Raw genomic sequence first — 57,671 nt, forward strand, 5'->3', positions numbered from 1 at the left:
GGGTGTGAGTCTCTCGATCCGCTACACCGAGACTGGCGGAGGCTGGTATCGAGTCCTTGGCCGAGACCACCAACGGACTGTACAAGGCCGAGTTGTTTTACCGTCAATCATGGAAGAGCCGCGAGGCGTGGAGATGGCCAATCTGCAGTGAGTACACTGGGGCAGGAGTGGGCGAACGATGTCAGTGCGCGCATGGGGGCCGTCTGGCTATCGAGCTGATGACCTCGACAGGTGGAGCCGACCACGCGGTAATTTGACCTTGTCCGTATCGGCGCCATAAACATGGCCTGGGTCATACACGGCTTCAAACCAGAACGCTTTCTGACGACGAGGCGGCGTACCTGCCGGTCTGTTCATCGATGCCCAAACAATCAGAAAGTCCTGGGGTCATCGCCGCGACTGCATTCCTTATGGACGAGCACCTTGCGGTGAAGATCCTTGCGTTCATCAATGGCGCGCCGCTCAAGCTGTTCACCGCGTCGTTCCGTGCGGGCGCGCTAGGGTATGGGTATTCAGGGGGAAATGTCTGCGCTGCCCGTCCAAGCCGAACGCCGCGACGCTGAGCGCGCCGTGCTGGTGAATATTTAGCCCCTGCGCATGGCGAGGCGCTTTCGAACGGAGCCATCGACGGGGTCGTTTTCAACTAAGAAGCGGCGGCATCAATTGGTGTACTGGAACAGCTGCACTATGTCAGCAGTCTTGAGCTGGGCTCGTTGACTTTTGCGTTGGCGATGAACGATAAAAACCATGAAATTTGCCGCCCCGCAGCGGCAAGCCTTATGCCGTTCTCGCTATACTCCGCGCATTGCAGGGCTATTTGAAAAAGTTTGAACGACTCCCACTAATAAGGAAATGATAACCTGCAGAATCTCATGATTCAGTAGACGAGCTCATCGTGATGAAGGACGGGCAGGGCTGTTGGCTTGCTGCCCAGCTGGAAAGCTCGCGAGCTTTTCCAGGTCTAGAGGTGGACTAACGCATAGATGCTGATGGACACCATGAATGTCGGCGGCGCTGAAAACCCTGTATTTTCTCAATTTCAGGGCACAAAAAAGGACGTCGGTGGACGCCCTTAGATGTATATTTGGTGGAGCCGGGGGGATTTGAACCCCCGTCCGCCAGCTCTCCACTGTCGGTACTACATGCGTAGCCAAATCTATTGAGTTAACTCCGCGCCGCCCGATTGGCAGGGTGCTTGGAGCGAGCTGCATGAGTTTTAGCCGTTACGTCTGCAGCGAACTTGGCGGCGATCCTGTTCTATCTGACAGTCATTTCGGGTTTACAGGCATCCCCTAGTGACCGCTGGCGCCGAAGCGACCAGATGAAGGTTAGGCGGCTAGCGCGTACCCTTCGTAGTTGTCGTCGTTGGCAACTATAAGTTTGCAACAGTGGATTTACGAGTTCTGTTACCAACTCGGCATGCACCTAGAGTTTTGTTACCGGCGTCGAATCCTAATCGGCCCCATGAAGCGTGTTGCGGCCTCATGTACTGCGCAGTGTACGCCAGAACCTCTGGCTCGTCGAACGCTTCATTGGTCAGTTGGGACGCTTTGTCGGCTTTCAGAACGGAACAGAAATCGGCAAGGCCAACAAGCGGTGACCTTGCCTATCCAGGCTCAGTTGCCGGTGCCGCTAGTGCTGGAGCTGCCGGAGCTGCCGGGGCCTTCTAGTTCCTGTAGTGCCTTGGTGGAATGTGCGATGCAGGCTTCGGTATCGCCAGATTGCTGAGCCTGGCGCGCCTGCTTGATCAAATCCTCAACTTCGCTAAGAGCAGGCTCGCCGAGGGTCGCCTGGCTGGTGGCCATGTTGTCGTCGATTTCCTGCATATTGAGCTGGCAGAGGTCTTTATCGGCAGCAAATGCAGCGGGACTGGCGATCAGAGCTGCAGCAGCAAGTAGGGCAAATTTTTTCATGAGCATCCTCCAGGGAGTTAACTTCCCGGCGGGCCTGCCTGATTGTGCAATTGCGCGGCGGCGCCGAGGCGAGTCGAGCCTCAATACCGGGCTCATATCTTCCGACTACGGCTTCGCTCGAGCGTTTCATCTTTTGTGTCCAGCATCGCTACCGAGCCTGCTCAAACAGAGGTGGCAGCGGCTCTGGCACGGCTGTTGCGGTTCACAAGATAAATCAGTCCGTGGTAGTCGATGCCGCCGTGTTGCGACAGGCCGATCTCGCAGGTGCGGCTGGTCGAGATGCCTTCGTTGCAGATATGCACCGCATCTTTCAGCGTGCGCAATGCGTGGGCGTTGAGCTCTGGTGTGGTGAAGCCCTTGTCTCCGGCGAAGCCGCAGCAATGAATGCCTTCCGGGACCACCACTTCTTTGGCGCAACGACGGGCGATGTCGATCAGCGCCTGGGCTTCACCGAGGTGCTGGGTGCTGCAGGTGACATGCACGGCGATCGGCGCCTGTTGGGGCTCGAAATCCAGCTTGTCCAGGAGGTGGGTGCGGATGAAGCGCACCGGATCGTAGAAGTCTAGGCGCTCATCCGTCAGGCCTTGGACCATGCGCAGGGTGCAGGGGCTGGTGTCGCAGTAGATGGGATCGAGCCCGCCGCGGCTGGCCTTGAGCAGCGCATCGAGGGTTTCCTGGCGCTTGCGCTCGGCCTGTTCGGCATAGCCCTTGGAGGCGAACGGTTGGCCGCAGCAGAGGTTGTTCAGGTTGTCCGGAAAGACGACCTGGTAGCCGGACTTCTCCAACAGGGTGCGGGTGATGTCGAGTAGCGGTTCCTGCTCCTGATCACGGGCGGCCGGGCTCATGGCTCGGGAGACGCACGCAGCGAGATAGACCACCCGTGGGCGCTCATCCTGTGGGGTCGGTTTGGGCAGATTCAGGCGCTGCAGCGGCTGCGGCATGGCCGGCGTCCACTGCGGTACGCGCCCTTTGCTGGCCTTGCTGAAGGCCGCCGAGGTCTTGCTCAGCAGGCGCGTGCCCATCATCAGGTGCGCGCCGTTGGCCACGTGCAGCATGAAGCGGGTGCCTTGGACGGCTGTGTTGAAATGATCGGCCAGCCAATTCGCAGCGCGGCTATTCTCGGCATTGCGGCCACGCAGTTTGCGCACCAAGTCGCCGGTGTTGATACCCACCGGACAACGTTGCGCGCAAAGGCCGGTCGCGGCACAGGTTTCGACGCCGTGGTACTCGTAGAGACGCTCCAGTTCGGCCGTCTCGGCCCCCGCGCGCTTTTTGGCCTGGATGTCGCGCCAAACCACGATGCGTTGGCGTGGCGTCAAAGTCAGTCCGTTAGACGGACAGACTGGTTCGCAGAAGCCGCATTCGATGCACTTGTCAACGATCTCATCGGCAGCCGGCATCGGTTTGAGGTGCTTGAGGTGGATCTGCGGATCCTCACTGAGCACCACGTCCGGATTGAGGATGCCCTGCGGATCGAGCAGGCGCTTGATCTTCCACATCAGCTGATAGGCGTCGCGCCCCCATTCCAGCTCGACGAAGGGCGCCATATTGCGGCCGGTGCCATGCTCGGCTTTGAGCGCGCCGCCGAACTCCACAGCAACCAGCTGCGTGACATCCTGCATGAAAGCTTCGTAGCGCGCCACTTGCTGCGGCTCATCGAAGCCCTGGGTGAAAACGAAGTGCAGATTCCCTTCCAGTGCGTGACCGAACAGGATCGCCTCGTTGTAGGCGTGCTTGTCGAACAGCTGAATCAGGCGATTGACGCCCTCGGCGAGACGCTCGATAGGAAAGGTGACGTCTTCGATGATTACCGTGGTGCCGGTCTGACGCACCGCGCCCACGGCCGGAAAAGTGTCCTTGCGAATCCTCCAGAGCTGGTCGTAGACCAGCGGGTCTTCGCTAAAGTCGACCTGTTTCTCCACCGGGAAATGAGCGATGGAAGTCGTGATCAGGTTGATCTGCTCATGCAGCAACGAGTGGCTGGCGGCACGCGACTCGATCAGCAGGGCGCAGGCGTTGGACGACAGCGCCTTGACCCACTCGGGCATGCCGGCCTTGTTCTCCACCGAGCGCAGGCTGCGGCGGTCGAGCAGCTCCACCGCGGAGACCGGCTGCTGCTTGAGTACCGGCACGGCCAGGCAGCAGGTTTCCACGTCGGGAAAGACAACGAGCGCGCTGGCCTTGTGCGGATGATCCGGCACGGTGTCGTAGGTCACCGCGCTGATGAAGCCGAGCGTGCCTTCGGAGCCGACCATCAAATGGTTGAGGATGTCGAGCGGCTCGTCGTAGTCGATCAGCGCATTGAGCGAAAAGCCGGTGGTGTTCTTCAGGCGGTACTTATGGCGAATCTTCGCAGCCAGTTCGGTATTGGCGCGAGTGGCGCGGCCAAGCTCGGCGAGCTGTTCGAGCAAGGCGCCATGGCTCTGGCGGAAGGTCGCAACGCTGACGGCGTCTTCACTGTCGACGACGGTGCCATCGGCCAGGACCAGACGCAGACCGGCCAGGGTCTTGTAGCTGTTTTGCGCGGTGCCACAACACATGCCGCTGGAGTTGTTGGCGACGATGCCGCCGATCTTCGCTGCGTTGATTGATGCCGGATCGGGTCCGATCTTGCGCTGGAAAGGCGCTAGTACGGCATTGGCGTTGGCGCCGATCACGCCCGGCTGAAGGCGGATCTGCGCGCCATCGTTGCGAATTTCTCGGCCGTTCCAGTTATCCCCGAGCACGATCAGCACGGAGTCGGAAATCGCTTGGCCAGAGAGACTGGTGCCGGCGGCACGAAAGGTCACCGGTACGTTTTGGGCGTGGGCCAGTTGCAGCAATCCCACCACTTCGGCTTCGGATTCGACGCGCACCACCAGTTTCGGAATCAACCGGTAGAAGCTAGCGTCGGTGCCGAACGCCAGCGTGGATAGCGGGTCGTCGAAACGCCGTTCCGCCGGAATCAACCGTTCGACGGCAGCGAGAAAGTCGTTCGGAAGAGCGGCAGGCGCGTTCATGTAGGCTCCAGGAAATGAAGCGGGCCGCGTCGGGGATCGCGCGGCCTCGTGGCTTATTCGACGTGTTTGGTCGTCTGGTACTGTCCAAGTTCACGAACCAGCGAATCGGTGGTGATTTCGCTAATGGACTTGGCACCGGTCAGCACCATCGCCACGCGCATTTCCTTGTCGATCAGATTCAGCAGGTTGGTGACACCGGCCTCGCCGTCGGCCGCCAGTGCATAGGCGAAAGCCCGGCCGAGCAGCACGGTATCCGCGCCGAGGGCGATCATCCGCACCACGTCCAGGCCGCTGCGAATGCCGGAGTCAGCGAGAATCTTCAGATCGCCTTTAACCGCATCGGCAATAGCCGGCATTGCGCGTGCGCTGGACAAGACGCCGTCAAGCTGACGGCCACCGTGGTTGGAGACAATGATGCCGTCAGCGCCGAAGGTTACGGCGTCGCGGGCGTCTTCGGCGTCGAGGATGCCCTTGATTACCATCGGGCCGTCCCAGAATTCGCGGATCCATTCCAGATCCTTCCAGGAAATCGAAGGATCGAAGTTTGCCGCGAGCCAGCCGATGTAATCCTCCAGCCCGGTCGGATGGCCGCGGTAAGTGGAAATATTGCCCAGATCGTGCGGTTTGCCGTGCAGGCCCACATCCCAGGCCCAGAACGGGTGGGTCATGGACTGAAGCATGCGGCGAATGTTAGCGTTCGGGCCGCTCATGCCCGAATGTGCATCGCGGTAGCGGGCGCCGGGTGTGGGCATGTCTACGGTGAATACCAAAGTGGTCACGCCAGCGGCCTTGGCACGTTCCAAGGCATTCTTCATGAAACCACGGTCCTTCAGCACATAAAGCTGGAACCACATCGGCCGCTTGATCGCCGGGGCCACTTCCTCGATCGGGCAGACCGATACGGTGGACAGTGTAAATGGAATACCTTTCTTGTCGGCGGCGCGGGCAGCCTGGACTTCGCCTCGGCGAGCAAGCATGCCGGTCAACCCGACCGGGGCCAGCGCTACGGGCATCGACAGGGTCTCGCCGAACAGCTGGGTCTCCAGGCTGAGTTCCGACATGTTGCGCAGGACGCGCTGGCGCAGGGCGAGGCTGGCCAAATCGTCGACATTGCGACGCAGTGTGTATTCGGCATAGGCGCCGCCGTCGACATAGTGGAACAGAAACGGCGGGAGTTTGCGTTTTGCTGCGGCGCGGTAATCCGTAGAGGCGGAGATGATCATCGTTGTTATCACCGGTTAAAAACGAGGTAGTCTCGAGGTGCTCCCCGTCTTCGACGAAGGAATCGTTATCGGTCTGGCTTTGCCCTATCAACGCGTGATTTGGGATGCGCGATGATACGGGCGAGGATCAAACGCCTTTACCCCGAACATTTCGGGGCAAAGGCCATACATGGAGTCAGGTGCCGACCAGCGGGTCCGTCACACCCATCAGGTAGATTGCCACCATGCCGATCACTCCTGTGAACAGTACGTAATACAGCGTAGGCCAAACGGTCTTGCGCAGGGTGACCCCCTCGCGACCCAGAAGGCCGACGGTGGCGGACGCGGCGACCACGTTATGGATCGCGATCATGTTGCCCGCGGCCGCGCCGACAGCCTGGACGGCTACGATCATCGCGCCGGAAATGCCCAGCGAATGCGCGACGCTGAATTGGAACTGGCTGAACATCATATTGCTGACGGTGTTCGATCCGGCGATGAACGCACCCAGCGCACCCACGGAAGGGGCGAGCAACGGGTAAATGCCACCGACGCTGTCGGCAACATAGCGCGCCATGGCGATCGGCATGCTTGGCAAATCGCTGGCGTTAACGCCGGAATTGATCAAGATGCGCACCATCGGCACGGTGAACAGCAGGACGAAGCCTGCGCTAAGTAGCACGCCGCTGGATTCCTTGACTGCGGCTTTCAGCTCGGCGGCGCGCATGCCATGCATGAAGAAGGTCATCAGTACGACTGCGACAAGAATGCCGCCTGGCAGATACAGCGGCTCGATACTGGCGCTGACACCGCTCTCGCCGAGGATGTTGGCGAAGGCCATGGAGACCGATTTCAATGCTGCGGTCACCTCTGGGAAGACCCGACTGATAACCAGAATCGCACCCACTAGCACGTAGGGCAGCCAGGCTCGAAAGGCACTCATTGGCCGTGCGGCCAGGTCGTCCAGCTTCATCTCGACGGTGCCCACCCATGCGGCCGGCCAGTCTTTAGCATTAGCGAAGTCCCAGGTGGTCTTCGGTACCAGAAAGTTGAAGCGAGCAGCGGTGGTGACGATAGCCAAGCCGATCAGGCCGCCGAGCAGCGAGGGGAATTCTGGGCCGAGCAGCACTCCCGTGGCTACGTAGGGCAGGGTAAAGGCCAGGCCGGCGAAGATCGCGAAGGGCAGGACCTCGAAGCCAGCCTTCCAGCTTTTTTCCTTGCCGAAGAAGCGCGTCAGCATCATCGCCATGATCAACGGCATTACGGTGCCAACGATGGCGTGGGTGATTGCCACACTGCTGGTGATCTGCTGCAGGAAGGCTTGCCAGCTCGCGCCTTGAGCGACCAGTTGAGCGCCGAGCGTGGCGGTATCCAGTCCGCTGTTGACGCCCACTACGATAGGTGTGCCTACCGCACCGAAAGACACCGGGGTGCTCTGTACCAGCATTCCCATTAGTACGGCAGCCATGGCCGGGAATCCGATCGCAACCAACAGTGGCGCGGCGATTGCTGCCGGAGTGCCGAAGCCGGACGCGCCCTCGATGAAGCAACCAAACAGCCAGGCGATGATGATCGCCTGGATTCGGCGGTCGGGGCTGATGGTAGTGAAGCCCGCGCGGATGGCAGTGATCCCGCCCGAATGCTTGAGAGTATTCAACAGCAGGATTGCGCCGAAAATGATCCACAGCAGGCCGAGGGTGATGACCAGGCCCTGCAGGCTGGAGGCGATGATCCGGGTAAAACTCATGTCCCAGACGAACAGGCCGATCGCAGCGGTGAATAGAAACACCAATGGCATAGCGCGGCTGGCGGGCCAGCGCAGGCCGATCAATAGTACGGCAGCGAGCAGAATCGGAGCAAAGGCAAATAGGGCGAGCAGTCCATTAGACATGTTCCGGCTCCCAACGCCGCGTGGAGCGGATGAGGCCCGGCTGGACCTGTAACGAGCGAAAATCTGGAGACCGCATTAATTAGTCCTCTTTTTGTTAATTACTCTGAATCTGTAAATTGGTAATACCAATTATCCATAGGGCTCGGTCAGCGTAAGAGTTCGGTCGCCGTTGCGTCAATTAGCAAGCTATATACTTTGGTCGCAACGAACCGTTGTTGCGGCGCATGGAATGCCTGACTACGCTGGCATTCGTTCAGTGGTCAAACCAATCGAGGAAGTCATGGAAGTGGGAATGGTGCGTCAGCGGAGGCTGGCCGATAACATTGTGGAACAGCTCGAAACCATGATTCTCGAGGGCACGCTCAAGGCTGGGGAGCGCCTGCCAGCGGAACGAGTGTTGGCCGAGCAGTTCGGCGTATCCCGTCCTTCCTTGCGGGAGGCCATTCAAAAGCTCGCGGCGAAGGGGCTGTTGATCAGCCGCCATGGCGGCGGCAATTTCGTTGCCGAATCCCTGGGTTCTACATTCAGCGATCCGCTGCTCCATTTGTTGGAGAACAACGCGGACGCACAGCGCGATCTGCTGGAATTCCGTCATACGTTGGAAGGCAGTTGCGCCTATTACGCCGCGCTACGGGCTACGGAGGTCGATCAGCAGCGGCTCGGCGAAGCATTCGCAGTGCTGCAGGACTGCTATCTGCGTGAAGGCATGGTGACCCGAGCCGAGGAGGGCGCCGCCGATGCGCGCTTTCATCTGGCTATCGCCGAGGCCAGTCACAACGCTGTGCTATTGCATACGATTCGGGGCCTATTCGATCTGCTCAAGCGCAACGTGGTGACCAACATCGGTGGCATGTACGCGCTGCGCAAGGAGACTCGCAACATGCTCATGCAGCAGCATCAGGAACTTTACGAAGCGATTATCGCTCGTCGGGCCAACGAGGCGCGCGACGTGACCCATCGTCATATCAGCTACGTGCAGGAAGTGCTTGCCGAAGGGCAACAGGAAGCGCAGCGGCTAGCACGAGCGCAGCGACGGCAGGGTAGGGCTGAGAGACCCGCTGATGGCTAAGGCGATGGGGGCCGAGGAAGGCTGGAAGCTGTGTTGCTGAAGCAGCACGGGCGAGAAGGACGCTTCCTTGCTCGAGCTGATCCGGTCAGTCTTCCTTGCCTTTGGTGCGCATAGCGCGCTGGATTTCCCGGTCGGAGTCGCGCTCTTTCTCCGTGTGGCGCTTGTCGAACTCTTTCTTGCCTTTGCCTAAGGCGATGTCGCACTTGATCAAGTGCTTTTTCCAGTAAATCGACAGGGCAACACAGGCGTAGCCCTTTTGCTGCACCGCTCCGAACAGCTTGCCCAGCTCGCGCTTGTTCAACAGTAATTTGCGGGTGCGGGTGGGGTCGGCGATGACATGAGTGCTGGCTGCGGTGAGTGGTGTGATATGACAGCCCATGAGCCAGGCTTCGCCATCCTTCAGCAGAACGTAGCTATCGACGAGTTGCGCCTTGCCGGCACGCAGACTCTTTACTTCCCAGCCGGCCAGAACGAGACCCGCCTCGAATTTCTGTTCGATGAAGTAATCGTGTAGCGCTTTCTTGTTTAGCGCGATGGTCCCGGGGGACTGTTTCTTCTGTTTGGCCATAGGCTGCGCATTATAGGGAGTCCCGCTGCGGCTGGCGATAACCAGCACGCTACGATGGTATGAAACTTGAGAGGGGCGCGCTTATCCCAGACAATATGCTCTTTGCGCGCGTTCAGGCCCGGTGCGGCGGAACCTGCGTATGGCTCTTGCTCTCGGTGATCGCTCGTCGCCGCTTGCTGTGGCGGTCTCTGACCGTCGAATGACGAAGAAGGTCTGCATGACGACGCATATTCAACGCTCGGCGCTACTGCCGTATCCGGCGCACGCGCTGTTCGACATGGTCAATGACGTAGCCAGCTATCCGCAGTTTCTGCCTTGGTGTTCCGCTACCGAGGTGCTGTCCAGCAGCGAGACTCAGATGCAAGCAAGCATGACGGTAGCGAAAGCCGGCATTAGTCAGCGTTTCCTCACGTGTAACGAGTTGCAGGCGGGTAAACGCATCGAGATGACTCTCGAAGAGGGGCCGTTCAGTCATCTGCATGGCATCTGGGAGTTCAAAGCGCTGGGTGAGAAGGCCTGCAAGATCAGCCTTGACCTAACCTTCGATTACGCCGGTCCGTTGGTCCGGGCTACTCTTGGTCCGCTGTTCAATCAGGCCGCTAATACGTTGGTCGATGCGTTCTGTGATCGGGCGAAACAGCTCTATGGATAAGCCGATCATCGCGATTGAGGTGGTCTACGCGCTTGCCAATAAGCAGAAGCTGCTGCGCCTGACAGTCCCTCAAGACACAACGGTGCGTCAGGCTGCGGTCCTTTCAGGAATGGACGGTTTCTTTCCGGGACTTGATTTGGCAACCGCACCGCTTGGTGTTTTCGGTAAGGCGGTACCCAAGCCGGACGAACGTGTGCTTGAAGAGGGTGAGCGGGTGGAAATCTATAGGCCGCTGATCGCCGATCCGAAGGAAGTGCGTAAGCAGCGCGCGGCGAAGGCGGCGCAGAACAAGGCTGGCGATTCGCGCGGCGGATCGGCTGCTTAGGGTTGTGGTAACAGAAAGCGATAAAGCCCGGGGTGCCGGGCTTTCTTTTATCTCGCGCTCAGTTTGTTTCCAAACTGTCCGGAGTTGGCACCGGGACCGGCTCGGCAGCGTCGACGTCACGCTGAATCTGCTCGAGCAGTGAGCCGGGTTCGGTAGCCTCTGGCTCGGTGCGAACCGGTGTTTCGGTGGCCGGCTGATCAGTGCCGAGGATGGCCTCGTCGCGGCTGACGCCCGGCTTGAAGTCGCCGGCCAGGCCTGCCAACTGGTCGTTGGCGTTGAATACGAGGCTTACGCGTTCCTGCTGGCGCTGACTGCCGCCCGGCTGGATGCTGTACAGGTAATCCCAGCGGTCGGCATGAAAGGTGTCGGTGATCAGCGGATTGCCCATGATAAACCGTACTTGCGAGCGGGTCATTCCGGGGCGTAACTGGTCTATCATGTCCTGTGTAACGACATTGCCCTGTTGAATGTCGACCTTGTAAACCCCGGGGAATGAACAACCGGCGAGTGCGAACAGACCCACAAGCGTGAGACTGGACAGCATGAGCTTGGTGTTTTGCATCGGTAGGTGACTTCCACTATCTTGGCTGGGCAAAGACCCGGATCATACCCGTATTGAAGGAGGCTGCGAAACAGCAGCAGCGAGAAAGCCAACCATGGTTGAAAATAGCGAACTACGCAAAGCTGGCCTCAAAGTGACCCTCCCTCGGGTCAAAATCCTGCAGATGCTGGATACCACTGACCGGCGCCATATGAGCGCTGAAGACGTCTACAAGGCGCTGATGGAGGCCGGCGAGGATGTCGGTCTGGCAACTGTCTACCGAGTGTTGACCCAATTCGAGGCCGCCGGCCTCGTGGTTCGGCATAATTTCGATGGTGGTCATGCGGTGTTCGAGCTTGCTGACAGTGGCCATCACGACCATATGGTCTGTGTCGACAGTGGCGATGTCATCGAGTTTTTCGATTCCGAGATCGAAAAGCTGCAGAAAGAAATCGTCAAGCGCCACGGTTATGAGCTGGTCGATCACAATCTGGTGCTCTACGTGCGCAAAAAGGCTGAGTGAGCGTCGGTGCAGAAAATATAAAGGCGATCCGCGGGTCGCCTTTTTCATGTCTGCTAAGAGGCCTGGACTGAGCCGATCATCTGTCGGGCGTGGGCCAGCGCCTGTTCAGTCAAGTCAACTCCGCCAAGCATTCTTGCGATCTCCTCGACTCGTTCTCCATCTTCCAGCGTTGCCACAGCGGTGTGGGTCTCGTCGCTGCCGCGAGCCTTGTGCACGAATAGGTGATGGTGCCCTTGCGCCGCAACTTGCGGTAGGTGGGTAACGGTAAGTACTTGTCCGCGCTCGCCGAGACGGCGCAACAACTGACCGACCACTTCGGCGGTGGGGCCGCCAATGCCGACGTCCACTTCGTCGAACACCAGTGTTGGGATCCGCGAGGTCTGAGCGGTGATTACCTGGATTGCAAGGCTGATACGCGACAGTTCGCCACCAGAGGCGACCTTAGCCAGCGGTCGAAGTGGCTGCCCTGGGTTGGCGCTGACGAGAAATTCCACCTGCTCCAGTCCGTGTGGCATAAGGTCACCTTCTGCGCTGGGCTTCAGCACGACGTTAAACTTGCCGCCCGGCATGCCCAATCGCTGAATCTCCGCTTCGACCGCTCTCGCCAGTGTTTCTGCGGCTTGTTGGCGGGTAGCGCTCAGCTCTCCAGCCTTTTCCCGATAATGTCGCTCATATGCAGCAAGCTCTTCGCCGAGTTGCTCCAGCGCGTCATCATTGGCGTTCAGGCTTTCCATCTCCTCGAACAACCGTTGTTGTAAGGCTGATAGTTCCAGCGGTTGCACCCGGTGCTTGCGCGCCAAGGTATAGATGCTATCCAGCCGTTCTTCCAGCGCCTGCTGGCGCTGCGGATCGGAATCGAAATGGTCAAGGAATCGGTTCAGCTCGCCGACCGCTTCTTCCACCTGGATCTGTGCGCTGGAGAGCAGGTTGACTGCTTCGCCGAGTGCACCCGGTTGGTTCTGAAATGCGGTGAGGCGTTGCAGACTCGAGGTCAGCGCTGACAATACGTTTCCCGCATCGCTCTCGCTGCATAGGTCGATCACTTGGCGGCAGGCGCCGAGCAGGTGCTCGGCGTTGGCAAGGTTCTTGTGCTCCTGCTCCAGATGTTCCAGCTCGTCCTCACCAAGGGCGAGGGTTTCCAGTTCTTCCAGCTGATAGCTCAGCAATTGATGGCGAGCGCGCTGCTCATCGCTGCTGTTACTCAGGCGCTCCAGGGTCTGCCGGGTCTGGCGCCAGCGTTGTGCAGCCAACTGAACCTGACGTGCCAGGTCCTGGCTGCCGCTGTATTCGTCAAGCAGACGCCGATGGGTATCGAGCTTTAGTAGCGACTGGTGTTCGTGCTGGCTGTGAATATCGATCAGCAATTCACCGAGCGCCTTAAGGTCCCCCTGAGGGCAGGGCGTGCCGTTGATATAGCCGCGCGAGCGACCTTCGGCAGTAATTACTCGGCGGAGAATGCATGGGCCGTCGTTATCCAGGTCGCGCTCCACCAGCCAGGCCCGCGCGTCGGGAATGTCGTCCAGATCGAAGCTGGCAAGAATGTCGGCCTTATCCGCGCCGATGCGCACCACGCTGCTGTCGGCGCGGTCGCCAAGGGTCAATCCGAGCGCGTCGAGCATGATCGATTTGCCGGCGCCGGTTTCGCCACTGATCACGCTCATGCCGCGCTTCAGCTCAAGGTCGAGGTGCTCGACGATGGCGTAGTTATGAACAGACAGATGAACCAGCATGGCAGGGCTCCTGCGTAGGTGACTGGCTATTTATACAGTTCTTCTGGGGGCGGCTTCAAGCGGCAAACTACAGGCGGCAAGAACTCCCAGCCACGATCGGGTGCAACTTTTGCTCGCGGTCGATAGCCTGTAGCTGCCTCCAACCCTTGAAGCCGTGCTCGTCGCCCCCATATAGCGGCACAAGCGCGGGCTGACCGCCCGCTGAAGTCTTGATGAGGAGGATCGCATGGCCGACGAGCAGAACCTGGACAACCAGACCCCTGAAGAGAACGAGACCGAGCAAGCCGAAGTGGCCGAGGATCTGGCTGCCCGCGTGCAGTCACTCGAAGAGCAACTCGCGGCGGCGCAGGATCAGTCCCTGCGGGTTGCGGCCGAGCTGCAGAATATTCGCCGCCGCGCCGAGCAGGATGTGGAAAAGGCGCACAAGTTCGCGCTGGAAAAATTTGCCGGTGATCTGCTGGCCGTTGCCGATAGTCTCGAGCGTGGTCTCGAGCTGTCGAGTCCGAACGACGAAGCAGTCAAGCCGATGCGCGAAGGCGTCGAGCTGACCTTCAAGTTGCTGCTCGATACCCTGGCGCGCCATCAGCTGGCACAGCTAGACCCGCAGGGCGAGCCCTTCAATCCTGAGCATCACCAGGCCATGGCCATGGAAGAAAGCACCCATGCCGAGCCTGGCAGCGTGCTCAAGGTTTTTCAGAAGGGCTACCTGCTCAACGGTCGGTTGCTGCGTCCGGCAATGGTCGTGGTCAGCAAGGCGCCAGCGCAAACCCCGCCTTCGATTGATGAGAAGGCTTGAATTTCGGCTATTGAACCCCATCTCGTAGCCAAGCGTTTTTGTGTTACCCGCTGCCGGTAATCAGGCGCGGATCAATCAAGTTCGGAGAGAAGCACATGGGCAAGATTATCGGTATCGACCTGGGAACGACCAACTCCTGCGTCTCCATTCTGGAAAATGGCAAAGCTAAGGTGATCGAGAACGCCGAAGGCGGCCGCACCACCCCGTCAATCGTTGCGTATGCCAATGATGGCGAAATCCTGGTCGGTCAGTCGGCCAAGCGCCAGGCGGTGACCAACCCACACAACACTCTGTACGCGGTGAAGCGACTCATCGGTCGTCGTTTCGACGAAGAAGTCGTGCAGAAAGATATCCAGATGGTCCCGTACAAGATCGTCAAGGCGGACAACAGTGACGCCTGGGTCGAAGTGAGCGGCCAGAAGATGGCGCCGCCGCAGATCTCTGCCGAGATTCTGAAAAAGATGAAAAAGACCGCCGAAGACTATCTCGGCGAGCCAGTGACCGAGGCGGTGATCACCGTTCCGGCGTACTTCAACGACAGCCAGCGTCAGGCCACCAAGGACGCCGGTCGTATCGCCGGTCTGGACGTCAAGCGCATCATCAACGAGCCGACTGCTGCTGCGCTGGCTTATGGCATGGACAAGGCCAAGGGCGACCACACCGTGATCGTTTATGACCTGGGTGGCGGTACCTTCGACGTGTCGGTAATCGAAATTGCCGAAGTCGATGGCGAACATCAGTTCGAAGTGTTGGCCACCAACGGTGACACCTTCCTCGGCGGTGAAGACTTCGACATTCGCCTGATCGACTATCTCGTCGACGAGTTCAAGAAAGAAACCGGCATGAACCTCAAGGGCGACCCGCTGGCCATGCAGCGCCTGAAGGAAGCTGCCGAGAAGGCCAAGATCGAGCTGTCCTCCAGCCAGCAGACCGACGTTAACCTGCCATACATCACTGCAGACGCGACCGGTCCGAAGCACCTGAACGTGAAAATCTCCCGTGCCAAGCTCGAAGCGCTGGTCGAGGATCTGGTGCAGCGCACCATCGAGCCGTGCCGCATGGCCATGAAGGACGCCGGTATCGACGTCTCCAAGATCGACGACGTGATCCTCGTCGGTGGTCAGACCCGTATGCCACTGGTGCAGCAGAAGGTCGCCGAGTTCTTCGGCAAGGAAGCGCGTAAGGACGTCAACCCGGACGAAGCCGTCGCCATGGGTGCTGCCATTCAGGGCGCCGTTCTGGCTGGTGACGTTAAGGATGTGTTGCTGCTCGACGTGTCCCCGCTGACCTTGGGTATCGAAACCATGGGTGGCGTGATGACCGCGCTGATTGAAAAGAACACCACTATTCCGACCAAGAAGTCGCAGGTGTTCTCGACTGCCGATGACAACCAGAGCGCCGTGACCATTCACGTGCTGCAGGGCGAGCGCAAGCAGGCTGGGCAGAACAAATCGCTGGGTCGTTTCGATCTGGCCGAGATTCCGCCGGCTCCGCGTGGCGTGCCTCAGATTGAGGTGACGTTCGACATCGACGCCAACGGCATCCTGCACGTGTCTGCCAAGGACAAGGCCACCGGCAAGCATCAGTCCATCGTGATCAAGGCTAACTCGGGTCTGTCCGAGGAAGAAATCGAGCAGATGGTGCGCGACGCCGAGGCCAACGCCGAGGAGGATCGCAAGTTCGAAGAATTGGTCACTGCGCGTAACCAAGGCGATCAGTTGGTCCATGCGACCCGCAAAATGCTGACCGAAGCCGGCGACAAGGCGACCGAGGAAGACAAGGCCAGCATCGAGAAGACTATCGGCGAGCTGGAAGTAGCCATCAAGGGCGACGACAAAGCCGAGATCGAAGCCAAGATCGCTGCGGTTTCCCAGGCCTCCACGCCGCTGGCACAGAAGATGTACGCCGAGCAGCCTCAGGGCGGTGAGGGCGAGCAGGCTGGCAATAACGCGCAATCCGGCGACGATGTGGTCGACGCTGAGTTTGAAGAGGTCAAGGACAACAAGTAAGCCGCGGCTTATGACCTCCATGAGTGGAGAGGGCGCCGCGGCTGCCATCCTGGTCGCTGCTGCCTTTAGCTCCAACCCGAAGCGGTGATGCCGCGACGGGCTTGATCGCCGCGCGGGGGCTTGCTCCCGCGTCGGCGTGTCTGGAGGGTACGAATTTGAAGGTTCAGGAAATTTATGGCCAAACGTGACTATTACGAAGTGCTGGGTGTCGAGCGCGGCGCCAGCGAGGCGGAGCTGAAAAAGGCTTATCGCCGCCTCGCGATGAAGCACCATCCGGACCGTAATCCCGGAGATAAAGCGGCTGAAGACGCGTTCAAGGAAGCCAACGAGGCTTACGAAGTGTTGTCCGATGCGAGCAAGCGCCAGGCCTACGATCAGTACGGTCACGCCGGCGTCGATCCGCAGATGGGCGCAGGGGCGGGCGCCGCGTACGGCAACGCCAACTTCTCCGATATCTTCGGTGACGTATTCAGCGATTTCTTTGCCGGCGGACGCGGCAGTTCACGTGGTGGCGCCCAGCGCGGTAGCGACCTGCGCTACACGCTTGAACTGGATCTGGAAGAGGCCGTTCGCGGCACCACGGTCACCATCCGTGTGCCGACGCTTGCCGAGTGCAAGGCCTGCGATGGCTCCGGCGCCAAGAAGGGCACCAGTCCTGTTACCTGTACCACCTGCGGTGGTATTGGCCAGGTCCGTATGCAGCAGGGCTTTTTCTCCGTTCAGCAGACCTGCCCGCGCTGCCATGGCAGCGGCAAGATGATTTCCGATCCTTGTGGCAGCTGTCACGGCCAAGGGCGCGTCGAGGAGCAGAAAACGCTTTCGGTCAAGGTTCCGCCAGGCGTCGACACGGGCGACCGTATCCGTCTGACCGGCGAAGGCGAAGCGGGTGCTCAGGGTGGTCCGGCAGGCGATCTTTATGTTGTGGTTAACGTGCGCGAGCACCCGATTTTTCAGCGCGATGGCAAGCATTTGTATTGCGAGGTGCCGATCAGCTTCGCTGATGCAGCGCTGGGCGGCGAGCTGGAAGTTCCGACGCTGGATGGTCGCGTCAAGCTGAAGATTCCCGAGGGGACCCAAACCGGCAAGCAGTTCCGCCTGCGCGGTAAGGGCGTTGCCCCTGTCCGTGGTGGTGCCGCGGGTGACCTGCTGTGTCGTGTCGCGGTGGAAACTCCGGTCAATCTAGGCAAGCGTCAGCGCGAGCTACTCGACGAGTTCCGCAAAACGCTGCAAAGCGATAGCTCCCACTCACCTAAGGCCAGCGGCTGGTTCGAGGGGATGAAGCGCTTTTTCGGCGATTTATAAACAGAAGGCTGCAGGCTGCAGGCGACAGGCTTCGAGCTTTCGCCTGAGGCCTGAGGCCTGCAGCCTGGAGCTGACTGGATGCGACGTATTGCAGTAATGGGCGCCGCTGGGCGCATGGGTAAAACCCTGGTCGAAGCTGTACAGCAGACTGGCGGCGCTGCGGGATTGACCGCCGCGATCGATCGGGCCGACAGCACGCTGGTTGGCGCTGACGCAGGCGAGCTTGCGGCCATCGGCAGAATCGGTGTGCCGCTGATTGGAAGCGTTGAAAAGGTCGTCGAGGAGTTCGACGTGCTGATCGATTTCACCCATCCTTCAGTGACATTGAAAAATCTTGAAGTCTGCCGGCGTGCTGGCAAGGCGATGGTGATCGGCACGACCGGTTTCTCGGTTGAAGAGAAGGAAAAGTTGGCCGCGGCAGCAAAGGACATTCCCATCGTTTTTGCCGCCAACTTCAGCGTGGGCGTCAACCTGTGCCTGAAGTTACTCGACACCGCTGCGCGAGTCCTGGGTGACGAGGTCGATATCGAGATCATCGAGGCGCACCATCGGCACAAGGTCGATGCGCCATCCGGCACTGCACTGCGCATGGGTGAAGTCGTGGCCGACGCGCTCGGTCGCGATCTGCAGAAGGTTGCGGTATATGGTCGCGAGGGACAAACGGGGGCACGCGAGCGGGATGCCATCGGCTTCGCTACCGTCCGTGCCGGCGATGTCGTCGGAGACCATACGGTGCTGTTCGCGGCCGAAGGCGAGCGGGTCGAGATTACGCATAAGGCATCCAGTCGCATGACTTTCGCCAAGGGCGCGGTTCGCGCTGCGTTGTGGCTGGAACTGCAGCCTGCAGGTCTGTATGACATGCAGGATGTGCTCGGGCTGCGCTGAAACTAAGTGCCGCCTGGCTGTTGGGCGGATTTCGGCTGGACCCGAAAGGGTGTTTTCTGTAAGCTTCCCGTTTTAGTGTGTCCACTAAAAGTTGCGCAGAAATGACTCAAATAAAAAGCGGGATGACCTTCACACGTCATCCCGCTTTTTTACAATCTGCGCCTGCTTCAGCCTTGATCTTTGGGAGGTCTCTTGACTAAGCCAGCCCCTACGCCAGCCATTCTGGCCCTTGCCGATGGCAGCATCTTTCGCGGCGAATCCATCGGCGCCGATGGGCAAACCATTGGTGAGGTGGTGTTTAACACCGCCATGACCGGCTATCAGGAAATCCTCACCGATCCATCCTATGCCAAGCAGATCGTCACCCTGACCTACCCGCATGTCGGCAACACCGGCACGACTCCGGAAGATGCCGAGTCGTGGAAAGTCTGGGCGGCTGGCCTGGTGATTCGCGACCTGCCGCTGATTTCCAGCAACTGGCGCGACAAGCAATCCTTGCCGGACTACCTCAAGGCCAACGGCACCGTTGCCATCGCCGGTATCGATACCCGTCGTCTGACTCGCATCCTTCGCGAAAAGGGTGCTCAGGATGGCTGCATCCTGGCGGGTAACGACGCGACTGAAGAAAAAGCGCTAGAGCTGGCGCGTAGCTTTCCCGGCCTCAAGGGTATGGATCTGGCCAAGGAAGTTAGCGTTAAAGAACGCTACGAGTGGCGCTCCGGCGTCTGGTGCCTGAGCGACGACGGCCATACCGAAGTGCCGGCCAGCGAACTGCCGTATCACGTCGTCGCGTTCGACTATGGCGTGAAGTACAACATCCTGCGCATGCTGGTCGCGCGTGGTTGCCGTGTCACGGTGCTACCAGCGCAGACGCCTGCCAGCGAAGCCCTAGCGCTGAATCCGGACGGTATCTTCCTGGCCAACGGCCCGGGTGACCCCGAGCCCTGCGACTACGCGATCAAGGCGATCCAGGAAGTGCTTGAAACTGATATTCCCGTGTTCGGGATCTGCCTCGGTCATCAGTTGCTGGCCCTGGCCTCCGGCGCCAGGACCGTAAAAATGCCGAACGGCCATCACGGCGCGAACCATCCAGTGCAGGACCTCGACACGGGGGTGGTGATGATCACCAGCCAGAACCATGGCTTCGCCGTGGACGAGGCCAGCCTACCAAGCAATCTGCGTGCGACCCACAAGTCGCTATTCGACGGCACTCTGCAGGGCATCGAGCGCACCGACAAGGTCGCTTTTAGCTTTCAGGGGCACCCCGAAGCCAGCCCGGGCCCGCACGACGTCGCGCCGCTGTTCGACCGTTTCATCGAAGCCATGGCCAAGCGCCGCTGAGCCTGCCGACTGACCCAAGGATTCGAGAGTAAGAAAATGCCAAAACGTACAGACATCAAAAGCATCCTGATCCTCGGTGCCGGCCCGATCGTTATCGGCCAGGCGTGCGAGTTCGACTATTCCGGTGCCCAGGCGTGCAAGGCGCTGCGTGAGGAAGGGTTCCGCGTCATCCTGGTCAACTCCAACCCGGCGACCATCATGACCGACCCGGCCATGGCCGATGCGACTTACATCGAGCCGATCAAGTGGGCCACCGTCGCGAAGATCATCGAGAAGGAGCGCCCGGATGCGCTGCTGCCTACCATGGGCGGCCAGACCGCGCTGAACTGCGCGCTGGATCTGGAGAAGCATGGTGTGCTTGAGAAGTTCGGCGTCGAGATGATCGGAGCCAATGCCGACACCATCGACAAGGCCGAAGACCGTTCGCGCTTCGACAAGGCGATGAAGAACATCGGCCTGGCGTGCCCGGTTTCCGGCATCGCACACAACATGGACGAAGCTTACGGTGTGCTCGACAAAGTCGGCTTCCCTTGCATCATCCGCCCGTCGTTCACCATGGGTGGCACCGGTGGCGGCATTGCCTACAACCGCGAAGAGTTCGAGGAGATCTGCGCCCGCGGTCTCGACCTGTCGCCGACCAGCGAACTGCTGATCGACGAGTCGCTGATCGGCTGGAAGGAATACGAGATGGAGGTTGTCCGCGACAAAAAGGACAACTGCATCATCGTGTGCGCCATCGAGAACTTCGATCCGATGGGCGTGCACACTGGCGACTCCATCACCGTAGCTCCGGCACAGACACTTACCGATAAGGAATATCAGATCCTGCGTAACGCATCCCTGGCGGTGCTGCGTGAGATCGGCGTGGAGACTGGCGGGTCCAACGTGCAGTTTGGTATCTGCCCGAACACAGGTCGCATGGTAGTAATCGAGATGAATCCGCGCGTATCGCGGTCCTCGGCGCTGGCTTCCAAGGCCACCGGTTTTCCGATCGCCAAGATCGCGGCAAAGCTTGCGGTCGGTTATACCCTTGATGAGCTACAGAACGACATTACTGGCGGTCGTACCCCGGCATCGTTCGAGCCGGCTATCGACTACGTGGTTACCAAGATTCCACGCTTCGCCTTCGAGAAATTTCCCAAGGCCGATGCCCGCCTGACCACCCAGATGAAATCTGTGGGTGAAGTCATGGCCATCGGTCGGACCTTCCAAGAGTCCGTGCAGAAAGCACTGCGTGGCCTGGAAGTCGGCGTGTCCGGTTTCGACCCGAAACTCGATCTGGCTGACCCGGAAAGCGAAAGCACGCTCAAGCGTGAACTCACCGTGCCGGGTGCGGATCGCATCTGGTACGTGGCCGATGCGTTCCGGGCTGGCAAGTCCGTCGCCGAAGTCTTCGACCTGACGCGTATCGATGAGTGGTTCCTGGTGCAGATCGAAGATCTGATCAAGGAAGAAGAGCGGATCAAGACCATGGGTCTGTCCAGCATCGACCGCGACGTGATGTACAAGCTCAAGCGTAAGGGCTTCTCCGATGCGCGCCTGGCCAAGCTGCTCGGCGTCACCGAAAAAAACCTGCGCGCTCATCGCCACAAGTTGAAGGTGCTACCGGTCTACAAACGCGTCGATACCTGCGCCGCTGAATTTGCGACCGATACGGCCTACATGTATTCGACCTACGAGGAAGAGTGCGAAGCCAATCCGTCGAGTCGCGACAAGATCATGATCCTTGGTGGTGGGCCCAACCGTATTGGCCAGGGCATCGAGTTCGACTATTGCTGCGTGCACGCGGCGCTGGCGATGCGCGATGATGGCTACGAGACCATCATGGTCAACTGCAACCCGGAAACCGTCTCTACCGATTACGACACCTCGGATCGCCTGTACTTCGAGCCGGTCACGCTGGAGGACGTTTTGGAGATCGTCCGTGTCGAGCAGCCCAAGGGCGTGATTGTCCAATACGGCGGACAGACGCCGCTAAAGCTGGCTCGTGCGCTAGAAGAGGCCGGCGTGCCGATCATCGGCACCAGTCCTGACTCCATTGACCGTGCCGAGGATCGCGAGCGTTTCCAGCAGATGGTTGAGCGTCTTAATCTACGTCAGCCGCCGAACGCCACCGCGCGCAGCGAAGAGGAAGCCTTGGCCGCGTCCAAGGTCATTGGTTATCCGCTGGTGGTACGCCCTTCGTACGTGCTGGGTGGTCGGGCGATGGAAATTGTCTATCAGGAAGAAGAGCTGCGTCGTTATATGCGTGAGGCGGTCAAAGTCTCCAACGACAGCCCAGTGTTGCTCGACCATTTCCTCAATTGCGCTATCGAAGTCGATATCGATGCGGTGTGTGATGGTGAGCATGTGGTGATCGGTGCGATCATGCAGCACATCGAACAGGCGGGCGTGCACTCTGGCGACTCTGCCTGTTCCCTACCGCCTTACTCGTTGCCAGCGCATATCCAGGACGAGATTCGCGATCAGGTCAAGAAGATGGCCCTGGAGCTTGGCGTGGTCGGCCTGATGAACGTGCAGATGGCCGTGCAGGGCGAGGATATCTTCGTCATCGAAGTCAACCCGCGTGCCTCGCGTACCGTTCCCTTCGTGTCTAAATGCATTGGCGTTTCGCTGGCGATGATCGCGGCACGCGTTATGGCAGGCAAAACGCTGGCCGAAGTCGGGCTGACGGAAGAAATCATTCCGAACTTCTATAGCGTCAAGGAAGCCGTATTCCCGTTCGCCAAGTTCCCTGGCGTTGACCCAATTCTCGGTCCGGAGATGAAATCCACCGGCGAGGTGATGGGGGTCGGTGACAGCTTCGCCGAAGCGTTCGCCAAGGCGCAGCTCGGTGCTAGTGAAATTTTGCCGAACAGCGGCTGCGCGTTCATTAGTGTGCGTGACGATGACAAACCGCATGTCGAACAGGTGGCGCGCGATCTGATCGGGCTTGGTTTCGAGGTGGTTGCCACCGTCGGCACCGCCAAGCTCATCGAAGCTGCCGGATTGCCGGTGCGTCGAGTCAACAAGGTGACCGAAGGTCGTCCTCACGTTGTCGACATGATCAAGAATGACGAAGTTACTTTGATCATCAACACTACTGAAGGACGTCAGTCCATTGCTGACTCGTACTCGATCCGTCGTAACGCCCTGCAGCACAAGATTTGCTGTACCACCACCCTGGCTGGTGGGCAGGCGATCTGTGAGGCGCTGAAGTTCGGTCCCGAGAGGGCTGTGCGTCGCTTGCAGGATCTTCACGCAGGAATCAATGCATGACTAAGTATCCAATGACTGTCCAGGGCGCTCGCGCCTTGGAAGATGAGCTCAAGCATCTCAAAACCGAGCTGCGTCCGCAGATCACCCAGGCTATCGCCGAAGCACGCGAGCTGGGGGATCTCAAGGAGAATGCCGAATACCATGCCGCCCGGGAGCAGCAGGGCATGGTCGAGGCGCGCATTCGTGATATTGAAGGCCGTCTGCAAAATGCTCAGGTCATCGATGTGGCCAACATCCCGCATACCGGCAAGGTGATCTTCGGTACTACCGTGGAAATTGCCAACGTCGAAACGGATGAAGCTGTGACGTACCAAATCGTTGGTGACGACGAGGCGGACATCAAGCGCGGCAAGTTGTCGGTCAGCTCACCCATTGCCCGCGCCTTGGTCGGCAAGGAAGAGGGTGATGTGGTAGCGGTAAAGACACCTAGCGGGTTGATTGAATATGAAATAGTTGAGGTTCGCCATCGCTGATCGCCAACCCATGCGCGCTGGCGTGGTCAGCTGGCAGCTGGCCCAGACGTTCTGGGTCGGCGGTCTCTGGTTATTGCAGTTCGTCGTGCTGCCAGCATTGGCAAAAATTGGCCTCGCGCCGCTGCTGATCGAAGAGATCGCGGCTAGTCTGCGGCCGCTCTTGGTCGGCTTTGCCGGATTCTGCGTGTTGCTTCAAGCTATAGTGCTTATCCAGCTCAGCGGCTTTCGCAGCTTATGGCGAGACCTGCGTGGTCAGTTGTTGCTGTCGGTACTTTTGCTTGCGGCCAGCTATTTCGCTGTGCGGGCTGAACTCGTCGAATCGCCCTATTGGCTGGTGTTCAGCTATCTGGTGATGGGGCTGTGTGGACTGATACTGGTGTTGCAGGTCGCTCCCGGGCGGGAGCGATAGTCGAAGGCGAGCCTGTGAATGGCTCAGCCTTGGAAGCGATGTACGTTGGAGAGCTGCTTGTTCACCTTCGGGTTCTTGCGATAAACCAGCGCCATCTTGCCGATGGCCTGAACCAGTTCGCAGCCGCCGACTTTGCACAACTCCTCCATCACCGCTCGACGATCGTCGCGCTCGGTTATTCGCAGCTGTACCTTGATCAGCTCGTGATCGCTCAATGCGCGCTCCAACTCGGCCTGGACGCCCTCGGTCAGTCCGTTTTCGGACACGATCAGGACCGGCTTCAAATGATGGCCGATGGATTTGTATTGTTTCTTCTGCTCGTTAGTGAGCGGCATAATTCGACCCTTGCGTCAGAACCCTTGAAAACGGCGGCTAGTGTAACTGACACGCCTTGAGCCGCACAGATGAGGTATCAGCTTGGCACGCTCCAAGACCAGCCCGCGTTGGCTGAAAGAACATTTCGATGACCCGTATGTGAAAATGGCGCAGCGGGACGGCTATCGTTCCCGGGCGAGCTACAAGCTGCTCGAGATTCAGGATAAGGATCGAATCCTGCGCCCGGGCATGACCGTGGTCGATCTCGGCGCTGCACCGGGAGGCTGGTCTCAAGTCACCAGTCGTGTCATCGGCGATCGGGGGCGCTTGATCGCTTCCGATATCCTGCCCATGGATAGCATCGCTGATGTGACCTTCGTGCTCGGCGACTTTACCGAGGATGAGGTGTTTGCCGAAATTCTCCAGGCCATCGGCGAAACGCAGGTCGACCTTGTGATTTCCGATATGGCCCCCAATATGAGTGGAGTGAAGGTTGCTGATCAGGCGCGAGCGATGTTTCTCTGCGAGCTGGCCTTGGACTTGGCAATGCGCGTGCTGCGCCCGGGTGGTGATTTCCTGATCAAGGTTTTTCAGGGTGATGGCTTCGATGCCTACCTGAAGGACGTACGACAGAATTTCGAAAAGGTGCAGATGCGCAAGCCATTGTCATCAAGAGATCGCTCGCGCGAGCAGTATCTTTTGGCCCGCGGTTACCGGGGTGAAGGTAACGAGGCGGATTCGCCGCGGTCATAGTTGAAGACGACGAAAAAATCCCTGCAAGCCGCCAACTGCTTGGATTCCGGGCTAGCATGTTTCATATCGGGTTACAGACCAAGCTGCCCGTTCAGCGACGTTGTGTAGTAAGTTAAGCCGAGCGAACCATCGGCCGTCATGCAGGCTTCCGATAGCGGGCCTGCTCCAGAGGGTAGTGAATTGAACGACATGGCAAAAAACCTGATTCTGTGGTTGATCATCGCCGCGGTCCTGGTGACGGTGATGAACAATTTTTCTAGCCCGGCCGAGCCGCAAACGCTCAACTATTCGGATTTCATCGAGCAGGTAAAAGAGGGCGGGGTTGAGCGCGTGACCGTGGACGGCTATGTCATCACTGGCAAGCGCAGTGACGGCGAGACCTTCAAGACCATTCGTCCGGCCATCCAGGACAACGGGCTTATCGGCGACCTGATCAACAATGACGTTGTGATCGAAGGCAAGCAGCCAGAGCAGCAGAGCATCTGGACTCAGCTGCTGGTCGCCAGCTTCCCGATCCTGGTGATCATCGCTGTGTTCATGTTCTTCATGCGGCAGATGCAGGGCGGTGCCGGCGGTAAGGGCGGGCCGATGAGTTTCGGCAAGAGTAAGGCGCGTCTGCTTTCCGAGGACCAGGTGAAGACCACGTTTGCCGATGTTGCTGGTTGTGACGAGGCGAAGGAAGAAGTCACTGAGCTGGTCGAGTTCCTTCGCGACCCGGGCAAGTTTCAGCGTCTTGGTGGGCGAATTCCTCGCGGTGTGCTGATGGTGGGCTCCCCGGGTACCGGTAAGACACTGCTGGCCAAGGCGGTAGCCGGCGAGGCCAAGGTTCCGTTCTTTACCATCTCTGGTTCCGACTTCGTCGAAATGTTCGTCGGGGTGGGCGCCAGTCGTGTACGCGACATGTTTGAGCAGGCCAAAAAGCATGCACCCTGCATTATCTTCATCGATGAGATCGATGCGGTTGGTCGTCACCGCGGTGCCGGTCTTGGCGGTGGTCACGACGAGCGCGAGCAGACCCTCAACCAATTGCTGGTGGAGATGGATGGTTTCGAAATGAACGATGGCATCATCGTTATCGCCGCGACTAACCGCCCAGACGTGCTTGACCCTGCACTGCTGCGCCCCGGCCGCTTCGACCGTCAGGTTGTCGTCGGTCTGCCGGACATTCGTGGTCGCGAGCAGATTCTCAAGGTGCATATGCGCAAAGTTCCGCTTGGCGACAGTGTCGAGCCGGCGCTGATCGCTCGCGGTACTCCTGGTTTCTCCGGTGCCGACCTGGCCAACCTAGTTAATGAAGCCTCACTGTTCGCGGCGCGAGCTGGCAAACGTGTGGTGGAAATGAAGGAATTCGAGCTGGCCAAAGACAAGATCATGATGGGTGCTGAGCGCAAATCGATGGTCATGTCCGAAAAAGAGCGTCTCAACACGGCCTACCATGAGGCGGGCCATGCCATCGTCGGACGCATCGTGCCGGAGCACGATCCAGTTTATAAAGTTTCGATCATTCCTCGGGGTAGAGCGTTGGGCGTCACGATGTTTCTTCCCGAGGAGGATCGCTACAGCCTTTCGAAGCGTGCCTTGATCAGCCAGATATGCTCATTGTTCGGCGGCCGCATCGCCGAGGAAATGACGCTTGGCTTCGAGGGTGTTACGACCGGGGCGTCGAACGACATTATGCGTGCCACTCAGCTGGCTCGAAACATGGTGACCAAATGGGGCCTGTCCGAGAAGCTCGGCCCGCTGATGTACGCTGAAGAAGAGGGCGAGGTGTTCTTAGGCCGTAGCGCGGGAAGTCAACACACCAATGTTTCCGGCGACACCGCAAAGCTGATTGACCTGGAAGTGCGCAGCATCATCGACCAATGCTACGGCACGGCAAAGCAGATCCTCGCAGACAATCGCGATAAGTTGGATCTGATGGCCGAGACGTTGATGAAATATGAAACCATCGACGCCGAACAGATCGACGACATCATGGCGGGCCGGACCCCGCGTGAACCTCGTGATTGGCAGGACGGTTCCGGGCCTACCGGGACGCCTGCACAACCTGAGGGCGGCCGCCCGCAGACGCCGATCGGTGGTCCAGCCGGCGAGCACTAAGCCAAGGCCTACTTTTCAATGACCGAAATGTTGCACCCAACCCGGCTGTCCTGTGGCAGCCGGGTTCTTGATTTATCCGTCCCCCATGTCATGGGCATTCTTAACGTTACGCCTGACTCGTTCTCCGATGGCGGCCAGCATGTTGGTGTCGAAGATGCGTTGCGCCATGCCTCGGCGATGGTTGCCGCTGGCGCGACGCTGGTCGACGTGGGAGGGGAGTCGACCCGCCCCGGCGCGCGCGTCGTTTCGCCGATCGAGGAGTTGGAGCGCGTCGCTCCGGTCGTTGATGCGATTGCTCGCGAGCTCGACGTGGTTATCTCAGTCGATACCTCGACACCTGCCGTAATACGCGAATGCGCGCGTCTCGGTGCCGGTCTGATCAATGATGTTCGTTCGCTCTCTCGCGATGGGGCGCTGGACGCCGCTGTCGATAGCGGTCTTCCGGTGTGTCTGATGCATATGCGCGGTGAGCCGGCCGACATGCAGAATGATCCGAGCTATCGGGATGTTACTTCCGAGGTAGTTGAGTTCTTACGAGAGCGGATGAGGGTGTGTGCCTCGGCCGGCATTCCGGCAGAACGGATTATGTTGGACCCGGGGTTCGGCTTCGCCAAGAGCCTGTCGCATAACCTCAGCCTGTTCAAGCATATGGACCAGCTTCACGCTTTGGGGCGTCCATTGCTAATAGGAGTTTCGCGAAAGAGCATGATCGGGCAGGCGCTCGAACGCGACGTAGCGCATCGCTTATATGGAAGCCTGGCTCTTGCAGCGCTGGCCGTGACCAAGGGCGCTAGTATTTTACGTGTACACGACGTGGCTGAAACGGTTGATGTGGTTCGAATGATTGCTGCAGTGCAGACGGCAGAATAGGAAGTCACCATGAGCAAAAAGTATTTTGGAACCGATGGCATTCGCGGTCATGTAGGGCAGTTCCCGATCACCCCGGACTTCATGCTCAAGCTTGGATGGGCTGCCGGGATGGCTTTTCGTAAGCACGGCAAGTGCCGCATTCTGATCGGTAAGGACACCCGCATTTCCGGATACATGTTCGAGTCCGCCCTGCAAGCCGGGCTCTCCGCTGCGGGCGCTGATGTGTTGCTACTCGGGCCAATGCCGACCCCGGCGGTCGCATATTTGACACGTACTTTTCACGCTGACGCGGGTATCGTGATCAGTGCATCGCACAATCCGCATCATGATAATGGCATTAAATTCTTTTCCGGGCGTGGCACTAAGCTGCCGGACGAGGTCGAGCTGATGATCGAGGAGCTGCTTGATGCGCCGATGACCGTCGTAGAGTCAGAGCAGCTTGGCAAAGCATCGCGAATCAACGATGCGGCCGGTCGTTATATCGAGTTTTGCAAGAGCAGTGTGCCGACTAGCACTGACTTCTCGGGTATGAAGGTCGTGCTCGATTGTGCGCATGGTGCGACCTACAAGGTGGCCCCTAGTGTGTTTCGCGAGCTTGGGGCGGACGTAGTGGTTATCGCTGCGCAGCCTGACGGCCTCAATATCAATGCAGGCGTTGGGTCTACCCATGTAGTGCAGCTGCAGAAAGCTGTGGTCGAGTATGGTGCGGATTTCGGTATCGCCTTCGACGGGGATGGCGATCGCGTGATGATGGTCGATCACACGGGTGCACAGGTGGATGGCGACGAACTGCTCTACATCATTGCCACCGACTTGCAGGATCGTGGCTACCTGACTGGAGGTGTTGTTGGGACGCTGATGAGCAATCTGGGGCTCGAATTGGCGTTGAAGGCACGCGATATTCCGTTCGTTCGGGCGAAGGTGGGTGACCGGTACGTAATGGCAGAGATGCTTGAGCGTGACTGGGTGCTTGGCGGCGAAAACTCAGGGCACATAGTCTGTGCACAGCACGTGTCTACCGGCGATGCGATTATCGCTGCGCTTCAGGTCGTGCTGGCATTGAGACGTCGCGGTCAGAGCCTCGCGCAGGAGCGTCTGGCCTGGAAAAAGTGTCCGCAGGTCTTGATCAATGTGCGTTTCGTGGGCGATCGTGACCCTATTTCTCACCCTCAGGTACAGGCAGTCTGTGACAGTGTTACCGAGCGCATGGCGGGACGTGGTCGCGTGCTGTTGCGCAAGTCGGGAACCGAGCCTTTGGTTAGGGTTATGGTCGAGGGCGACGATGAGAAGCAGGTCCGCAGTTATGCCGAAGAACTGGCGAACGTAGTTACGGAAGTTTGTGTGTGATTCCCGCTTGCCAGGTTTGTTTCCGTTGAGTACCATCTGCGCCCACTTTGACCGACGAGGTAAAGCATGCGTCGCCCCTTGGTAGCTGGTAACTGGAAAATGAACGGTACCCGCGCCAGCGTCGCAGAGCTGATCGAGGCGCTCAGCCAGCAGGATATTCCTGCAGCAGTAGAAGTGGTGGTTTTTCCGTCCTTTCTGCATTTGGCTCAAGCTGTAAGTGGCTTGGACGGCGAGATGATTGCCGTCGGCGGCCAAGACTGTGCAGCAGAAGCTGGCTTCGGTGCTTTTACCGGTGAGCAGTCTGCTTCCCAGTTGGCTGATGTTGGTTGCGAATGGGTTCTGGTTGGTCACTCTGAACGACGCTTGATTTTGGGCGAAGGCGACGAGGTGGTGAGCAAGAAATTCGCCGCGGCGCTGGAGTGTGGAGTGATCCCGGTGTTGTGTCTTGGTGAAACACTAGAGCAGCGCCAGGCGGGCCAGACATTGAAAGTGGTAGAGCGTCAGCTGGCTCGCATAATAGCTGATGTTGGAATTTCAGCCTTCGAGAAGGCGGTTGTGGCTTACGAGCCGGTCTGGGCAATTGGTTCCGGGCTTACGGCGACGCCGCAGCAGGCTCAGGAAGTGCATGCTGCCATTCGAGAGCAGTTGGCGCGTAAAGATCAGCGTATCGCTGAAGGCGTGCGTGTTTTGTACGGCGGCAGTGTGAAGGTGGAAAATGCCGCCGAGCTTTTCGGAATGGCAGATATCGACGGGGGGCTTATCGGTGGCGCCTCTCTGAAAGCGAATGATTTCGGCGCGATTTGTCGTGCCGCAGGGAACTGATCAGATGTTGCAGACTGTTGTGATTGTGGTGCATCTGCTGGTTGCCATTGGTGTGGTATTGCTTGTGCTACTGCAGCAGGGCAAGGGTGCGGATGCTGGTGCGTCTTTCGGTTCGGGTGCTTCGGCAACGGTTTTCGGAAGTCAAGGTTCCTCTACCTTTCTTAGTCGTTTTACTGCTATACTCGCCGGCGTTTTTTTTGTGACAAGTCTGGGGTTGGCGTTCTTTGCAACGCAGCAAGCTGATCAGATGTCACAAGTTGGCTTGCCGGATCCAGCAGTGCTGGAGGTGCCTGTCAGCAAGCCAGCGGTTGAGGATGTGCCTGTTCTGGAGTCCGCTCCGTCTGCGGATAGCACCGACGAGGTGCCGGAGATACAGAAGCAGTAGCAAAGGTTTTGCCGAGGTGGTGGAATTGGTAGACACGCTACCTTGAGGTGGTAGTGGCCATAGGCTGTAGGGGTTCGAGTCCCCTCCTCGGTACCAAACAAGTAGGCCCGCAGATGCGGGCTTTCTTGTTTTAGTGTTTTGGTTGACCTGTGATAGGTGCGGTCGTATAATTCGTGCCCAGTTTGACGCGGGGTGGAGCAGTCTGGTAGCTCGTCGGGCTCATAACCCGAAGGTCGTTGGTTCAAATCCAGCCCCCGCAACCAGTTGATGAAGAGCCCCTAAACAAAGGGGCTTTTTATTGGCTTCAAGCCAGGTCGCCGGCATTTACAGGCGATCAATAGGGATGGGCGTTTCGCCCATTTTTCATTTGTACAGCATGCGCGAGGGACTTCGATGTCGAGCAAGCTAGAACAGTTGCAGGCCTTGTTGGCCCCGGTGGTCGAGGCGCTTGGCTATCAGTGCTGGGGTATCGAATTCATTTCCCAGGGGCGGCATTCCTTGTTGAGGGTCTACATCGATCATTCCAACGGGATTCTTGTCGATGACTGTGAAAAGGTCAGTCGCCAGCTCAGTGGTGTTCTCGACGTCGAAGATCCGATCAGCTCCGATTACACCCTTGAGGTGTCTTCGCCTGGTATGGATCGGCCACTGTTCACGCTTGAACAGTACGTTGCGCACGTGGGTGAACAGGTAAAAATAAAACTGCGCTCGCCCTTCGAGGGCCGGCGTAATTTCCAGGGTCTTCTCCGCGGGGTCGAAGAGCAGGATGTGGTGGTGCTGGTGGATGATCACGAGTATCTGTTGCCGATCGACATGATCGACAAGACCAACATTCTTCCACGTTTTGAGTAAAACGCGGATCCCGCGGACCCCAATGGATTGCGAAAGGCGAGGCGTACGATGAGCAAAGAAGTACTGCTGGTGGTGGAGTCGGTATCCAACGAAAAAGGCGTACCGGCCGGTGTGATTTTCGAGGCATTGGAGCTGGCTTTGGCCACTGCTACCAAGAAGCGCTTCGAAGACGAAGTTGACCTGCGTGTTGAAATCAATCGGCAGAATGGTAGCTATGAGACCTTCCGTCGTTGGACGATTGTCGAAGAAGAAGAATTCGACGATCCGGCACACCAACTGACCGTCGACATGGAGCAGGCTCTCGAGGCCGGCGCTAAGATTGGGGACGTTCTCGAAGAAAAGATCGAATCCATCGAGTTCGGTCGTATCGCTGCGCAAACTGCCAAGCAAGTCATCGTGCAGAAGGTTCGTGAGGCTGAGCGTGCACAGGTGGTCGAGGCCTATCGCGATCGCCTGGGTGAAATCATCTCCGGTACGGTAAAGAAGGTCACCCGCGACAGTGTCATCGTTGATCTTGGCAATAACGCCGAGGCGTTGCTTGCACGCGAAGATATCATTGCGCGCGAAACCTTTCGTGTCGGCGCTCGAGTGCGAGCGCTGCTTCGTGAAATCCGCACAGAGAACCGCGGGCCGCAGCTGATTCTGTCGCGTACAGCGCCGCAAATGCTGATCGAGTTGTTCCGTATCGAAGTGCCGGAAATCGCCGAAGGGCTTATCGAGGTAATGGGCGCATCGCGCGATCCAGGCTCGCGCGCCAAGATTGCCGTTCGTTCCAAAGACAAGCGCATCGATCCGCAAGGCGCCTGCATTGGCATGCGCGGCTCGCGGGTTCAAGCCGTCTCTGGAGAAATTGGTGGCGAGCGTGTCGACATTGTGCTGTGGGATGAGAATCCGGCGCAGTTCGTCATTAACGCAATGGCCCCAGCGGAAGTCGCTGCCATCATCGTCGACGAAGACGCCCATGCCATGGATATCGCTGTTGGCGAAGACAACCTGGCTCAAGCGATCGGTCGTGGCGGGCAGAACGTGCGCCTCGCCAGCCAGCTGACAGGCTGGACGCTGAACGTGATGACCGAGGCGGATATTCAGACCAAACAACAGGAAGAAACTGGCGACATCCTGCGCAATTTCATCGAAGAGCTGGATGTCGATGAGGAACTCGCGCAAGTACTGGTCGAGGAAGGTTTCACTTCGCTCGAAGAAATCGCCTACGTCCCAATGGAGGAAATGCTCGGCATCGAAGGCTTCGACGAAGATATCGTCAATGAGCTGCGGACCCGCGCCAAGGATCGCCTGCTGACCAAGGCTATCGCAACGGAAGAAAAACTGGCAGACGCCCAGCCGGCCGAGGATTTGCTCGAGCTGGAAGGCATGGACAAGGAACTGGCGGTCGAGTTGGCGATGCGGGGTGTCATTACTCGCGAAGACTTGGCCGAGCAGTCGATTGACGACCTACTCGACATAGACGGCATAAATCAAGAACGTGCCGGCAAGCTGATCATGGCCGCCCGAGCCCACTGGTTCGAGTAAGTAATTTAGCGGCCTGAGGAGAGAGATGCATGACGCAAGTCACGGTGAAAGAACTGGCCCAGGTGGTCGACACACCGGTCGAGCGACTGCTACAGCAGATGCGTGAGGCAGGACTGTCGCACACCAGCGCCGAGCAAGTAGTGACCGATAATGAAAAGCAGGCCCTGTTGGCGCACCTCAAGAGCAGCCACGGTGCCAAAGTGGATGAGCCGCGCAAGATTACCTTGCAGCGCAAAACCACTACCAAGCTGAAGGTCGCTGGCAGCAAGACCATTAGCGTTGAAGTTCGCAAGAAAAAGACGTTCGTCAAGCGCAGCCCCGACGAGATCGAAGCCGAGAAGCAGCGCGAGCTGGAAGAGCAGCGCGCGGTGGAAGAGGCTGCTCGTCAGAAGGAAGCCGAGGAGGCGCGCCTGCGTGCCGAAGAGGAAGCGCGTCGTAAAGCCGAACTCGAAGCCAAGGCAGAAACTCCATCAGCTCCGCAGGCTACCGCAGAGCCGGTAGCTACCGTTGCCGCACCTGTCGCCCCGACCGCTCCGGTCGAGGAGCGCAAGAAGGACGAGCCTCGTCGCGCAGAAAAAACTCGCAGTGATGACGACGAGCGTCGTGACCGCAAACAGGCCCAGCATCGCCCATCGCTCAAGGCGAAGGCTCCGTTGTCACGTACTGTGCGCAGTGGTGAAGACGATGCCGATGGCTTCCGTCGTGGTGGTCGTGGCAAGTCAAAGCTGAAGAAGCGCAACGCACATGGCTTCCAGAGCCCGACCGGCCCGGTCATTCGTGAAGTTGCGATTGGTGAAACCATCACCGTTGGCGATCTTGCGCAGAAGATGTCCGTTAAGGCTGCCGAAGTCATCAAGTTCATGTTCAAGATGGGCACTCCGGTGACTATCAACCAAGTGCTGGATCAGGAAACTGCCCAGCTGATCGCCGAAGAACTGGGTCACAAGGTCCGTCTGGTCAGCGATAACGCATTGGAAGAGCAACTGGCAGAACTGCTGAAGTTCGAAGGCGAGGCCATCACCCGTGCACCGGTAGTGACCGTGATGGGCCACGTCGACCACGGCAAAACCTCATTGCTCGACTATATTCGTCGCGCCAAGGTTGCTGCTGGCGAAGCTGGCGGAATCACTCAGCATATCGGTGCCTATCACGTTGAAACCGAGCGTGGCATGGTTACCTTCCTCGACACCCCAGGTCACGCTGCGTTTACCGCAATGCGTGCCCGCGGTGCTCAGGCGACCGATATCGTAATTCTGGTCGTTGCGGCGGACGACGGGGTCATGCCGCAGACCATCGAAGCTGTTCAGCATGCGAAGGCCGCCGGTGTTCCGCTGGTCGTTGCTGTGAACAAGATCGACAAGCCGGGGGCTGATCTCGATCGTATCCGCAGCGAGCTGTCCGCACACGACGTCACATCCGAGGAGTGGGGCGGCGACACGCCGTTCGTGCCGGTATCGGCAAAGATGGGTACGGGTGTCGACGATCTGCTCGAAGCCGTTCTACTGCAGGCGGAAATTCTTGAGTTGACTGCAACCCCGTCCGCGCCTGGTCGTGGTGTGGTCGTCGAATCGCGCCTCGATAAGGGACGCGGCCCGGTGGCTACCGTGCTGGTTCAGGACGGTACGTTGCGTCAGGGCGATATGGTATTGGTCGGTTCGAACTACGGCCGCATCCGCGCCATGCTCGATGAAAATGGCAAGCCGATAAAAGAAGCAGGCCCGTCGATTCCGGTAGAAATCCTCGGTCTGGACGGCACACCGGACGCCGGCGATGAGATGAGCGTGCTGGCTGACGAGAAAAAAGCGCGCGAAGTCGCCCTTTTCCGTCAGGGCAAGTTCCGCGAAGTCAAACTGGCCCGTGCCCACGCTGGCAAGCTGGAAAACATTTTCGAGAACATGGGACAAGAAGAGAAGAAGACGCTCAACATCGTCCTCAAATCCGATGTCCGTGGCTCGCTTGAAGCGTTGCAGGGCTCGCTCGGGGGATTGGGTAACGACGAGGTACAGGTGCGTGTGATCGGCGGCGGTGTCGGTGGTATTACCGAAAGCGACGCCAACTTGGCGCTGGCCTCCAACGCTGTACTGTTCGGCTTCAACGTCCGTGCCGATGCTGGCGCGCGAAAGATCGTCGAGCAGGAAGGTCTGGATCTGCGTTATTACAACGTGATCTACGACATTATCGAGGACGTTAAGAAAGCTCTCACTGGCATGCTCGGCAGTGACGTGCGAGAGAATATTCTCGGTGTGGCGGAAGTTCGCGATGTGTTCCGTTCGCCCAAGTTCGGTGCTGTTGCTGGCTGCATGGTCGTCGAGGGTATGGTTCACCGCAATCGTCCGATCCGCGTTCTGCGCGACGACGTGGTCATTTTCGAAGGCGAGCTGGAATCCCTGCGCCGCTTCAAGGATGACGTCGCCGAAGTACGTGCCGGCATGGAATGCGGTATCGCGGTGAAGAGCTACAACGACGTCAAGGCTGGCGACAAGATCGAAGTGTTCGAGAAAGTCGAAGTGGCTCGTTCGCTCTAAACAGCAGCTGCAAGCATCAGGCGGCAAGTTTCAAGAGGCGGCTCCGGCTGCCGATTGAGCTTGCCGTTTGGCTTTGTGGTTGGAAATTTCATAGCTTGCAGCTTGCAGCTTGCAGCTTGAGGCGGATCTTATGGCCAAAGAATTCAGCCGTACCCAGCGTATCGGCGACCAGATGCAGCGCGAGCTGGCGCTGTTGATTCAACGTGAAGTCAAGGACCCGCGCCTGGGTCTAGTCACCATTACCGGTGTCGAGGTCAGTCGTGATCTTTCCCATGCCAAGGTGTTCATCACTATCATGGGCAAGGATGACGACGAGGATGCGGTCAAAGGCAATCTTCGGATTCTCAACGATGCCAGCGGTTTTTTAAGGATGCAGCTGGGTAAGGCGATGAAACTACGCACCGTGCCTCAATTGCATTTCAATTACGACGCCAGCGTTCGTCGCGGTGTGGAGCTGACGTCGCTTATCGAGCGTGCTGTCGCGGAAGATCGCAAACACAGCGATGACGGTGGAGAATAACGTTTGGCACAGGTAAAACGCGTTCGCCGCGCAGTCAGCGGCATCATTCTCCTCGATAAGCCCCGCGGTTTTAGCTCCAATGCAGCGTTACAGAAGGTTCGCTGGTTGCTCAACGCCGAGAAAGCCGGCCATACGGGTAGCCTCGATCCGCTGGCTACCGGCGTGCTGCCATTGTGTTTCGGTGAGGCAACCAAGTTTTCTCAGTACCTACTAGGCGCCGACAAGAGCTATGAAACATTGGCGCAGCTTGGTGTCACCACTACGACCGCCGATGCGGAAGGCGAGGTGCTCGCACGCAAGCCGGTAACGATCACCCAGGCGCAGCTCGAAGCAGTACTTCCGCAGTTTCGTGGAGACATCCAGCAGGTGCCGCCGATGTATTCGGCGCTCAAGCGCGATGGCCAACCACTGTACAAGCTGGCGCGTGCAGGAGAGGTGGTGGAGCGCGAGCCGCGTTCTGTTACCATTGCGAGCTTGGATTTGCTTTCGTTGGAAGCGGATCAGGTCCGCTTTGCCGTGGCGTGCAGCAAAGGCACCTATATTCGAACGCTGGTCGAGGATATCGGGCACGAGCTGGGTTGCGGTGCACACGTGACCGAGCTGCGTCGAACCCAGGCTGGGCCTTTCCACTTGGCTCAGACAGTCAGCCTCGAGGAACTCGAACGAGTACATGCCGAGGGCGGTGCGGACGCGGTCGACGCCTTTCTAAAGCCGATCGATAGCGGGCTCGAGCACTGGCCGCTGCTGCAGCTGTCAGAGCACAGCGCCTTTTATTGGCTGCATGGCCAGCCGGTACGTGCGCCGGAAGCGCCGAAGTTCGGCATGTTGCGGGTACAGGATCATAATGGTCGCTTCATTGGCATCGGTGAAGTGAGTGAAGACGGGCGAATTGCGCCGCGTCGGCTGATTCGGTCGGAATGACCGATACGCAGTGCGCCTCAAAGCGTGCCGCGTTACGAGGATGGCTGTCGGCAGGCACGGTCATTCCTTATTTAAAACACGGGACACGTCCCGGCCTGTTCATATAAGGAGCCCATCATGGCACTTAGCGTTGAAGAAAAATCCCAGATCGTTAACGAGTACAAGCAAGCTGAAGGCGATACCGGTTCTCCGGAAGTGCAGGTTGCCCTGCTGACCGCCAACATCAATAAGCTGCAAGGTCACTTCAAGGCCAACGGTAAGGACCACCACTCCCGTCGTGGCCTGATCCGTATGGTCAACCAGCGTCGTAAGCTGCTGGATTACCTGAAGGGCAAGGACACCACTCGTTACAGCGCCCTAATCGGTCGTCTGGGTCTGCGTCGTTAAGACGTAGCGAGCTTGAAGCCGGGAGCTGGAAGCTTGAAGTTGTATGTCGGAGGAGTTCTCCGCTTCCAGCTTCGGGCTTCCAGCTTTTTGGCTTTTGCAGGAGAGATCGGGTCCGATTCCCGCCGCTCCCGCCGATTTCCCCCAAAGGCAATAGAGAGAAGGAAAACACCGTGAACCCGGTAATCAAGAAATTCCAGTTCGGTCAATCGACCGTTACCCTCGAGACTGGCCGTATCGCCCGTCAAGCCTCCGGCGCAGTGCTGGTCACCGTTGACGAGGACGTCACCGTATTGGTGGCCGTCACCGGCGCCAAGACAGCAGACCCAAGCAAGGGCTTTTTCCCGCTTTCAGTTCATTATCAGGAAAAGACCTACGCAGCCGGCAAGATCCCTGGCGGCTTCTTTAAGCGCGAAGCGCGTCCATCCGAGAAGGAAACTCTGACCTCGCGACTGATCGATCGCCCGATTCGTCCGCTGTTCCCGGAAGGTTTCCAGAACGAAGTGCAAGTTATCTGCACCGTCGTGTCGACCAGCAAGAAGACCGATCCGGACATCGCTGCGATGATCGGTACCTCCGCTGCGCTGGCCATTTCCGGCATTCCGTTCAACGGTCCGATCGGTGCCGCGCGCGTCGCCTTCCACCCGGAAACTGGCTATCTGCTGAACCCGACTTACGAGCAGCTCAAGGCATCCAGCCTGGACATGGTCGTCGCGGGTACCAAAGACGCCGTGCTGATGGTCGAGTCCGAAGCCAAAGAGCTGACCGAAGACCAGATGCTGGGCGCCGTATTGTTCGCCCATGACGAATTCCAGGCTGTGATCCAGGCTGTAACCGAGCTGGCTGCTGAAGCCGCCAAGCCGACCTGGGACTGGCAACCGAAGGCGGAAAACACGGCTCTGCTCACTGCCATTCGTAGCGAGTTCGGCGAGGCGATTTCCCAAGCCTACACCATTATCATCAAGCAGGATCGCTATGCGCGCCTGGGTGAGCTGCGTGACCAGATCGTCGCCAAATTCTCTGGCCAAGAAGGCCAGCCTTCTGCCGGCGAAGTGAAAGACGCTTTCGGCGAAATCGAATACCGTACCGTGCGCGAGAACATCGTCAACGGCAAGCCGCGTATCGACGGTCGTGACACCCGTACTGTACGTGGCTTGAACATCGAAGTCGGCGTGCTCGACAAGACCCACGGTTCGGCGCTATTTACCCGTGGCGAAACTCAGGCGCTGGTGGTTGCTACCCTGGGTACTGCGCGTGACGCCCAACTGCTCGACACGCTCGAAGGCGAGAAGAAAGACCCCTTCATGCTGCATTACAACTTCCCGCCGTACTCGGTGGGCGAGTGTGGACGCATGGGCGCTACCGGTCGCCGCGAAATTGGCCATGGCCGTCTGGCCCGTCGCTCCGTTTCTGCCATGCTGCCGAGCGCCGACGAGTTCCCGTACACCATCCGTGTGGTGTCGGAAATCACCGAATCCAACGGCTCCAGCTCCATGGCTTCCGTCTGCGGTGCCTCCCTGGCCCTGATGGACGCCGGTGTGCCGATGAAGGCGCCGGTGGCCGGTATCGCCATGGGTCTGGTCAAGGAAGGCGAGAAGTTTGCCGTACTGACCGACATCCTCGGTGACGAAGATCACCTGGGCGACATGGACTTCAAGGTGGCCGGTACCGCCAAGGGCGTCACCGCGCTGCAGATGGACATCAAGATCCAAGGCATCACCGAAGAGATCATGGAGCAGGCGCTGGAGCAGGCGCTGGAAGCGCGTCTGAACATCCTTGGTCAGATGAATCAGGTCATCGCGCAGTCGCGTACCGAGCTGTCGGCGAACGCACCGACCATGATTGCGATGAAGATCGACCAGGACAAGATCCGCGATGTTATCGGAAAGGGCGGCGCCACTATCCGTAGCATTTGCGAAGAAACCAAAGCCTCGATCGATATCGAAGACGACGGCTCGATCAAGATCTTCGGCGAAACCAAGGAAGCTGCCGAGGCCGCCAAGCAGCGCGTACTGGGTATCACTGCCGAGGCCGAGATCGGTAAGATCTATGTTGGAAAGGTGGAGCGCATCGTCGACTTCGGTGCCTTCGTCAATATCCTGCCGGGCAAGGACGGTCTGGTGCACATTTCGATGCTGAGCGATCAGCGCGTCGAGAAAGTCACCGACGTGCTCAAGGAAGGCCAGGAAGTGAAGGTTCTGGTATTGGACGTCGATAACCGCGGTCGTATCAAGCTATCAATCAAGGATGTGGCAGCTGCCGAAGCCTCCGGCGCCTAAATGCAACGGCGATAGCAATGAAAGAAAGGACCCTTCGGGGTCCTTTTTCATTCCTCAGTATTCACGGACCACCCTTTTATGAAAACGGGTGTCGCGCTGGCGGCATCTGGGTTGCAAGTTGCAAGTTGCACGCTTCGCTGAGGCCGAACATGCAGTGTGCTAGTGGCTTTCAGCTACTGCTTTTATTAAGTTATTGATTTTAAAGTACATTTTTTGAGTAAAAAATGGCATGGTGCTTGCGATGTTACCTGTGAATCTGCGGTCGGAGTGATGCCGCAGACATTTGAAGAAAACAGGAGTGCCACTATGAATATGATCCAGAACTCTCTTACCGCTGCTGCCGCCGTCGCTGCGCTGAGCTTGCCTATGACAGGCGTTGCGTTCGCTGACACCACCCCAGCGCTGGATAACACTGATACCGTCATGCTGGCCACGAACGACACTATGGATAAGGCTGGCGATGCTGTTTCCGATACCTGGATCACCACCAAGGTGAAGTCGTCCCTGCTGGCCGAAGATGCCACTCCCGGTATGGATATCGAAGTAGAGACCAAAGATGGTGTGGTGTCGCTGTCCGGCACTGTCGCAACTGAGGCCGAGCGTGAAATGGCCGTCAACAAGGCCAAAGCTGTGAAAGGCGTCCGCGACGTTTCTGCGGATGGCCTAAAAACTGTCGACTAATCGAAATCTTCCCATCGCGTAAGCGGTGAGAACGAGCCCCACCTTCGCGTGGGGCTTTTTTGTGATTTCAACGACCGCGTTGGCTCTCTATTCGGCGCAAGCGGTTCCCTTCGAACCGTAGGAAATGGTACATGCCGTTGTTCGGCCCGTAGTCCCACTCTTCAACCTGCACTTCCTGGCGGAAGCCATATTCATCGACGACTTCCTTGTAGCCGACTAGCGAGGCGCTGGACGGCTCGCCGCATTTGTTTCTGACTTCGGCTGTAGACGCTTCAAGGCTGACCAGGGCGCTGTTACAACGATAAGTCGAGGACGCTTGGGCATTGCAAGCGAACATGAACAGGCTCAGCAGGACGGCAGGCAAAGCGGGAGACATGGAAAATCCTTTTGTTCAGCGAGCGCGGCGCGACTCGATGCGTGTCAGTCGGTTGCCCTCGAAGGTGAGAATGCTGAGCATGCCGTTGTTGGGACCGTAGAGCCATTCCTCTATGACCAATTCCTGCCTGGCCTGGGGACCAAGCGTGTAGCCAATCAGATCGCGCTGAACAGGTTCGCCGCACTTGCGTTCTACTTCGAATGCCCTATCGCCAGTGCTGACCAGTTGGCTGCCGCAGCGTAGCGTATCGGCCTGCGATAGCGAGGCTGAAAGCGCCAAAACGAGTAACAGGGCACGACCGATAAGAGCTGGCATTTCACTCGGTTCCAAGGTGCAAGGGCGTCGGGATTTGTCCGTCCTGTCCGGTATGGCTGATGCCAGTGTCCAGCAGGTATACCCGCGAATCATCCAGGCCTGCCTGTTCGACCAAATATTCTTTGATTGAGCTGGCACGGTCGCGGCTCAATCGACGCAGCAGGGCGGTGCTGTCTGCTCGGCTGGCTACCACCGCGTCGCGCATCTTCTCGCTGCGTACCTGCTCGTCGAGCTCGTCCCATTGAGCAGGCGGTTGTTTTCCAAGCCTGCTGCGGTAGATGCCCTCTAGCAATGCGGTTTTCTCCTCCTCGCCGACTTCCAGCTGCGCGGCATCGGCAGGCACCTTGTCGCCACGACGTTGCAGCATTTTGTACCAAGTTTCCTGATATTCGCGTTGCAACCACTGTTCGGCCAGCAGCGGCCCGTCCGCTTGTGGCGAGCTTTGGCCTTCGACTTCAAGGCGTAACACTGGGCGTTCCTGCAGAGCATGGGCCAGGGTGTCAAGGTTGCCGCGCGCCTGCTGATCGAGGTCGCTGCTGCCTGGAGCGAAGAGCACTTGGCTGAGGTCGCCCTGATCGCCACCCGCGAGCCCAGCAAGAAACTTGAAAGGTGCCTTGACCGTGCGCGTGATGAGGTTGCGCAGTGTCTGCCAGACGATGGGCATGACATCGAATTGGGGATTGTTGAGGTTGCCCTGTACCGGCAGCTCGATAGAGATCGTGCCCCGACTGTCCTTCAATAGCGCGACGGCCAATCGCACCGGCAGGTCAACTGCCTCGGGGCTGTCGACCTGCTCGCCGAGCTGTAGCTGCTGCAGCACGACTTTATTTTCGGCATTCAGTTGGCCCTGCTGGATGCGGTAGTGCAGGTCGAGATCGAGCCGGCCCTTGCGGATGCGGTAACCGGCGAACTTGCCGGAGTAGGGGGAAAGGGTGGTCAGTTCGACTTGCCTGAAGCTGGTAGCGATATCAAGACTCTGCAACGGATCGAAGGGGGTGAGCTCCCCCTTGATGCTCACCGGTGCGTAGCGGTCGACCTTACCTTTGACATCAACCGAAGCTGACAGCTGTTCCCGATTGTCGATCGTTCCGATTTCGCCATTGAGCTCCTGCACCGCCGTGATAAACGGCGGGCGCAAACTGAGGTCGGAGAAATTCGCCGATCCGTCGTTGATTGAGATTCCGCCGATGTGGATGGCCATCGGCTCCGTCGGCTCCGTCGGCTCCGTTGCGCCGGGAGTTGCGTCGCTATCGACGGTTGGCGTCTTGTCCACCAGCAGATCGTTGATGTTGGTGGTGAGGTCTGGGTTGATGATGAAGCGTGCATAGGGCTGCGTCAGGTCGATGCGCTCTATCTGTAATTGCTGAGGGTGTCGGTAATCGAGCCCGCCGAGCTGCAGACGCTGCCATTTGACGAAGTCGCGGTCGTTGATCGTGTCCAGCGTGTGCATCTGGGTGATCTCGGCAGCCCCTCCGAGATTGAACGCCAGCGGTTCGGTGCCGGTCAGTTCGAATTCCAGTTGGCTGGCCAGGAGCCCGCTGCGTAATTCCAAATGCACGAAGGGTGTCAGGTAGGCCTGGGCGATGCGCAGGTCGATATCCTGCGTCTTGATGCTCAGCCTCCCTGTAGCAGGCTTTAGTTGCAGCTGCCCCTCTGCCTGCAGCGAGCCCTGATTGCCAACGGCTGTGTCCAGTTCGAGGCTGAAAGGAGAGGTGCCCAGACTGTCGAAGTCAGACACATCGAGATTCAGCGGACCCAGCTCCAAGGTGACTTCTTCATCTGGCACGCGATCGCTCAGATGCACCTGATAGTCGCGCAGCTGTGCGTCACGCAACAGAACCTGCCAGGCATTGCTGTCTGCTGTAGTACCGTCGTCAGACGAGGGTGATTGCGGTGGCTCGGTATTGTCTGTTTCCTGGATCGTCTGGCTCTGGTCATCGGCTGCATCCGGTGAGGATGTGAGCAGCTTCTGCCAGTTCAGCTCGCCGTCGTGCTCACGGGTTGCCCAGGTTTCTAGCTTGTGACTTCGCAGCTGACCGATTACCACCTGCTGCTTGGCCAGATCCAGCGAAGTCTGGCTGATTTCCAGGTTTTCCAGGCGAACCAGCGGCTGTCCATCGGGGGCGTCGAGCTTGAGTGGCGCCAGTTGCGCATTCAGATCGCTCAGTTGCAGCTCGGTGCGTTCCGCAAGGTCGAGTCGATAGTCGCTGGCGAAACTCAGTTGACCTTCCTGTAGCTGCAGCGGTATCGAGTCATGTGCATATGCCCAGAAGTCCTTCAGCATCAGGTTACTGATTTCTAGCCGACCGGACGACCTGATCGGTGCCAGATTGACCTGTCCTGTCCAGTCCACACGGGCACCGCTGGGGCCGGTGGCGACCAGGACCGCGTCGGCTGCGTCATCCGAACGGGTGGCGAAGTTGAGCAATTCGAAGTTGAGCGAATCGAGCAGAAAATCGATAGGCTCCTCGGGTCGTTGATCGGCGAAGTGGACCGAGCCTTTCACCAACTGAAGCCGGCCGATGCGCAGTGCGAAGGGTTCGTCATCAGTCTCGTCCGGGCTCTCCTCGTCTGTAGCGGGTGGCAGATCGAATAGCTGAGCCAGATTGAGTACGCCGTTCTTGTCGAAGACCACTTCGGTGTGCAGTTGAATCAGTTCTATGTTCTCGATCTGCAGGACGCGACGCCACAGGCTGCTCCATTCCAGGTCGAGATAGAGGCGCTCAAAGCCGAGTTGCTGCTGTTTTTCTTCGCCAAGGCGCAGGTTGAACAGTGTGAGTTCGAGACTGAACGGGTTGAATTCGATCCGCTCCAGCCGTGCCGGTACCGTTGCGTACTGAATCAGCTGCTGATTCACGACACGCTGGGCGACACCGGGCAGTATCAGAAAGCCGAGGAGGCAATAGCAGACCAGAGCGGCCATCAGGCCGATGAGTACGCGCTTCATTCCGTTGGGCATGCGGATCTACTTTCCAGGCGATGGAATGCCTTGGAGTATGGCACGAGACGCGGGTTCCTCTGGCACGCTGGCGTCTACGGCACTTCACAATTGCAGTACGAGGACCTTCAGTGGGGGCTGTCCGTCGGCTGACGGAAAGTCCGCTGCGGGTGACAGTGCCTGCCAATGACGTACCGGCCTTCCGGCCTTGGTCGCGCAGCGCAGCACCTGTTCGCGCCAGTCTTCCAGATGGACCTTCGCCAGGTTGTTGCAGCAGATCAGCACGCCACCATCGGCGGTGGCGAGCAGGGCGGGTTTGAGCAGGCTTTGGTAGTCACGTAACAGGTCGACCGTGCCGAATGCGCTTTTCGACCAGGCCGGAGGATCGAGCAGTACTAGGTCGAACTGCTTCGGTGCGAGGCGGGGATACTCAGGAAGCTGACGACCGCGTCGCTGCGGAACCGGCAAGCCCGCCAACTGCCTGATCGCCGGAAAATAGTCCGATTGAACGAACTGCATGGGCGCCAGGTCGGGGTTGAGCGCGCCGTTCTCCCGCCCGACCGCCAGGTTGCTTTCGGCGAAGTCCAGGTTGCAGACTTCGCGCGCACCGCCGGCTGCGGCGCAGAGACCGACGCCGCAGGTATAGGCGAAAAGGTTGAGAACCGACTTGCCGGCGCTGTTGGTCTTGACCCAGCCGCGAACATTGCGCAGATCGAGAAACAGCAGCGGATCCTGGCCGCTGTGACGAGCGCGCACGCGGTAATTGATGCCCCATTCCCGCCCGACCTGATCTTCCAGTGCGGTTGCATCGGCGCGGTACACCGGGTCGTTTCTATCGATGCGCGAATTGCCCTGGGAACGGTCGTTATAGACAAGAGACAGGTTCCCGCCGAGGCTTGCGCAAACCTGCGCATGCAGGGCCAACAGCGCGTCACGTTCGAGGGTTTGATGAAAGCTCTGCACCAGTAGCTGCGGGCCGTAACGGTCGACCGTCAGGCCTGGAGCACCTTCCTGGCTGCCGTGGAACAACCGGTAACAGTCGGTAGCCTGGTCGTGCAGTTGAATGAGCAATCCTTCGCGATTGCGGTAGGCGGCGCGCAGAGCCTGTTCGAGAGAGGGCATGCGTGGCGACTCGGAGAAATGGGCGCGCAGTTTATCGAAAAACGCCGGCGTTGAGCCTGCGTGGTGCTGTCTCAGCGTTCGGGGCGACTCCACCTGCAAAACTTGCCAAGCAGGCTAGCGGCTTGGCAGGCCCATGCGGCGCCGCGCTCGATGTACCGAACCACTGTGCACCGCCCAGCGAAGCACAGGCGCGGTGCGCCTGACCCCGAACCGGATCAATTGGCGCTGGTGCGGTCCCTGCTGTAGCCCAAGCATGGCGCTTGCCCAGTCCGGCAGCAGCTCAACGCCGGCTTGCATCATCAGGGCGCCAAAAGGTCTAGCCAACATGCTGGGCGCCGGGGCGCTGAAAAGTACGCGAATGATCTCCCGGGAGCGCTCGTCACATCGTAGCTGTGGCCGTACTACCTCCAGGTAGTTCGCGACCTGTTCTCTGGAGCGCGGTACGTTCCGTGCGCCAAGACTTTCGGCAATTAGGGCGACTTCCGCGTAATAGCGATCTTGCTCGTTATCGGGGAGGGCGGGATTTAGGTAACGCAGATGCGCTTTGATAAAGCTGCTGACCTCAGCCACATGCACCCAGGTCAGCAAGTCTGGATCGTAGGCGGCGTAGGGACGACCATCGGCGGCGTGTCCGGTGACCTTCAGGTGGATCGACCGGACCCGCTCGATCAACCGCTGTGCATCGGCCTGGCTGCCAAATGTCGTTGCCGAGATGAACTGGCCGGTGCGGCGTAGGCGACCAAGCAAGTCTTCGCGAAAGTTCGAGTGATCCCAGACACCTGCCAGTGCCAGCGGGTGCAAGGCTTGCAGCAGTAAGGCGGAAATGCCTCCGACCAGCATCGAAGTGAAGTCGCCATGCACGCGCCAGCAGACAGAGTCCGGGCCGAACAGTCCGGGGTCGCCCGGCGGATTTTCATAATCGATGCCGCCGATGGCCAAGCCGGTGAGGCTGAGCACCTGCGATTCGATACGACGGCGGATAAATTCCATGGCGGCGGTAAGCGATGGCTTGAGTAAAACAGGATGTTACCCGAAGCTCCCCTGTTACCAGTCAGTCGGAGTGATGCGAAGGGGACGTTGAAAGGTGAGGCCGGACAGCAATGGCACACTGTCCGGTTACTCCGTCCAATCAGCCGCGATGCCGCCCGCGGAAGAAGTCGATCAGGCCCTGAGTCGATGCATCTTCTGCCGGTGGTGCGTCGAAGCTGGTCATCTGACCGTAGACGGCCTTGCCCAGATCCTTGCCCAGTTCGACGCCCCATTGATCGAATGAATTGATTCCCCAGATCACGCCCTGCACGAACACCTTGTGCTCGTACAGGGCAATCAGCGCGCCGAGACGGCCCGGACTGATGGTTTCCATGACGACCGTATTGCTCGGACGGTTGCCTGGAATCACCTTGTGCGGTGCGAGGCGCTGGATCTCGGCTTCGCTCATGCCCTTGGCTCGAAGTTCGGCTTCGGCTTCTTCGCGGGTCTTGCCCAGCATCAGTGCCTGACTCTGTGACAGGCAATTGGCGTAGAGCCACTCGTGGTGATCGGCAACCGGGTTGTGACTGACGACCGGCACGATGAAGTCGGCCGGAATCAGCGGGGTGCCCTGGTGCAGCAGTTGATGATAGGCGTGCTGGCCGTTGGCGCCGACGCCGCCCCAGATCACCGGGCCGGTGGTGCAGGAAACCGGCGTGCCGTCCTGGCGGACGCTCTTGCCGTTGGACTCCATGTCCATCTGTTGCAGGTGTTTGACGAAGTTGCGCAGGTAGTGATCGTACGGCAGGAAGGCGTAGCTCTGTGCGCCCCAGAAGTTGTGGTACCAGACGCCGAGCATCGCCAGCAGAACAGGCATGTTGCTTTCGAACGGCTCGTTGAGGAAATGCTGGTCCATGCTGTAGGCACCGGACAGCAAATCCTTGAAGTTGGACATGCCAATGGCCAGTGCGATGGGAAGGCCAATCGCCGACCACAGTGAGTAACGTCCGCCAACCCAGTCCCACATTGGGAAAATATTTTTCTCGCGAATACCGAAGTCCACCGCGGCTTGCTTGTTGCTTGTGACGGCGATGAAGTGTCGGTAGAGCTTCTCCTCGGTGCCGCCCTTGCCCAGATACCAAGTGCGCGCGGCTTGGGCGTTCTTCAGTGTCTCAAGAGTGCCGAAGGTTTTGCTGGAGATGATGAACAGTGTGGTCTCGACGTTGAGCTTGGCGGTTACTTCGCGGAATTCGCTGCCGTCGATGTTGGCTAAGTAATGCGTTCGCACGCCGTGCTGGGTGAACGGTAGCAGCGCTTCGGACACCAGTTGCGGGCCGAGGAACGAGCCGCCGATGCCGATATTCACCACGTCGGTAATGGTCTTGTCGCTGAACCCACGCCAAAGGTTGTTGTGAATGCGAGTAACGATGTCCGTCATCTGCGCCAGCGCAGTATGTACGTCGCGCATGATGTTCTTCCCGTCGACCATCACCGAGTCGCCCATCGGACGGCGCAGGGCGGTATGCAGTACCGGGCGGTTTTCCGATGCGTTGATCCGCTCGCCCTCGAACATGGCGTGAGCGGCCTGTTCCACACCCGCTTCACGCGCGAGATTGACCAGCAGCGTGCGTGTTTCGGCGGTAATCAGATTCTTCGAGTAATCGAGAAACAGGCCGCAGCAGGAAACCGACAGATCATCGAAGCGTGTCGGGTCGGCCTTGAATGCCTCGCGCATGCGGAAGTTCTGCATCGTTAGGCGGTGTTCTTCCAAAGCCTTCCATGACGACAGGCCGGTGGCATCGAGAGGGTGCTGGTAATAGCTCATGGTAGTGCGGCTTCCTTTGCTTGGCGGACTGCCTGCGTATCTGCGCGTCCATGCGACGGCATGGATGCCTACAGCCGTCGGACAGTCATTCGATCAACTGACACGCTGGCCTTCATCCTGAACGAAGTAGATGCGTACCGCTCCATGGGACGAAGCGGCGACGGCACAATCCTGTGCGTTCGAGACTGGTCTGACTTGGAAAAACGCCCGGCGTTCCGAGCGCTCGCCGTCCGTGTTACCAATACTAGCCAGAACACTGGGACCATTGCAGATTTCGCTTGTCAGGGGAAACCCCCAAGACACAAAAAAGCCCGCAGCGTAGGTGACGTTGCGGGCTTTCTGTACAGCTCATTTCGATCAGGCGACCTGTACCGGAATGGCGTTGCTGGTATGACTGAGATCGCCGTCCGCACCCATGTAAAGAACGTGGGGTTTGAAACTAGCCAGCTCGGCTTCGCTGTAGTGCGCATAAGCGCAGATGATCAATCGATGACCGACGCCGGCCTTGTGGGCTGCCGCGCCGTTGACGGAAATGATCTTCGAACCTTCCTCGCCGCGGATGGCGTAGGTGGTGAAGCGTTCACCATTGTCCACATTGTAAATTTGGATTTGCTCGTATTCGCGGATGCCGGCCAGGTCCAGCCAGTCACCGTCGATGGCGCAGGAGCCTTCATAATCCAGCACCGAGTGGGTCACCTGGGCGCGGTGCAATTTGGCCTTGAGCATGATGGCGTGCATGGCGGGTTCCTCCGGGTGCGCAAGCGGCGCAGAGTGTGCACGAACCCTCAGATGTGATCAAGACCGAGGGGCGGGCGGGGCAGTGCCGATAGTCGGCGGTTATACGGATGTGGGCCTGATATCAACCAGCAGGTTGTCGATCAGACGGGTCCTGCCGAGGAACGCTGCTACTAGAATGACCAGCTCGCGTGTATCGGCTGTGGCTGGCTGCAGATCCGTCGCGTTACGGATTTCCAGATAGTCGGGACGTAGGCCGGCTGCTTGCAATGTCTGTTGTCCCTTGGCCAGTAGTGCCGGGTAATCGCGGTTCCCGTTGCGAATCGCGTCCGCCAGCTGATTCAGCGTGCGGTATAGCGCTGGAGCGGTGGCGCGTTCGTCGGCACTGAGGTAGCCGTTGCGCGAGGACAGCGCCAAGCCGTCTTCGGCACGCATGGTCGGCTCGCCAATGATCTGCACCGGCATGTTCAGGTCACGAACCATAGTGCGGATCACCGCCAGCTGCTGGAAATCCTTCTGGCCAAACACGGCGAGGTCAGGCAGTACCATATTGAACAGCTTGCTGACCACAGTCGAGACGCCATCGAAGTGTCCCGGACGACTGCCGCCACAGAGCCCCTCGGACACGCCGGGAACGCTGACGATAGTTTGCAACGCCTGACCATGGGGATACATTTCCTCGACGCTGGGCGCAAACAGCAAATGGCATCCCGCATCGAAGAGCTTCTCCTGGTCGGCCGCGAGCGTACGCGGATAATTGGCAAGGTCTTCATTGGGGCCGAACTGCAGCGGATTGACGAAGATGCTCGCGACGACGAAGTCGGCGCGCTGGCCGGCTTTCTTCACCAAGGCGATATGACCGGCGTGCAGGTTGCCCATGGTCGGTACAAAGCCGATGCGCTTGCCTTCCCCGCGTGCGCGCGCCACTGCGGCGCGCAGGTCGGCGACGGTTTTCACCACGTTCATGACGAGAACCCGTGTTCGGCGGCTGGGAATTCCACTTTTTTCACTGCCTGGACATAAGCTGCGATGGCGGACGTGATGTCGCCATGTTCCCGCATGAAATTCTTGACGAATTTAGGCGCACGTCCGCTCAGGGACAGGCCGAGCATGTCATGCAGTACCAGTACTTGGCCGTCTGTTGAGCTGCCAGCACCGATACCGATCACCGGCACCGAAACCGCCTGGGTGATGCGTGCCGCAAGTTCACTGGGCACGCATTCAAGCAACAGCATTGCAGCGCCCGCGGCCTCGAGTGCCTTGGCGTCAGCGATCATCTGCAGCGCCTGGGCTTCCTGGCGGCCTTGTACCTTGTAGCCACCCAGGACGTTGACCGTCTGCGGAGTGAGGCCCATATGCGCGCAGACCGGAATGCCGCGTTCGGTCAGCAGGCGGATGGATTCGGCCAGCCAGGCTGCGCCTTCGACCTTGATCATGTGCGCGCCGGCTTTCATCAGTGCGGCTGAATTGTTCAACGTCTGCTCGACGGTGGCGTTGGCCATAAAGGGAAGATCGGCGACTATCATCGCGCCACGGTTCCCACGCTTGACGCAGGCGGTGTGATAAGCCATCTCGTCCACTGAAACGGGGAGCGTGCTGTCGTGACCTTGCAGGACCATGCCCAGGGAGTCGCCGATCAGCAACATCTCCACTCCGGCTTCGCAGGCGGTCTTGGCGAAGGTCGCGTCATAGCAGGTGAGCATGACAATCTTCTCGCCTTTCTGCTTGAGGCCTTGCAGGGTAGTCAGGGTTACGTCTGGCATTGATGCCGTCCTCCTAAAGCCTCTGAGATCACGATTGCAGTCGGAGCGTCAGCGATGGGGCGGGCTTGCCCCACTCGATGCGTGCCGGCAGAGGGCGCTTATAGTCCCGATGGCGGCGTGCTAAGTCAATCGTGAGTGTTACCTGCGTTGTTACAACTGTTACCGAGTGGTTACAGCGGCTCGTCCAACCGCTCGAGACCCTCGAATGGGCAGGCTGCGAGCAGATCGACAAGGCGGCGGCCGTCGGCCAGTCGCAACGCTTGAGGTGCCACATCTGCCAGGGGATACAACACGAATGGCCTGGCGTGCAGATGATAATGCGGGACTGTCAGGCGTGGCTCGTCGATGATGCGGTCACCGAACAGCAGGATATCCAGATCCAGCGTTCGTGGTCCCCAGCGCTCGGCTTTGCGTATCCTGCCCTGGGCCAGTTCGATGGCTTGCAGCGCCTCGAGCAACGCCAGCGGTGCCAGCGAAGTATCCAGAGCGGCGACGGCGTTGTTATAGCGTGGTTGGTCCGGTGGTCCGAGCGGGTCACTGACATAAAGAGAGGAAACGGCGGCAATCCGGGTTTCGGGAGTTCTGGCCAATGCGTCGAGTGCTTCGCGCAATTGCTGACGAGGTTCGGCCAGATTACTGCCGAGGCCGATATACACGCGTTCCATCAGTCAGTAGAGGCTGGCGCGTTTTCGCTAGGTCCGCGCTTACGGCGGCTGCTACGACGGCGCTTGCGCGGTGCGCCGGCGCCATCATCCTTGCTGCTGAGGCCGCGAATCATGTTGCGACGCTCGCTATCACTGGCTTCCTGGTAGTCGGTCCACCATTCGCCCAGGTCGTCGGTTTGCTCTCCGGCGCTTTCGCGTAATAGAAGAAAATCGTAGCCAGCGCGAAAGCGCGGGTTTTCCAGCAGTTGATCGGCGCGACGTCCCTGGCGACGTGGCAGGCGTTCTTGCATGTCCCAGATTTCCCGCATCGGCATGGTGAAGCGCTTGGGAATGGCGGTGCGCTGGCATTGTTCCCAAATCAGGTCATGCGCAGCTTCCTGCATGGCCGGAATAGGCGGCAGGCCACGGGCCTGCGCTTCGGCAACGCGTGCCGGTAGTGCTGGCCAGAGCAGGGCGGCAAAGAGAAAGGCGGGGGTGACCGGCTTGCCCTGGGCGATGCGTTGGTCGGTATTGGCCAGGGCATTGCGAATCAGGGTGCCTGCGTATTCCGGATTGTCTTCCAGCGCCTCGGCGCTAGCTGGGAACAGTGGCGCGAAGAGGTCGTAATCCAGCAGCAACTCGAAGGTACGCTCGGCCTTGCCGCTGAGGAACAGCTTGATGATTTCGTCGAACAGGCGGGCTGAAGGCACATCGTTCAGCAGATCGGCCAGCTCGGCAATGGGTTCGGCGCTGTGCTGCTCGATCTCGAAGTCCAGTTTGGCGGCGAAGCGGACCGCTCGCAGCATGCGCACCGGATCTTCCTGATAACGCTGCTCGGGGTCGCCGATCAGGCGGATCAGCCTATTGCGAATGTCATGTACGCCGTGGGTGTGGTCGAGAATGCGCTCGGTCGAGGGGTCGTAATACAGCGCGTTGATGGTGAAGTCGCGACGCTGGGCATCGTCTTCCAGGCTGCCATAGACGTTGTCGCGCAGGATGCGGCCGCTTTCGTTACGCGAAGCCAGGTGGCTGGCCTCGTCGTCATCTTCTTCCGGGTGATTGGCGCGGAAGGTGGCGACCTCGATGATCTCGCGTCCGAAATGCACATGGACCAGCTTGAAACGTCGACCAATGACCCGAGCGTTGCGAAATTCGGCGCGCACCTGTTCGGGCGTGGCGCTGGTGGCAACGTCGTAGTCCTTCGGGTCCAGCTCCAGCAGCAGATCGCGGACGCAACCGCCCACGACGTAGGCCTCGTACCCGGCATGCTGAAGTCGCTCGACGACGCTGACGGCGTGTCGGCTGAGGTCGTTGCGATGCAGCGAATGCTGCCGGCTGGACAGTATTTCGGGAGTGCGACGAGGATGCGGGAAGCGGCGCAAGGGAGAACGAAAAGACTGGAACAGCTTTTTCAGCATGGGAGGCACTGTGTGGCGAAATGACAAGGTGGCGAAGGGAATAGCCACGAAACGAGCGTGGATTCTAGCACCGGGAACAGGGATGGTGAACGAAGCGCGGGGAGGTGTCAAAACAACGGCCAAAGCCAGAAAGCACTAGGGGGAGCCGAAGCTCCCCCTTTAAATGATGTCGCGTGCTTTGTTGTTATTAGTATTTCGGGCGTGTTGTTTTTGTTTGATCACCCGTTCCTTTCAGCTATCGCTTCCGGGAATCGCTCCTACGTTGGGAGCAAAGAGCAAACGGATTTCTTTGGTCGCTGATTTGCCATCGATCAAATGATCCAACCAGTTCAGGCTCTGCTTATGCAGTTCTTGTTGTTCTCAGCCTGGTCGTGGGGACAAAACCCCATTTGGCATTTCCTCTCCAAAAGAATCAGTTAGCTACGCCTCCGCCTTCTTGTATTTATTCTGCTAGAGCCGGTACGTCTTGTTCTTATTGTGGGTCTGCTTGTTATTGTTGTTGTGCCAGATAGAAAGCATTTGCCGTGCCAGTTTTAAAAAATGCTTTGTAATCAGTAGCTTGTGTTTTTTGTCCGTTGATCTCGCTTGCGCGGACCCGGTTTCCCGTTACCGATAAACCCGGTTTCTGTTACGTGTCGGTGAGGTAGGTAACAACTCGCTACCCGGTGGCGCTCGATTTGCGCCGGGGGATTCCCAGGCGCTGGCGACGTTCCCACAGGCACTTGCGGCTGATGCCCAGCTTGCGGGCGAGCTCGGTCTCGGTCATGTGGTCCTGATGCTCTAGCACGAAATGCTGAAAATAGTCCTCTAGCGACAAATCTTCGGTCGGCTCGTTGCTGGTCGAGACGGCGGAACCCAGCGAAGCACAGGATTCATCGAAATCGTCATCGAGGGCGTCGATCTCAATATCGATGCCCAGTAGCTCGGCGCTAATCTCCGCGCTCTCGCTGAGGATTGCCGCTCGCTCGATGGCATTTTCCAATTCACGCACATTGCCCGGCCAAGCATAAAGCCGTACAGCCTGCTCGGCCTCGCGAGAAAAATGCAGTTCGTCGCCGCCCATGCGCTCGCACTGTCGCGCCAGGAAGGCCTTGGCGATCTCCAGCACGTCGCCGTCGCGCTCGCGTAGAGGCGGTAGCTTCAATGCAATGACATGCAGCCGGTAATAGAGGTCCTCGCGAAACTGTCCACTCTTGGCCAGCGTCTTCAAGTCGCGGTGGGTCGCGGCGATCAGGCGCACGTCGACCTTTTGCGACTGGGTAGAGCCGACCCGGCGGATCTCACCTTCCTGCAGCACGCGTAACAGCCGCGCCTGTGCTTCCAGAGGGAGTTCGCCGATCTCGTCCAGAAACAATGTTCCGCCATCGGCAGCTTCGACCAAGCCGGCGCGACCTGCGCTGGCGCCGGTGAACGCACCTTTTTCATGACCGAAGAGCTCGGACTCGATCAGCGTTTCTGGGATCGCGGCGCAATTGACTGAAATCATGGGCGCCCTGGCCCGGCGGGAGAGGTTGTGCAGGGCGCGTGCGACGAGCTCCTTGCCAGTGCCCGATTCCCCCTGGATCAATACATTGGAGTCGGTCGGTGCGACCTTGCGGATCTTGCCGAACAGGTCCTGCATCGGGCTGCAGCGGCCGATGATGCCGATCTCGCTGTTGCCCGCGTTGCCTTGGGTCGTAGTCCCGGTGGCGGTAGATGTGCCTCGCAATGCGGCAGCTGGTGCGGTGGCGGCCTGTTGCCGATCGTTGAGTATGCGCGCCACGGTCTGCAGCATCTCGTCGTGGTCGAAGGGCTTGGCGATGTAGTCCACAGCGCCCATTTTCATCGAGTCCACCGCCGAGCGCAGGCTGGCATAGCTGGTCATGATCAGCACCGGAGTGCCCTCGGCGAGCTTGATCAGTTCGGTGCCGGGCGCACCGGGCAACCGCAAATCGCTGACGATGAGATCGAAACCCGGAATGCTGAAGCGCTCTTGCGCTTCCTGCACCGAACCGGCTTCGCTGACCTCGTACTGGTTGCGTTCGAGCAGTCGGCGCAGGGCGGAGCGGATGATGGTTTCGTCTTCGACGATCAGAATATGTGACATCAGTACTCTCTCGACGGTCTGGAGGCGGTTACAGGCCGGTGGGGCACGGCGCGGAGCAAAGCTTGTCCCGGGGCGCCAGCGCATACGGGCTGACCCTTTGCAAGGCTCTGCCTAGTCAATTGCATGCGGTGTCGTTCACGGCCAATAGCAGGCGAAAACGCTGCTCGCATCGTCAATCAGTGGCATTTGTTGCCTCGACATGCCGCGGCAGGGTGATGCGCAAGCGGGTGCCGCGTTGGGTCTCCGGGTCTGCCGGGCTGTCGATATCGATCTGGCCATAATGCTCTTCCACGATCGAATAGACCAGCGCGAGGCCCAGCCCCGTGCCTTCGCCGGGGTCTTTAGTAGTGAAGAAGGGCTCGAACAGACGGTCCTGAATCGACTGCGGGATTCCGCTACCTTCGTCTTCGACGATGAGATATGCGGTCTGCTCGGACACCTCGCTACGCACACGAATCGCACCGCCGGGCTCCGAGGCGTCGCGGGCGTTGGACAGCAGATTTATCAGCACCTGGGCGAGGCGTTGCGGATCGCCTTCGGCAAGATGGTCTGGGTCGCAGAGGTTGAAGAAACGAACCTCGGTGCCGTGCCGGTTGAGTGAGAGCAGGGCGATCGCATCCTGCGTGACCTCGGCCAGACTTACCGGGTACAGATCCTGCTGCCGTCCCCCGGCATGGGCGAAGCTCATCAGCGATTGGACGATCCGCGAGACGCGCTTGGTCTGTTCCACGATCTGGTTGCTGATTTCACTGATTTCACTGTCGGCTTCGCGCTCTTCTCGCAGGTTTTGCGCCAGGCAGGCAATGCCGGTGATCGGATTGCCGATTTCATGGGCGACTCCGGCGGCCAGCCGGCCGATACTGGCCAGGCGTTCGGAGTGAACCAGGCGGTCTTCGAGTTGCTGGGTTTCGGTGAGGTCTTCGATCAACAGGACCAGGCCGCTGTTACCAGGCGCCAGCGGCTCGGCGATGGCCGCCTTGTGTAGATTCAGGCAGCGGCTGTGGCCATCCAGTTGCAATCGCTGCTTATGTAGATGCTCGTCGCTTTGCTCGATGAAACCCATCAGCAGGCTCTGCCAAGGCTCGGCGATGGTGGGCAGACGCGAACCAACCACTTGCAGTGCTGGAATCTCGGTGAGTTCTTCCAGCGCACGGTTCCACATCAAAATTTCCTGATCCTTGGCCAGCGAGCAGACGCCCATCGGCAGCTCCTGTAGCGTCTGGCGGTGATAGCGGCGTAGCGCATCGAGCTCTGCGGCAAGGCCGGTCAGGCGCGAGTGGTATTCCTCCAGGCGGCTTTCGATGAAGTGAATGTCTTCGGTGACGTAACCATCGGCGCCGTTCTTGTAAGACAGAAAATTCTCGACGATATCCTGCGCAACGCTCGGGCCCATGAGGCCCGACAGGTTCGCCTCGATGCGGTCGCGCAGCCGGCGCAGGGCATAGGGGCGATGCTCATCGAAGGGTAGCTGTAGGTCTCGCAGGGCCTGTTCCACTTCGCGCTGTGCGGTCTTGGCACCCAGCGGTTTGGCTAGCTGGGTAGCGAATTCCTGCGGCGAGCCGGCTGCCAGTTCGCGTCGTTGTGGTCGGCGCACGTTTTCCACGGCGCAGGCTTCGGCTGCGGCCTGCTCCTCGGCGCTAGTTTCGGTGAACAGCGAGAACAGTGAGAATGCCAGGACGTTGATTGCCAGCGAGGCGATTGCCGCCAAGTGCCAGCTAGTGTCGTCAAGCACGTAGACGACGTTGAGAAACGGGATGTAGAAGCCGTCGAGATTGCCTACCAGCGGCAATAGCATCGTTACGACCCAGACGGCGATTCCCGCCAGCAGTCCGACGATATAGCCACGGCGGTTGGCGGTCGGCCAGTAGAGCACCGAGAGCACGCCTGGAAGAAACTGCAGCGTGGCGACGAAGGCAACGATGCCCAGGTTGGACAGGTCCTGTTCTGCCCCTAGCAGGAGGTAGAAACCGTAACCGGCCATGATGATCGCCAGGATCAGGCTGCGTCGGGTCCATTTCAGCCAGCGATAGATGTTGCCTTCGGTAGGCGGCTGATAGAGCGGTAACACCAGGTGGTTGAGTGCCATTCCAGACAACGCCAAGGTACTGACGATGATCAGCCCGCTGGAAGCGGAAAGCCCACCAACGAAGGCCACGAGCGTCAGTGCCTCGCTCTGCGCCGTGATGCCCAGGCCAAGGGTGAAGTACTCTGGATTGGTGCTGACGCCGAGCTTGAGGCCCGCCCAGAGAATTAGCGGTACGGCCAGGCTCATCAGCAATAAATACAGTGGCAAACCCCAGCTGGCGCTGACCAGGGCACGCGGGTTGAGGTTTTCGGTGAACGTCATGTGATACATATGCGGCATGACGATGGCCGAGGCGAAGAACACCAGCAGCAGGGTGCGCCAGGGGCCTTCCTGCAGTGGCGTATGCAGTGCCTGTAGCGCTGACTGGTTCTGCAGCAGCCAGATTTCCAACTGATGCGGGCCGCCGAACACGGCATACAGCGCATACAGGCCAATGGCGCCGAAGGTCAGCAGTTTGACTACCGACTCGAAGGCAATGGCGAACACCAGCCCCTCATGTTTCTCCCGCGTAGCGATATGTCGAGCGCCGAAGAGAATGGTGAAAAGCATGATCATCACGCAATAACCCAGCGCCACCCGCTCCTGCAGCGGCTCGAGGGTGAGGATGCCAATGGCGTCGGCCACCGCCTGAATCTGCAACGCCAGTAATGGCAACATGCCGATCAGCATTACGATGGTGGTCAGCGCGCCGCTCCAGGTGCTACGGAAGCGGAAGGCGAACAAATCTGCCAGCGAAGCCAACTGATAGGTGCGGGTGATGCGCAGGATCGGATAAAGCAGCACTGGCGCCAGCAAAAACGCGCCGCACACGCCGAGGTAGGTGGCTAGAAATCCATAGCCGTACTGATAAGCCAGCCCGACGGTGCCGTAGAACGCCCAGGCACTGGCGTAGACGCCGAGAGACAGGGTGTAGGTCAGCGGATGACGGATCACCCAGCGCGGGATCAGCCCGCGTTCGCTGACCCAGGCAACCCCGAACAGCATCAACAGATAGGCGACGCTGATCAGGATCAGATGGCTGAGGCTAAAGCTCGTCTGCATCGCGCTGACTCTGAAGGATGAAGGTCACCACGATGAGGATCAGCCACAACAGGTAGGGCCGGTACCAGGCGCCGTTGGGATCGATCCACCAGTCCATGATCGCGGGGGAAAACAGATAGATCCCCACCACCAGGAGCAGCACCAGTCGGTAAATGTACATGCTGGAACTCATGTCGGAAGTGG

The 57,671-nt window shown here is 59.1% G+C and carries 48 protein-coding genes, 2 tRNA genes and 1 other RNA gene; 28 read left to right on the forward strand and 23 right to left on the reverse strand.

The features are described from left to right. Positions 1-1,085: 1,085 nt before the first annotated feature. The 5 genes from ssrA to NAV33_RS14125 form a co-directional block, all read right to left on the reverse strand. Positions 1,086-1,464, reverse strand: a transfer-messenger RNA (tmRNA) gene (ssrA, locus tag NAV33_RS14105). A gap of 152 nt (positions 1,465-1,616) precedes the next feature. Next, positions 1,617-1,913 carry a hypothetical protein gene (locus NAV33_RS14110; protein ID WP_255981100.1) on the reverse strand — a complete coding sequence of 99 codons (297 nt, stop codon included), beginning with the start codon at positions 1,911-1,913 and terminating at the stop codon, positions 1,617-1,619. A gap of 161 nt (positions 1,914-2,074) precedes the next feature. Then, the gene (locus NAV33_RS14115; RefSeq protein WP_255981102.1) at positions 2,075-4,912 is read right to left on the reverse strand and encodes an FAD-binding and (Fe-S)-binding domain-containing protein; all 2,838 of its coding nucleotides are present in this window, start codon (positions 4,910-4,912) and stop codon (positions 2,075-2,077) included. A gap of 53 nt (positions 4,913-4,965) precedes the next feature. Beyond that, positions 4,966-6,135: an FMN-dependent L-lactate dehydrogenase LldD gene (gene lldD, locus NAV33_RS14120; protein ID WP_255981104.1), complete on the reverse strand. Its 1,170-nt coding sequence runs from the start codon at positions 6,133-6,135 to the stop codon at positions 4,966-4,968. 175 nt (positions 6,136-6,310) lie between these two features. Then, positions 6,311-8,005, reverse strand: coding sequence for an L-lactate permease (locus NAV33_RS14125; protein ID WP_255981106.1), 1,695 nt, complete (start codon positions 8,003-8,005; stop codon positions 6,311-6,313). 280 nt (positions 8,006-8,285) lie between these two features. On the opposite strand from NAV33_RS14125, the gene NAV33_RS14130 reads away from it, so the two are divergent. Further along, positions 8,286-9,074, forward strand: a complete 789-nt coding sequence (locus NAV33_RS14130) for a GntR family transcriptional regulator (protein WP_255981626.1) — start codon at positions 8,286-8,288, stop codon at positions 9,072-9,074. 85 nt (positions 9,075-9,159) lie between these two features. On the opposite strand, the gene smpB is transcribed toward NAV33_RS14130, so the two are convergent. Continuing rightward, on the reverse strand, positions 9,160-9,642 hold the full coding sequence (gene smpB / locus NAV33_RS14135; protein WP_255981108.1) for an SsrA-binding protein SmpB: 483 nt from the start codon (positions 9,640-9,642) through the stop codon (positions 9,160-9,162). A 217-nt stretch (positions 9,643-9,859) separates the two neighbouring features. Here smpB and NAV33_RS14140 point away from each other — a divergent pair, with 217 nt between their 5' ends. Next, positions 9,860-10,294: a type II toxin-antitoxin system RatA family toxin gene (locus tag NAV33_RS14140; protein ID WP_255981628.1), complete on the forward strand. Its 435-nt coding sequence runs from the start codon at positions 9,860-9,862 to the stop codon at positions 10,292-10,294. Next, complete coding sequence (locus NAV33_RS14145) at positions 10,287-10,619, forward strand: RnfH family protein (RefSeq protein WP_255981109.1); 333 nt, start codon at positions 10,287-10,289, stop codon at positions 10,617-10,619. Before NAV33_RS14140 ends, NAV33_RS14145 begins: the two co-directional genes overlap by 8 nt. 58 nt (positions 10,620-10,677) lie before the next feature. Here NAV33_RS14145 and NAV33_RS14150 read toward each other — a convergent pair whose 3' ends face one another. Then, on the reverse strand, positions 10,678-11,181 hold the full coding sequence (locus tag NAV33_RS14150) for an outer membrane protein assembly factor BamE (RefSeq protein WP_255981110.1): 504 nt from the start codon (positions 11,179-11,181) through the stop codon (positions 10,678-10,680). 94 nt (positions 11,182-11,275) lie between these two features. Here NAV33_RS14150 and fur point away from each other — a divergent pair, with 94 nt between their 5' ends. Further along, complete coding sequence (fur, locus tag NAV33_RS14155; RefSeq protein WP_255981111.1) at positions 11,276-11,683, forward strand: ferric iron uptake transcriptional regulator; 408 nt, start codon at positions 11,276-11,278, stop codon at positions 11,681-11,683. 53 nt (positions 11,684-11,736) lie between these two features. Here fur and recN read toward each other — a convergent pair whose 3' ends face one another. Further along, on the reverse strand, positions 11,737-13,413 hold the full coding sequence (gene recN, locus NAV33_RS14160) for a DNA repair protein RecN (RefSeq protein ID WP_255981113.1): 1,677 nt from the start codon (positions 13,411-13,413) through the stop codon (positions 11,737-11,739). 226 nt (positions 13,414-13,639) lie between these two features. Here recN and grpE point away from each other — a divergent pair, with 226 nt between their 5' ends. The 8 genes from grpE (at position 13,640) to NAV33_RS14200 (ending at position 23,886) form a co-directional block, all read left to right on the forward strand. Then, entirely contained in the window at positions 13,640-14,209 is a 570-nt protein-coding gene (grpE, locus tag NAV33_RS14165; protein WP_255981115.1) for a nucleotide exchange factor GrpE, read from the forward strand. A gap of 95 nt (positions 14,210-14,304) precedes the next feature. Further along, complete coding sequence (gene dnaK, locus NAV33_RS14170) at positions 14,305-16,218, forward strand: molecular chaperone DnaK (protein WP_255981117.1); 1,914 nt, start codon at positions 14,305-14,307, stop codon at positions 16,216-16,218. 174 nt (positions 16,219-16,392) lie between these two features. Further along, on the forward strand, positions 16,393-17,520 hold the full coding sequence (gene dnaJ, locus NAV33_RS14175; RefSeq protein ID WP_255981119.1) for a molecular chaperone DnaJ: 1,128 nt from the start codon (positions 16,393-16,395) through the stop codon (positions 17,518-17,520). Positions 17,521-17,598: 78 nt separating this feature from the next. Next, on the forward strand, positions 17,599-18,405 hold the full coding sequence (dapB, locus tag NAV33_RS14180) for a 4-hydroxy-tetrahydrodipicolinate reductase (RefSeq protein WP_255981121.1): 807 nt from the start codon (positions 17,599-17,601) through the stop codon (positions 18,403-18,405). Between the two features lie 192 nt (positions 18,406-18,597). Then, the gene (gene carA, locus NAV33_RS14185; protein WP_255981123.1) at positions 18,598-19,746 is read left to right on the forward strand and encodes a glutamine-hydrolyzing carbamoyl-phosphate synthase small subunit; all 1,149 of its coding nucleotides are present in this window, start codon (positions 18,598-18,600) and stop codon (positions 19,744-19,746) included. 36 nt (positions 19,747-19,782) lie between these two features. Further along, on the forward strand, positions 19,783-23,004 hold the full coding sequence (gene carB / locus NAV33_RS14190; RefSeq protein WP_255981125.1) for a carbamoyl-phosphate synthase large subunit: 3,222 nt from the start codon (positions 19,783-19,785) through the stop codon (positions 23,002-23,004). After that, positions 23,001-23,477, forward strand: coding sequence for a transcription elongation factor GreA (gene greA, locus NAV33_RS14195; protein WP_255981127.1), 477 nt, complete (start codon positions 23,001-23,003; stop codon positions 23,475-23,477). Before carB ends, greA begins: the two co-directional genes overlap by 4 nt. Before the next feature lie 10 nt (positions 23,478-23,487). After that, positions 23,488-23,886: a DUF4149 domain-containing protein gene (locus NAV33_RS14200; protein WP_255981630.1), complete on the forward strand. Its 399-nt coding sequence runs from the start codon at positions 23,488-23,490 to the stop codon at positions 23,884-23,886. Positions 23,887-23,909: 23 nt separating this feature from the next. On the opposite strand, the gene NAV33_RS14205 is transcribed toward NAV33_RS14200, so the two are convergent. Further along, entirely contained in the window at positions 23,910-24,221 is a 312-nt protein-coding gene (locus NAV33_RS14205) for a YhbY family RNA-binding protein (protein ID WP_255981129.1), read from the reverse strand. Between the two features lie 82 nt (positions 24,222-24,303). Here NAV33_RS14205 and rlmE point away from each other — a divergent pair, with 82 nt between their 5' ends. The 16 genes from rlmE (at position 24,304) to NAV33_RS14285 (ending at position 40,170) form a co-directional block, all read left to right on the forward strand. After that, positions 24,304-24,954 (forward strand): 23S rRNA (uridine(2552)-2'-O)-methyltransferase RlmE, encoded by a 651-nt coding sequence (gene rlmE, locus NAV33_RS14210; RefSeq protein ID WP_255981131.1) that lies wholly within the window; start codon positions 24,304-24,306, stop codon positions 24,952-24,954. A 189-nt stretch (positions 24,955-25,143) separates the two neighbouring features. Next, entirely contained in the window at positions 25,144-27,054 is a 1,911-nt protein-coding gene (gene ftsH, locus NAV33_RS14215; protein WP_255981632.1) for an ATP-dependent zinc metalloprotease FtsH, read from the forward strand. An 18-nt stretch (positions 27,055-27,072) separates the two neighbouring features. Continuing rightward, positions 27,073-27,924 carry a dihydropteroate synthase gene (gene folP / locus NAV33_RS14220; protein WP_255981133.1) on the forward strand — a complete coding sequence of 284 codons (852 nt, stop codon included), beginning with the start codon at positions 27,073-27,075 and terminating at the stop codon, positions 27,922-27,924. A gap of 9 nt (positions 27,925-27,933) precedes the next feature. Continuing rightward, on the forward strand, positions 27,934-29,271 hold the full coding sequence (gene glmM / locus NAV33_RS14225; protein WP_255981134.1) for a phosphoglucosamine mutase: 1,338 nt from the start codon (positions 27,934-27,936) through the stop codon (positions 29,269-29,271). Positions 29,272-29,337: 66 nt separating this feature from the next. Further along, positions 29,338-30,093, forward strand: a complete 756-nt coding sequence (gene tpiA, locus NAV33_RS14230; RefSeq protein ID WP_255981135.1) for a triose-phosphate isomerase — start codon at positions 29,338-29,340, stop codon at positions 30,091-30,093. Between the two features lie 4 nt (positions 30,094-30,097). Next, entirely contained in the window at positions 30,098-30,478 is a 381-nt protein-coding gene (secG, locus tag NAV33_RS14235; protein ID WP_255981136.1) for a preprotein translocase subunit SecG, read from the forward strand. Between the two features lie 10 nt (positions 30,479-30,488). Further along, positions 30,489-30,574: transfer RNA gene (locus tag NAV33_RS14240), tRNA-Leu, on the forward strand. A 90-nt stretch (positions 30,575-30,664) separates the two neighbouring features. After that, a tRNA-Met gene (locus NAV33_RS14245) sits at positions 30,665-30,741 on the forward strand. Between the two features lie 130 nt (positions 30,742-30,871). Then, positions 30,872-31,330: a ribosome maturation factor RimP gene (rimP, locus tag NAV33_RS14250; RefSeq protein WP_255981137.1), complete on the forward strand. Its 459-nt coding sequence runs from the start codon at positions 30,872-30,874 to the stop codon at positions 31,328-31,330. 48 nt (positions 31,331-31,378) lie between these two features. After that, on the forward strand, positions 31,379-32,860 hold the full coding sequence (nusA, locus tag NAV33_RS14255) for a transcription termination factor NusA (protein WP_255981139.1): 1,482 nt from the start codon (positions 31,379-31,381) through the stop codon (positions 32,858-32,860). Positions 32,861-32,889: 29 nt separating this feature from the next. Then, complete coding sequence (gene infB / locus NAV33_RS14260) at positions 32,890-35,385, forward strand: translation initiation factor IF-2 (protein ID WP_255981141.1); 2,496 nt, start codon at positions 32,890-32,892, stop codon at positions 35,383-35,385. A 130-nt stretch (positions 35,386-35,515) separates the two neighbouring features. Further along, on the forward strand, positions 35,516-35,905 hold the full coding sequence (rbfA, locus tag NAV33_RS14265; protein ID WP_255981143.1) for a 30S ribosome-binding factor RbfA: 390 nt from the start codon (positions 35,516-35,518) through the stop codon (positions 35,903-35,905). 3 nt (positions 35,906-35,908) lie between these two features. Next, positions 35,909-36,826, forward strand: a complete 918-nt coding sequence (gene truB / locus NAV33_RS14270; protein WP_255981145.1) for a tRNA pseudouridine(55) synthase TruB — start codon at positions 35,909-35,911, stop codon at positions 36,824-36,826. A 117-nt stretch (positions 36,827-36,943) separates the two neighbouring features. After that, positions 36,944-37,213 (forward strand): 30S ribosomal protein S15, encoded by a 270-nt coding sequence (gene rpsO, locus NAV33_RS14275; RefSeq protein ID WP_255981147.1) that lies wholly within the window; start codon positions 36,944-36,946, stop codon positions 37,211-37,213. Positions 37,214-37,383: 170 nt separating this feature from the next. Further along, on the forward strand, positions 37,384-39,489 hold the full coding sequence (pnp, locus tag NAV33_RS14280) for a polyribonucleotide nucleotidyltransferase (RefSeq protein WP_255981149.1): 2,106 nt from the start codon (positions 37,384-37,386) through the stop codon (positions 39,487-39,489). Between the two features lie 306 nt (positions 39,490-39,795). Further along, on the forward strand, positions 39,796-40,170 hold the full coding sequence (locus NAV33_RS14285; RefSeq protein WP_255981151.1) for a BON domain-containing protein: 375 nt from the start codon (positions 39,796-39,798) through the stop codon (positions 40,168-40,170). Between the two features lie 67 nt (positions 40,171-40,237). On the opposite strand, the gene NAV33_RS14290 is transcribed toward NAV33_RS14285, so the two are convergent. The 14 genes from NAV33_RS14290 to NAV33_RS14355 all read right to left on the reverse strand — a co-directional run bounded on the left by NAV33_RS14290 (position 40,238) and on the right by NAV33_RS14355 (position 57,648). Continuing rightward, complete coding sequence (locus tag NAV33_RS14290; RefSeq protein WP_255981153.1) at positions 40,238-40,546, reverse strand: DUF2845 domain-containing protein; 309 nt, start codon at positions 40,544-40,546, stop codon at positions 40,238-40,240. Between the two features lie 15 nt (positions 40,547-40,561). Then, positions 40,562-40,861: a DUF2845 domain-containing protein gene (locus NAV33_RS14295; RefSeq protein ID WP_255981155.1), complete on the reverse strand. Its 300-nt coding sequence runs from the start codon at positions 40,859-40,861 to the stop codon at positions 40,562-40,564. Between the two features lies 1 nt (position 40,862). Then, a complete protein-coding gene (locus tag NAV33_RS14300; protein WP_255981157.1) occupies positions 40,863-43,820 on the reverse strand; it encodes a DUF748 domain-containing protein in 2,958 nt (985 codons plus the stop codon). A gap of 84 nt (positions 43,821-43,904) precedes the next feature. Then, complete coding sequence (locus tag NAV33_RS14305) at positions 43,905-44,921, reverse strand: class I SAM-dependent rRNA methyltransferase (RefSeq protein WP_255981159.1); 1,017 nt, start codon at positions 44,919-44,921, stop codon at positions 43,905-43,907. Between the two features lie 114 nt (positions 44,922-45,035). Further along, entirely contained in the window at positions 45,036-45,911 is an 876-nt protein-coding gene (locus NAV33_RS14310) for an oxygenase MpaB family protein (RefSeq protein WP_255981161.1), read from the reverse strand. A gap of 139 nt (positions 45,912-46,050) precedes the next feature. Further along, positions 46,051-47,715 (reverse strand): glucose-6-phosphate isomerase, encoded by a 1,665-nt coding sequence (gene pgi / locus NAV33_RS14315; protein ID WP_255981163.1) that lies wholly within the window; start codon positions 47,713-47,715, stop codon positions 46,051-46,053. Positions 47,716-48,072: 357 nt separating this feature from the next. After that, positions 48,073-48,453, reverse strand: coding sequence for an aspartate 1-decarboxylase (panD, locus tag NAV33_RS14320; protein WP_025240609.1), 381 nt, complete (start codon positions 48,451-48,453; stop codon positions 48,073-48,075). A 99-nt stretch (positions 48,454-48,552) separates the two neighbouring features. After that, a complete protein-coding gene (gene panC, locus NAV33_RS14325; RefSeq protein ID WP_255981168.1) occupies positions 48,553-49,416 on the reverse strand; it encodes a pantoate--beta-alanine ligase in 864 nt (287 codons plus the stop codon). After that, positions 49,413-50,213: a 3-methyl-2-oxobutanoate hydroxymethyltransferase gene (gene panB / locus NAV33_RS14330; protein WP_255981170.1), complete on the reverse strand. Its 801-nt coding sequence runs from the start codon at positions 50,211-50,213 to the stop codon at positions 49,413-49,415. Before panB ends, panC begins: the two co-directional genes overlap by 4 nt. Before the next feature lie 170 nt (positions 50,214-50,383). Then, on the reverse strand, positions 50,384-50,878 hold the full coding sequence (gene folK, locus NAV33_RS14335) for a 2-amino-4-hydroxy-6-hydroxymethyldihydropteridine diphosphokinase (protein WP_255981172.1): 495 nt from the start codon (positions 50,876-50,878) through the stop codon (positions 50,384-50,386). After that, positions 50,878-52,275, reverse strand: a complete 1,398-nt coding sequence (locus NAV33_RS14340) for a polynucleotide adenylyltransferase PcnB (RefSeq protein WP_255981174.1) — start codon at positions 52,273-52,275, stop codon at positions 50,878-50,880. Before NAV33_RS14340 ends, folK begins: the two co-directional genes overlap by 1 nt. 658 nt (positions 52,276-52,933) lie before the next feature. Then, a complete protein-coding gene (locus NAV33_RS14345) occupies positions 52,934-54,361 on the reverse strand; it encodes a sigma-54-dependent transcriptional regulator (protein WP_255981176.1) in 1,428 nt (475 codons plus the stop codon). Positions 54,362-54,533: 172 nt separating this feature from the next. Next, a complete protein-coding gene (locus tag NAV33_RS14350) occupies positions 54,534-57,488 on the reverse strand; it encodes a sensor histidine kinase (RefSeq protein WP_255981178.1) in 2,955 nt (984 codons plus the stop codon). Continuing rightward, positions 57,472-57,648, reverse strand: coding sequence for a hypothetical protein (locus tag NAV33_RS14355; protein ID WP_003095129.1), 177 nt, complete (start codon positions 57,646-57,648; stop codon positions 57,472-57,474). Before NAV33_RS14355 ends, NAV33_RS14350 begins: the two co-directional genes overlap by 17 nt. Between the last annotated feature and the right edge of the window lie 23 nt (positions 57,649-57,671).

The sequence above is a fragment of the Stutzerimonas stutzeri genome, from assembly GCF_024448715.1.
Taxonomy (GTDB): Bacteria; Pseudomonadota; Gammaproteobacteria; order Pseudomonadales; family Pseudomonadaceae; genus Stutzerimonas; species Stutzerimonas stutzeri_AR.

Excerpts from the sequence above, each read along its gene's own strand:
- NAV33_RS14110 (WP_255981100.1), bottom strand. The coding sequence starts at position 1,913 with ATGAAAAAATTTGCCCTACTTGCTGCTGCAGCTCTGATCGCCAGTCCC.
- NAV33_RS14115 (WP_255981102.1), bottom strand. The coding sequence starts at position 4,912 with ATGAACGCGCCTGCCGCTCTTCCGAACGACTTTCTCGCTGCCGTCGAA.
- lldD (WP_255981104.1), bottom strand. The coding sequence starts at position 6,135 with ATGATCATCTCCGCCTCTACGGATTACCGCGCCGCAGCAAAACGCAAA.
- NAV33_RS14125 (WP_255981106.1), bottom strand. The coding sequence starts at position 8,005 with ATGTCTAATGGACTGCTCGCCCTATTTGCCTTTGCTCCGATTCTGCTC.
- NAV33_RS14130 (WP_255981626.1), top strand. The coding sequence starts at position 8,286 with ATGGAAGTGGGAATGGTGCGTCAGCGGAGGCTGGCCGATAACATTGTG.
- smpB (WP_255981108.1), bottom strand. The coding sequence starts at position 9,642 with ATGGCCAAACAGAAGAAACAGTCCCCCGGGACCATCGCGCTAAACAAG.
- NAV33_RS14140 (WP_255981628.1), top strand. The coding sequence starts at position 9,860 with ATGACGACGCATATTCAACGCTCGGCGCTACTGCCGTATCCGGCGCAC.
- NAV33_RS14145 (WP_255981109.1), top strand. The coding sequence starts at position 10,287 with ATGGATAAGCCGATCATCGCGATTGAGGTGGTCTACGCGCTTGCCAAT.
- NAV33_RS14150 (WP_255981110.1), bottom strand. The coding sequence starts at position 11,181 with ATGCAAAACACCAAGCTCATGCTGTCCAGTCTCACGCTTGTGGGTCTG.
- fur (WP_255981111.1), top strand. The coding sequence starts at position 11,276 with ATGGTTGAAAATAGCGAACTACGCAAAGCTGGCCTCAAAGTGACCCTC.
- recN (WP_255981113.1), bottom strand. The coding sequence starts at position 13,413 with ATGCTGGTTCATCTGTCTGTTCATAACTACGCCATCGTCGAGCACCTC.
- grpE (WP_255981115.1), top strand. The coding sequence starts at position 13,640 with ATGGCCGACGAGCAGAACCTGGACAACCAGACCCCTGAAGAGAACGAG.
- dnaK (WP_255981117.1), top strand. The coding sequence starts at position 14,305 with ATGGGCAAGATTATCGGTATCGACCTGGGAACGACCAACTCCTGCGTC.
- dnaJ (WP_255981119.1), top strand. The coding sequence starts at position 16,393 with ATGGCCAAACGTGACTATTACGAAGTGCTGGGTGTCGAGCGCGGCGCC.
- dapB (WP_255981121.1), top strand. The coding sequence starts at position 17,599 with ATGCGACGTATTGCAGTAATGGGCGCCGCTGGGCGCATGGGTAAAACC.
- carB (WP_255981125.1), top strand. The coding sequence starts at position 19,783 with ATGCCAAAACGTACAGACATCAAAAGCATCCTGATCCTCGGTGCCGGC.
- greA (WP_255981127.1), top strand. The coding sequence starts at position 23,001 with ATGACTAAGTATCCAATGACTGTCCAGGGCGCTCGCGCCTTGGAAGAT.
- NAV33_RS14200 (WP_255981630.1), top strand. The coding sequence starts at position 23,488 with ATGCGCGCTGGCGTGGTCAGCTGGCAGCTGGCCCAGACGTTCTGGGTC.
- NAV33_RS14205 (WP_255981129.1), bottom strand. The coding sequence starts at position 24,221 with ATGCCGCTCACTAACGAGCAGAAGAAACAATACAAATCCATCGGCCAT.
- ftsH (WP_255981632.1), top strand. The coding sequence starts at position 25,144 with ATGGCAAAAAACCTGATTCTGTGGTTGATCATCGCCGCGGTCCTGGTG.
- folP (WP_255981133.1), top strand. The coding sequence starts at position 27,073 with ATGACCGAAATGTTGCACCCAACCCGGCTGTCCTGTGGCAGCCGGGTT.
- glmM (WP_255981134.1), top strand. The coding sequence starts at position 27,934 with ATGAGCAAAAAGTATTTTGGAACCGATGGCATTCGCGGTCATGTAGGG.
- tpiA (WP_255981135.1), top strand. The coding sequence starts at position 29,338 with ATGCGTCGCCCCTTGGTAGCTGGTAACTGGAAAATGAACGGTACCCGC.
- secG (WP_255981136.1), top strand. The coding sequence starts at position 30,098 with ATGTTGCAGACTGTTGTGATTGTGGTGCATCTGCTGGTTGCCATTGGT.
- rimP (WP_255981137.1), top strand. The coding sequence starts at position 30,872 with ATGTCGAGCAAGCTAGAACAGTTGCAGGCCTTGTTGGCCCCGGTGGTC.
- nusA (WP_255981139.1), top strand. The coding sequence starts at position 31,379 with ATGAGCAAAGAAGTACTGCTGGTGGTGGAGTCGGTATCCAACGAAAAA.
- infB (WP_255981141.1), top strand. The coding sequence starts at position 32,890 with ATGACGCAAGTCACGGTGAAAGAACTGGCCCAGGTGGTCGACACACCG.
- rbfA (WP_255981143.1), top strand. The coding sequence starts at position 35,516 with ATGGCCAAAGAATTCAGCCGTACCCAGCGTATCGGCGACCAGATGCAG.
- rpsO (WP_255981147.1), top strand. The coding sequence starts at position 36,944 with ATGGCACTTAGCGTTGAAGAAAAATCCCAGATCGTTAACGAGTACAAG.
- NAV33_RS14285 (WP_255981151.1), top strand. The coding sequence starts at position 39,796 with ATGAATATGATCCAGAACTCTCTTACCGCTGCTGCCGCCGTCGCTGCG.
- NAV33_RS14290 (WP_255981153.1), bottom strand. The coding sequence starts at position 40,546 with ATGTCTCCCGCTTTGCCTGCCGTCCTGCTGAGCCTGTTCATGTTCGCT.
- NAV33_RS14295 (WP_255981155.1), bottom strand. The coding sequence starts at position 40,861 with ATGCCAGCTCTTATCGGTCGTGCCCTGTTACTCGTTTTGGCGCTTTCA.
- NAV33_RS14300 (WP_255981157.1), bottom strand. The coding sequence starts at position 43,820 with ATGCCCAACGGAATGAAGCGCGTACTCATCGGCCTGATGGCCGCTCTG.
- NAV33_RS14305 (WP_255981159.1), bottom strand. The coding sequence starts at position 44,921 with ATGCCCTCTCTCGAACAGGCTCTGCGCGCCGCCTACCGCAATCGCGAA.
- NAV33_RS14310 (WP_255981161.1), bottom strand. The coding sequence starts at position 45,911 with ATGGAATTTATCCGCCGTCGTATCGAATCGCAGGTGCTCAGCCTCACC.
- pgi (WP_255981163.1), bottom strand. The coding sequence starts at position 47,715 with ATGAGCTATTACCAGCACCCTCTCGATGCCACCGGCCTGTCGTCATGG.
- panD (WP_025240609.1), bottom strand. The coding sequence starts at position 48,453 with ATGCACGCCATCATGCTCAAGGCCAAATTGCACCGCGCCCAGGTGACC.
- panC (WP_255981168.1), bottom strand. The coding sequence starts at position 49,416 with ATGAACGTGGTGAAAACCGTCGCCGACCTGCGCGCCGCAGTGGCGCGC.
- panB (WP_255981170.1), bottom strand. The coding sequence starts at position 50,213 with ATGCCAGACGTAACCCTGACTACCCTGCAAGGCCTCAAGCAGAAAGGC.
- folK (WP_255981172.1), bottom strand. The coding sequence starts at position 50,878 with ATGGAACGCGTGTATATCGGCCTCGGCAGTAATCTGGCCGAACCTCGT.
- NAV33_RS14340 (WP_255981174.1), bottom strand. The coding sequence starts at position 52,275 with ATGCTGAAAAAGCTGTTCCAGTCTTTTCGTTCTCCCTTGCGCCGCTTC.
- NAV33_RS14345 (WP_255981176.1), bottom strand. The coding sequence starts at position 54,361 with ATGTCACATATTCTGATCGTCGAAGACGAAACCATCATCCGCTCCGCC.
- NAV33_RS14350 (WP_255981178.1), bottom strand. The coding sequence starts at position 57,488 with ATGCAGACGAGCTTTAGCCTCAGCCATCTGATCCTGATCAGCGTCGCC.
- NAV33_RS14355 (WP_003095129.1), bottom strand. The coding sequence starts at position 57,648 with ATGTACATTTACCGACTGGTGCTGCTCCTGGTGGTGGGGATCTATCTG.